Annotated in this window: 44 protein-coding genes and 2 pseudogenes; 14 read left to right on the top strand and 32 right to left on the bottom strand. The window is 62.2% G+C overall.

Annotation, left to right across the window (positions count from 1 at the left end; translation table 11 throughout):
- Nucleotides 1-107: 107 nt before the first annotated feature.
- Nucleotides 108-227, top strand: a pseudogene (locus tag AC07OV_RS24805) (thiol:disulfide interchange protein DsbG); the annotation flags it as partial.
- Between the two features lie 54 nt (nt 228-281).
- Here the strand turns inward: AC07OV_RS24805 and AC07OV_RS24800 are convergent.
- Nucleotides 282-2,978, bottom strand: coding sequence for a hypothetical protein (locus AC07OV_RS24800; RefSeq protein ID WP_494998892.1), 2,697 nt, complete (start codon nt 2,976-2,978; stop codon nt 282-284).
- 263 nt (nt 2,979-3,241) lie between these two features.
- Between AC07OV_RS24800 and AC07OV_RS24795 the strand changes: the two are divergent.
- Nucleotides 3,242-3,470: pseudogene (locus tag AC07OV_RS24795) on the top strand (thiol:disulfide interchange protein DsbG); the annotation flags it as partial.
- A 109-nt stretch (nt 3,471-3,579) separates the two neighbouring features.
- Here the strand turns inward: AC07OV_RS24795 and AC07OV_RS24790 are convergent.
- Entirely contained in the window at nt 3,580-16,458 is a 12,879-nt protein-coding gene (locus tag AC07OV_RS24790) for a non-ribosomal peptide synthetase (protein ID WP_495093169.1), read from the bottom strand.
- A gap of 51 nt (nt 16,459-16,509) precedes the next feature.
- Nucleotides 16,510-17,262: a thioesterase II family protein gene (locus tag AC07OV_RS24785; protein WP_495093168.1), complete on the bottom strand. Its 753-nt coding sequence runs from the start codon at nt 17,260-17,262 to the stop codon at nt 16,510-16,512.
- A gap of 302 nt (nt 17,263-17,564) precedes the next feature.
- Here AC07OV_RS24785 and AC07OV_RS24780 point away from each other — a divergent pair, with 302 nt between their 5' ends.
- Nucleotides 17,565-18,116, top strand: coding sequence for an RNA polymerase factor sigma-70 (locus AC07OV_RS24780; RefSeq protein WP_176998039.1), 552 nt, complete (start codon nt 17,565-17,567; stop codon nt 18,114-18,116).
- A gap of 124 nt (nt 18,117-18,240) precedes the next feature.
- On the opposite strand, the gene AC07OV_RS24775 is transcribed toward AC07OV_RS24780, so the two are convergent.
- Together AC07OV_RS24775 and AC07OV_RS24770 are read right to left on the bottom strand one after the other, a co-directional pair.
- A complete protein-coding gene (locus tag AC07OV_RS24775; protein WP_494999009.1) occupies nt 18,241-19,029 on the bottom strand; it encodes a substrate-binding periplasmic protein in 789 nt (262 codons plus the stop codon).
- Nucleotides 19,030-19,122: 93 nt separating this feature from the next.
- On the bottom strand, nt 19,123-19,746 hold the full coding sequence (locus AC07OV_RS24770) for a TetR/AcrR family transcriptional regulator (RefSeq protein ID WP_495093167.1): 624 nt from the start codon (nt 19,744-19,746) through the stop codon (nt 19,123-19,125).
- 154 nt (nt 19,747-19,900) lie between these two features.
- Between AC07OV_RS24770 and AC07OV_RS24765 the strand changes: the two genes are divergently transcribed.
- From AC07OV_RS24765 to ppnP, 8 genes are all read left to right on the top strand, one after another.
- Nucleotides 19,901-21,679 (top strand): acyclic terpene utilization AtuA family protein, encoded by a 1,779-nt coding sequence (locus tag AC07OV_RS24765; RefSeq protein WP_495093166.1) that lies wholly within the window; start codon nt 19,901-19,903, stop codon nt 21,677-21,679.
- 12 nt (nt 21,680-21,691) lie between these two features.
- On the top strand, nt 21,692-22,564 hold the full coding sequence (locus tag AC07OV_RS24760) for an SDR family oxidoreductase (protein WP_495093165.1): 873 nt from the start codon (nt 21,692-21,694) through the stop codon (nt 22,562-22,564).
- Nucleotides 22,565-22,567: 3 nt separating this feature from the next.
- A complete protein-coding gene (gene atuC / locus AC07OV_RS24755) occupies nt 22,568-24,184 on the top strand; it encodes a geranyl-CoA carboxylase subunit beta (protein WP_495093164.1) in 1,617 nt (538 codons plus the stop codon).
- A gap of 13 nt (nt 24,185-24,197) precedes the next feature.
- On the top strand, nt 24,198-25,355 hold the full coding sequence (gene atuD / locus AC07OV_RS24750; RefSeq protein ID WP_495093163.1) for a citronellyl-CoA dehydrogenase: 1,158 nt from the start codon (nt 24,198-24,200) through the stop codon (nt 25,353-25,355).
- Nucleotides 25,352-26,113: an enoyl-CoA hydratase/isomerase family protein gene (locus AC07OV_RS24745; protein WP_495093162.1), complete on the top strand. Its 762-nt coding sequence runs from the start codon at nt 25,352-25,354 to the stop codon at nt 26,111-26,113. The genes atuD and AC07OV_RS24745 overlap by 4 nt, the downstream gene beginning before the upstream one ends.
- Before the next feature lie 117 nt (nt 26,114-26,230).
- Nucleotides 26,231-28,114, top strand: coding sequence for an acetyl/propionyl/methylcrotonyl-CoA carboxylase subunit alpha (locus AC07OV_RS24740; RefSeq protein WP_495093161.1), 1,884 nt, complete (start codon nt 26,231-26,233; stop codon nt 28,112-28,114).
- A 73-nt stretch (nt 28,115-28,187) separates the two neighbouring features.
- Nucleotides 28,188-28,730 carry a 3'-5' exonuclease gene (locus AC07OV_RS24735; protein WP_495093160.1) on the top strand — a complete coding sequence of 181 codons (543 nt, stop codon included), beginning with the start codon at nt 28,188-28,190 and terminating at the stop codon, nt 28,728-28,730.
- Nucleotides 28,731-28,909: 179 nt separating this feature from the next.
- Nucleotides 28,910-29,194 carry a pyrimidine/purine nucleoside phosphorylase gene (ppnP, locus tag AC07OV_RS24730; RefSeq protein ID WP_176998029.1) on the top strand — a complete coding sequence of 95 codons (285 nt, stop codon included), beginning with the start codon at nt 28,910-28,912 and terminating at the stop codon, nt 29,192-29,194.
- Between the two features lie 50 nt (nt 29,195-29,244).
- Here the strand turns inward: ppnP and AC07OV_RS24725 are convergent, their stop codons facing one another.
- A complete protein-coding gene (locus AC07OV_RS24725) occupies nt 29,245-30,051 on the bottom strand; it encodes an MOSC domain-containing protein (protein ID WP_495093159.1) in 807 nt (268 codons plus the stop codon).
- Nucleotides 30,052-30,214: 163 nt separating this feature from the next.
- The gene (locus tag AC07OV_RS24720; RefSeq protein ID WP_176998027.1) at nt 30,215-31,150 is read right to left on the bottom strand and encodes a chemotaxis protein CheV; all 936 of its coding nucleotides are present in this window, start codon (nt 31,148-31,150) and stop codon (nt 30,215-30,217) included.
- A gap of 553 nt (nt 31,151-31,703) precedes the next feature.
- Here AC07OV_RS24720 and AC07OV_RS24715 point away from each other — a divergent pair.
- The 3 genes from AC07OV_RS24715 to AC07OV_RS24705 all read left to right on the top strand — a co-directional run bounded on the left by AC07OV_RS24715 (nt 31,704) and on the right by AC07OV_RS24705 (nt 34,069).
- Nucleotides 31,704-32,171, top strand: coding sequence for a hypothetical protein (locus AC07OV_RS24715; protein WP_495093158.1), 468 nt, complete (start codon nt 31,704-31,706; stop codon nt 32,169-32,171).
- 348 nt (nt 32,172-32,519) lie between these two features.
- Nucleotides 32,520-33,413, top strand: a complete 894-nt coding sequence (locus tag AC07OV_RS24710; protein WP_176998114.1) for a sensor histidine kinase — start codon at nt 32,520-32,522, stop codon at nt 33,411-33,413.
- Nucleotides 33,410-34,069 carry a response regulator gene (locus AC07OV_RS24705; RefSeq protein ID WP_176998025.1) on the top strand — a complete coding sequence of 220 codons (660 nt, stop codon included), beginning with the start codon at nt 33,410-33,412 and terminating at the stop codon, nt 34,067-34,069. Before AC07OV_RS24710 ends, AC07OV_RS24705 begins: the two co-directional genes overlap by 4 nt.
- On the opposite strand, the gene yegS is transcribed toward AC07OV_RS24705, so the two are convergent.
- From yegS to AC07OV_RS24580, 25 genes are all read right to left on the bottom strand, one after another.
- Nucleotides 34,028-34,948 (bottom strand): lipid kinase YegS, encoded by a 921-nt coding sequence (gene yegS, locus AC07OV_RS24700; protein ID WP_176998024.1) that lies wholly within the window; start codon nt 34,946-34,948, stop codon nt 34,028-34,030. The genes AC07OV_RS24705 and yegS overlap by 42 nt on opposite strands.
- A 909-nt stretch (nt 34,949-35,857) precedes the next feature.
- A complete protein-coding gene (locus AC07OV_RS24695; protein WP_176999070.1) occupies nt 35,858-36,250 on the bottom strand; it encodes a DUF2802 domain-containing protein in 393 nt (130 codons plus the stop codon).
- A complete protein-coding gene (locus AC07OV_RS24690) occupies nt 36,251-36,733 on the bottom strand; it encodes a chemotaxis protein CheW (protein WP_010564003.1) in 483 nt (160 codons plus the stop codon).
- Nucleotides 36,734-36,813: 80 nt separating this feature from the next.
- The gene (locus AC07OV_RS24685; RefSeq protein WP_494998745.1) at nt 36,814-37,614 is read right to left on the bottom strand and encodes a CheW domain-containing protein; all 801 of its coding nucleotides are present in this window, start codon (nt 37,612-37,614) and stop codon (nt 36,814-36,816) included.
- Nucleotides 37,614-38,402, bottom strand: a complete 789-nt coding sequence (locus tag AC07OV_RS24680) for a ParA family protein (RefSeq protein WP_016976611.1) — start codon at nt 38,400-38,402, stop codon at nt 37,614-37,616. The genes AC07OV_RS24685 and AC07OV_RS24680 overlap by 1 nt, the downstream gene beginning before the upstream one ends.
- Before the next feature lie 51 nt (nt 38,403-38,453).
- Complete coding sequence (motD, locus tag AC07OV_RS24675) at nt 38,454-39,341, bottom strand: flagellar motor protein MotD (RefSeq protein WP_176999072.1); 888 nt, start codon at nt 39,339-39,341, stop codon at nt 38,454-38,456.
- Between the two features lie 142 nt (nt 39,342-39,483).
- A complete protein-coding gene (locus AC07OV_RS24670) occupies nt 39,484-40,224 on the bottom strand; it encodes a flagellar motor protein (RefSeq protein WP_010208778.1) in 741 nt (246 codons plus the stop codon).
- Complete coding sequence (locus AC07OV_RS24665; protein WP_176999073.1) at nt 40,224-41,354, bottom strand: protein-glutamate methylesterase/protein-glutamine glutaminase; 1,131 nt, start codon at nt 41,352-41,354, stop codon at nt 40,224-40,226. The genes AC07OV_RS24670 and AC07OV_RS24665 overlap by 1 nt, the downstream gene beginning before the upstream one ends.
- 48 nt (nt 41,355-41,402) lie before the next feature.
- The gene (locus tag AC07OV_RS24660; RefSeq protein ID WP_176999074.1) at nt 41,403-43,607 is read right to left on the bottom strand and encodes a chemotaxis protein CheA; all 2,205 of its coding nucleotides are present in this window, start codon (nt 43,605-43,607) and stop codon (nt 41,403-41,405) included.
- Nucleotides 43,608-43,618: 11 nt separating this feature from the next.
- Nucleotides 43,619-44,407, bottom strand: coding sequence for a protein phosphatase CheZ (locus AC07OV_RS24655; protein WP_176999075.1), 789 nt, complete (start codon nt 44,405-44,407; stop codon nt 43,619-43,621).
- Between the two features lie 18 nt (nt 44,408-44,425).
- On the bottom strand, nt 44,426-44,800 hold the full coding sequence (locus AC07OV_RS24650) for a chemotaxis response regulator CheY (protein WP_005790040.1): 375 nt from the start codon (nt 44,798-44,800) through the stop codon (nt 44,426-44,428).
- Nucleotides 44,801-44,967: 167 nt separating this feature from the next.
- Nucleotides 44,968-45,708 carry an RNA polymerase sigma factor FliA gene (fliA, locus tag AC07OV_RS24645; protein WP_135292003.1) on the bottom strand — a complete coding sequence of 247 codons (741 nt, stop codon included), beginning with the start codon at nt 45,706-45,708 and terminating at the stop codon, nt 44,968-44,970.
- Nucleotides 45,705-46,538 (bottom strand): flagellar synthesis regulator FleN, encoded by an 834-nt coding sequence (gene fleN, locus AC07OV_RS24640; RefSeq protein ID WP_003192912.1) that lies wholly within the window; start codon nt 46,536-46,538, stop codon nt 45,705-45,707. The genes fliA and fleN overlap by 4 nt, the downstream gene beginning before the upstream one ends.
- Nucleotides 46,539-46,644: 106 nt before the next feature.
- Nucleotides 46,645-47,961 (bottom strand): flagellar biosynthesis GTPase FlhF, encoded by a 1,317-nt coding sequence (gene flhF / locus AC07OV_RS24635; protein ID WP_178925710.1) that lies wholly within the window; start codon nt 47,959-47,961, stop codon nt 46,645-46,647.
- Between the two features lie 12 nt (nt 47,962-47,973).
- Complete coding sequence (gene flhA / locus AC07OV_RS24630) at nt 47,974-50,088, bottom strand: flagellar biosynthesis protein FlhA (protein WP_218172831.1); 2,115 nt, start codon at nt 50,086-50,088, stop codon at nt 47,974-47,976.
- Nucleotides 50,089-50,226: 138 nt separating this feature from the next.
- The gene (locus AC07OV_RS24625; RefSeq protein ID WP_176999078.1) at nt 50,227-50,430 is read right to left on the bottom strand and encodes a cold-shock protein; all 204 of its coding nucleotides are present in this window, start codon (nt 50,428-50,430) and stop codon (nt 50,227-50,229) included.
- Between the two features lie 130 nt (nt 50,431-50,560).
- Nucleotides 50,561-51,697, bottom strand: coding sequence for a flagellar biosynthesis protein FlhB (flhB, locus tag AC07OV_RS24620; protein ID WP_176999079.1), 1,137 nt, complete (start codon nt 51,695-51,697; stop codon nt 50,561-50,563).
- A 3-nt stretch (nt 51,698-51,700) separates the two neighbouring features.
- Nucleotides 51,701-52,486 (bottom strand): flagellar biosynthetic protein FliR, encoded by a 786-nt coding sequence (gene fliR / locus AC07OV_RS24615; RefSeq protein ID WP_494998748.1) that lies wholly within the window; start codon nt 52,484-52,486, stop codon nt 51,701-51,703.
- 4 nt (nt 52,487-52,490) lie between these two features.
- Complete coding sequence (gene fliQ, locus AC07OV_RS24610) at nt 52,491-52,760, bottom strand: flagellar biosynthesis protein FliQ (protein ID WP_003214552.1); 270 nt, start codon at nt 52,758-52,760, stop codon at nt 52,491-52,493.
- Nucleotides 52,761-52,764: 4 nt separating this feature from the next.
- The gene (fliP, locus tag AC07OV_RS24605) at nt 52,765-53,508 is read right to left on the bottom strand and encodes a flagellar type III secretion system pore protein FliP (RefSeq protein ID WP_176999081.1); all 744 of its coding nucleotides are present in this window, start codon (nt 53,506-53,508) and stop codon (nt 52,765-52,767) included.
- On the bottom strand, nt 53,508-53,951 hold the full coding sequence (gene fliO, locus AC07OV_RS24600; RefSeq protein ID WP_176999082.1) for a flagellar biosynthetic protein FliO: 444 nt from the start codon (nt 53,949-53,951) through the stop codon (nt 53,508-53,510). Before fliO ends, fliP begins: the two co-directional genes overlap by 1 nt.
- A 1-nt stretch (nt 53,952) precedes the next feature.
- Nucleotides 53,953-54,420, bottom strand: a complete 468-nt coding sequence (gene fliN / locus AC07OV_RS24595; RefSeq protein WP_003192941.1) for a flagellar motor switch protein FliN — start codon at nt 54,418-54,420, stop codon at nt 53,953-53,955.
- Nucleotides 54,421-54,466: 46 nt separating this feature from the next.
- On the bottom strand, nt 54,467-55,435 hold the full coding sequence (gene fliM, locus AC07OV_RS24590; protein ID WP_105523143.1) for a flagellar motor switch protein FliM: 969 nt from the start codon (nt 55,433-55,435) through the stop codon (nt 54,467-54,469).
- Nucleotides 55,436-55,444: 9 nt separating this feature from the next.
- The gene (gene fliL / locus AC07OV_RS24585) at nt 55,445-55,945 is read right to left on the bottom strand and encodes a flagellar basal body-associated protein FliL (RefSeq protein WP_176999083.1); all 501 of its coding nucleotides are present in this window, start codon (nt 55,943-55,945) and stop codon (nt 55,445-55,447) included.
- A gap of 180 nt (nt 55,946-56,125) precedes the next feature.
- A complete protein-coding gene (locus tag AC07OV_RS24580) occupies nt 56,126-57,481 on the bottom strand; it encodes a flagellar hook-length control protein FliK (protein ID WP_495093157.1) in 1,356 nt (451 codons plus the stop codon).
- Nucleotides 57,482-57,671: the final 190 nt, after the last annotated feature.

The raw sequence follows: 57,671 nt of genomic DNA, 5'->3' as shown, positions 1-57,671 counted from the left end.
TGACAGACAGTGAAGATTAAAGCCCCTCCAACTCCGCCATCAAATCACTCAACCGATCCACCTTCTCCACACTGATGTCATTGGCCGCCAACCCATCGAACATGTAGTTGATGGATGAGCGGGCGTTATCGGCGACGCCAGCAATTTTCTATCTTGATGAGGAGGGTGATTTGCAGCAGGGGGCGCCTTCGCCGTACAAGTTGATGAAGTTCCTGAGGCCTAAGTAGCCGTATGCCCGCTCCCATATTTTTATGAGCGCGAGCATAGGTGACACCGTCTACTTAATAATCAAGTTCAAAGTCGTCCAAATATGAATGTTGTTGGTTGGTAGCACTCATTCGACCAATTTGCTGCCCCTCCGGGGCGCTGAAATCAACTCGACTATTTAATGGCATTCCAGATCGACTACCGAGAAGAGCCCCAGACGTACTGTAAAAATTAAAACTTCCATAATACGCGTTACGTGTAAAAGAAAACCTGACACGCGAATAACCACGCTTGAAAAACACATCAACCGTTTGAGTGGGCATCGGCCCTTCGGTAGTCGCGGCACAATTCAATGCAATAGCATTCCCTGAAGTCATCCCCGGGACCGCCGGGTTGGCAGCATGGATACCGACCGTACCTGACTGCGCCCTGATTGTCATAGTCGGCGTATCAATACTGGTACCGGCCGGATACTGACCATAGGGGAGAGCATTAAAATCGTCGAATGTCGTAGTTATCATACGGATGATCAGCACCCGTGAAGGACATACAACAGCATTAGTCTTAACCGACGTTCCATCCGTAGCTATACTAAAAACCAAAGTAAGAGCGGTGCCGTCTCTCAGCTTTTCAAGCTCGCTTCGAAGTACAGGACTTTCAACTCCAGCGGCTACCTCTCCTGCTGCAACAGTTCTGGCAGCATAGACAGAGAATGAGTAGTTACTTCCGTCTTTTTTTGTTCCGGTCGCGTCCAGCCAGCACTTCTGCCACTCTCGCATGAACCACATCGGATCCTCAAGGGAATAGGCATTTCCGGCAAACGCTCTCAGGTCCAGAACGGCGTTCTGAGTCCTGGGCGGTGTGGCCTCCAACACGTTGGGGGGTTCCAGCCGTACCGGCAGGGTGATCTTCAAGTTCAACGGCAGCGACGTCTGCAGTTTGCACGCGGTTGTCACGGTGTACGTAATCGGGACGGTCTTGCCCATGCTTTCGATCACCGCTTCCGCAGGCAGCGTGAAGACGACACTCGCGGTGTTACTGCCGGGTTTTGATGCCAATGGCCAGCAAGTACCGTCCGGTTTTTTCCAGCAGACGCTGATGCTGTGGCGCGGATCGTTACCGACGTAATTCACCTCGACATGCACGCCATTGCGCCCGTTGTAGGCGGTCAAGTCTGAGCCGACTGCCTCAGTCACCTGAGGCGCAAGCAGCACCAAAGGCTCCTGTTCGATCTTGAATGTCTGAACAGGGAATTCATGGGCTCCCGCCAAATCAGTGGTGTCACAAAAACCTGCCGCGAAATGCAGTTCAAACACGCTGCAATCGTCGAGCTTCTGCAGTTCAGCCCTCAAAACAAACGCTTCAACCCCTTTGTTTTTCCATTCATCCGTCACGGGCTCGCTCGTTAAAATATCGAACCGATAGGTTCCTCCCTCTGCGCGCTTACCTATCAACCACATCCAACAACGATTTGAACACTCGGCATAGCTCCACACCGGCACCAGGGCCGTGGCATTCCCCGGGAATGTAACGAGGTCCACCGTCCCTTGAGTGGCTTCCTCAATATCGGAATGAGGGAGCTGGGGCACTGAAACGTTAACGCTCTGCTCTGGTGATGGCTGCGACCCTTCGCTATTGGGAAATTGAACTGTGTAGCCCAGCGTCATCGTTTTATCGAAGAAACAGGCAATGTCACACGCCGAGAGCTCAATTGAAGCAAGGTCGCCGTCCTGCTCAATTGTCACGCAGCCAAGAGGCTTCGTGCCAAAACCTGGACCACTGACATGAAAACAGACGACATCGTCGGCATAACTGTCGAAGCCGGGAACGTCAACGTTCCCGCCAGCCTTGGTGAGTTCGGGGTTAAGGCACCATCCACCGTTGTATTGCACAGACTGCCGCAGATGAGGAGGCAGCAGGTCCAACCCATGATCAACGATCAACGCAGCCGTGCGACGGCGCTGGATTTCGAGGGCGTTGGCCGGCAGGCGCGTCTCAAGGTGAGGGTCGATATCAGCCGGGGGCTCGGCCGCCAAACCGCTGGTTATCCAGGCAGATTGAAGGGTGATGGAGCGCCAGGGCTTGCGGCGTGCCAGCCAGCCACGGGCTATAAAGAATTTGAGTACGTGCCCGGCGACGGCCTCTTCCTCCGTTAACACGTGGCCATACACCACGGTATAAAACGTGTAGGGAATAGCGTCCTGCTCAGTGACAGCCGTGCAATAAACCTTGTCACCCTTTTTGGCCAGAGGAGGGACAGGCACAAGCACTGTTTCATCCCCGGCGTGGTCATGCATGTCGTAAGTCGGGGTGTTGTGGACGATTTTTTCGTGGAGTAAGTAAGGTGCGAGCGCTTCACTTTCACTGGCGGGGTAAAACGATATCCCCACTTCTTTGGCCAATGACGCCACTGCCTGCCCTTGCGAGCGCCCTGTATACAGAATGCGGGCTGTGAACCCCATGAGTTTCGTCAAGTAACCCAAAGGAAAGGCGATATCCCTCGCCCCTGACTGACCACTGGAATCCACAATGTCCTCAAATACCAGCTCAGGCGCCTCCTTGGCGCTGAACTTGACGGTGATAGGTGAACTGTCCATGCGTGGGTCAACGGTCAGGTATGAACCTGGCATTCGAGAAGGCACGACCGTGTTGTCCACCTCACTGGAAATCAGCGCAGCGGCAACTTCCACCGCCTTGGGTTTGGGCGCTTTTTGAATTTGAGTTTCGATGGGCTCTGAAGTGTTTTTAGCTGTTGCTTTTTCTTTAGCCATGACAAAAGCTCCGTGTTCAAAGGGCTACGGGCCTCGGTAAGCACGAGATCCAGGGATGTCCCTTTAGTGAGCTCTTTTGTCCCCCTTTCGCCTACTGTCAGAATTGACAGTTTTAACGCAGCAGGCGTGTTTTTCCGACCGAAGGTAATCTTGTTCCCCTCCAACTGCGCCGCCCAATCACTCAATGGGTCCACCTGTCGAGACTGATCTGATTCGCCGCCATCCCATCGATACACTCAGCCAACTCCGCTACCGCACCCGCAGAAGCCTCGGAACAACACGAAGCCGCCGGTAAAAGGCCATAAATCGCAGGCGCTGGCCAAGATTCCGGCAGATATCGCGGCCACGCTTGATAGCCATATGAAGTTGATGGATGAGCTGGAATTGTCGGCGACGCCGGCGATTTTCTACCTGGATGACAAGGGTGGGTTGCAGCAGCAACAAGGGGCGCCGTCGCCGGATAAGTTGGTGAAGATTCTCGGGCCGAAATAAGCGGCGTCCAGGCAGACGCCATCGCCGGCAAGCCGGCTCCTACAATGGGAACGCATTCCACCTGTAGGAGCCGGCTTGCCGGCGATGGCGTCAGACCAGGCGATAAAGATTAAAGCCCCTCCAACTCCGCCATCAAATCACTCAACCGATCCACCTTCTCGGCACTGATCTCATTGGCCGCCAACCCTTCGATGTACTCGGCCAACTCCGCCACCGTGCTGCACTCGAACATCGCCCGCAGCGGTACATCCCGCTGCAAGGTCTTCTGTACCCGCGAGGCAATTTGCGTGGCCAACAACGAATGCCCGCCCAGTTCGAAGAAGTTGTCCTGCACCCCAACCCGCTCCACTTTCAACACTTCAGCCCAGATCGCAGTCAGGGTGGTTTCCATTTCGTTACGCGGCGCCAGGTAATCCTGGCTGTGCAACTGGCCGATCTCCAGGGCCGGCAGCGCCTTGCGGTCGAGTTTGCCGTTGGCGTTGAGCGGCAGGCGGTCGAGCCATAGCCAGTGCAGCGGCACCATGTATTCCGGCAATTCGGCACGCAGGCGCTGCTTGATGCGGTCCAGGCGTTCACTTGGGTTCAGTGCTTCATCCGCCGCCACCAGATAGCCGACCAGATGCTTGCCGTTGACGCCCTCCTGCACGCCCACCGCCGCATCGCGCACTTCCGGTTGTTCGTGCAGGCGCGCTTCGATTTCACCCAGTTCGATGCGGTAGCCGCGAATCTTCACCTGATGGTCGACACGCCCGACGTACTCCAGCACACCGTCACTGCGACGGCGCGCCAAATCGCCGGTGCGATACAGCCGCTCACCCGGTGCGCCGAACGGGTTCGGCACAAACACCGGTGCCGTGCGCAACGGGTCGCTGACGTAACCGCGACCAACACCCGTGCCCGCCACGCACACCTCACCCACGGCGCCTTGCGGCACCAACTCCAGTGCGCCATCGAGCAAGTACAGGCGGTTGTTGTCAGTCGGCGTGCCAATTGGCAGGTAAGTGCCACGGGTAGAGGCCAGGTCGACGCGGAAGAACGCCACATCATCCGAGCATTCCGCAGGACCATAGGCGTTCACCAGGCCAATCTCTGGGTAACGCAGCAACCACTGGTGCGCCAATTCAGGCGGCATGGCTTCACCGGTCGGCAGCATCCAGCGCAGACCGTCCAGGCCGATACGGTCCTGGGCCAACATGCCCTGGATCAGCGACGGTACGCTTTCCAATACGGTGATCCCTTGAGCCTGCACATGGGCGAGCAGCCCTTGCGGGTCATGGGCAATCACATTCGGCACGATGTCCACACGAGCGCCAAACAGCGGCGCGGCGAGGAACTGCCATACGGAAATATCGAAGCTTTGCGAGGCGGTCTGCGCGATCACGTCCACCGGGCTCAGGTCCAGGTACGGCACCTTGCTCAACTGGTTATTGAGCATGCCGCGCTGCTCCACCATCACGCCTTTGGGCAGGCCGGTGGAGCCGGAGGTGTAGATCACGTAGGCGAGGTTGTCCGGGCCGCTGTAGACGCCGGGGTTTTCGCCACGCGCCGGGATTTCTTCCCACACCAGCAACTGGCAGTCGAAGCCGTCCAGCAGCTCGATGGCTTGCTCGCGGCATGCCTCGGTGCACACCAGCAGCGGCGTGCGGCTCAAGTCGATGATGCTGCGCAGACGCTGGCTGGGCAGGCCCGGGTCCAGCGGCAGGTAGCCGGCACCGGCCTTGAAGCTGCCGATGATCATGCCCAGCAGGTCGAGGTTACGCTCGCCCAGCAAGGCCACCGGTTGATCCAGGCCGACGCCCGCTGCGATCAGCGCGTGGCCCAGGCCGTTGCTGCGGCGGTTCAGTTCGTCATAGGTCCACTGCTGGTCCAGGCAACTGGCGGCGATGCGGTGCGGATGCGCGGCCACCTGCTCTTCGAACAGCGCGATGTAGCTGCGCTCCAGCGGGTAGGCGTGTTCGCTCTGGTTGCAGCCGTCCAGCAGGAACGCGCGTTCCTGTTCGCCAATCAACGGCAGGTCGGCCATGTCGCCATGGAAGCCCTGCACCAGCGCCAACAGCAAGCGCTTGAACTCAGCGAGCATGCCTTGCACGGTGGTTTCGTCGAAATAGCGCTGGTCATAGGACAGGTGCAGGCCCAAGTCATCGCCCGGGTAGCACACGGCGGTCAGCGGGAAATTGGTGTGGGTGCGGCCGGAGTCCGAGGTGGCATTCAGGCTTTGTGCATGGTCCAGCACCGAGACTTCCACCGGGGCGTTTTCGAACACAAACAGGCTGTCGAACAGCGGCTGGCCCTTGGGCAGTTCGCTGTGCTCCTGAATGGTCACCAGCGGCAGGTATTCGTACTCGCGCAACTGCATGTTGCTGTCGAGCAAGCCACTCAACCACTGGCGCACGCTGCAGGGTTGATCGTCCTCGGGCAGCTTCACCCGCAGGGCGATGCTGTTGATGAACAGGCCGACGGTGCGCTGCATCTCAGGCATTTCCACCGGGCGCCCGGCCACGGTCACGCCAAACAACACGTCGCGATCGCCGCTCACGCGACGCAGCACCAAGGCCCATGCCGCCTGGGCGAAGGTGTTGACGGTCAGTTGATGGGCCTGGGCCAGCTCACGCAGTTGTGCGCCGTCGCGGGTATCCAGGCGGGTGTAGCAGTCGCCCACCACCATGGCGCCGTGGCCGGCGTGGTCACGCATGAATGGCCGGTCGCTCGGGATCGGCGTGGTGCGCTCGAAGCCTTGCAGGTTCTGCTGCCACCACTGGCGCGCTTCATTGAGGTTCTGGCGTTGCAGCCAAGCGATGTAGTCGCGATAGCGCGGCGGCGTGGCCAACTGCGCGTCGCGGCCTTCGCCGAGGGCCCTGTAGATCTCGAAGAAATCGTTCATCAGCAACGAACGGCACCAGGCATCGATGAGGATGTGGTGGTTGCTCATCATGAACCAATAGCGCTCGGCTCCGACGCGGATCAGGCGCAGGTGGAACGGCGCCTGGTTGAGCAGATCGAACCCGGCTTCGCGCTCGGCCTTGAGCAAGGCTTGCAGACGCGGCTCCTGTTCGCTTTCCGGGTCGTTGCTCCAATCCAGGTATTCGATCGGCGTGCTGCCCGGCTTGTGGATCACTTGCAGCATGTCTTCGCCGACGTTCCAGCAGAACGAGGCGCGCAGGGCTTCATGACGGGCGATCACCGCCTGCCAGGCCTGGGCGAAACGCTCGGGGTCCAGGGCACTGTTGATGCGGTAGCGGTCCTGCATGTAATAGAGGCCGGTGCCCGGCTCCAGCAAGGTATGTAACAGCAAGCCTTCCTGCATCGGCGTCAGCGGGTACACGTCTTCAATGACGCCGGCCGGTACCGGCAGCGCATCCAGTTGCGGCTGGGTCAGGTGCGCCAGGGGGAAGTCGGACGGCGTCAGGCCACCGGCCTCGTCCTGCAGGCAATGGGCGACCAGGCCTTGCAACTCGGCCAGGTACGCATCGGCCAGTTCGCGAATGGTGTGTGTGTCATGGCGCTCGCGGCTGAAGGTCCAGCGCAGTACCAGCTCGCCGCCGTACACCTGGCTGTCGACACTCAACTCATTGGGCAGCGGCGCGTCGGGGTCGTGGGCCAGGCCTGCGGATTCGTCCAGCGGGTGGAACAGCGCATCACTGCCGAAGCTCTGGTCGAACTGGCCGAGGTAGTTGAAGGTAATGCCTGCCGTCGGCAACGCCGCCATGGCGTGCTTGACCCCCTCCTCCGCGAGGTAACGCAGCACGCCATACCCCAAGCCTTTGTGCGGCACGCCGCGCAGTTGCTCCTTGATCGCCTTGATCGAATCGCCCTGCCCGGCTTGCGGCGTCAGGCGCAGCGGGTAAGCACTGGTGAACCAGCCGACGCTGCGGGTCAGGTCGATGTCATCGAACAGCGCTTCGCGGCCGTGACCTTCCAGCTGGATCAGCGCCGAAGCATGGCCGCTCCAGCGGCACAACACACGGGCCAGGGCGGTCAGCAGCAGGTCGTTGACCTGGGTGCGATACGCGCTCGGCGCCTGTTGCAGCAACTGCCGGGTAGGTTCGATGCCCAGGCGCACGCTCACCGTGTCGGCGTCGCGATTGCGCAGCGAGCCTTGCGGGCGCGCCACCGGCAATGCCGCGTCAGGCCCGGCCAACTGGTGTTGCCACACACTCAATTCTTCACGCAGGGATTCACTGCCGGCATAGGCCTGCAAGCGGGCGGCCCAATCGCGTAGCGCACTGGTCTTGGCTGGCAGGCTGACGGACTGGCCGTCGCTCAATTGGCGATAGACGTTTTGCAGGTCTTCCAGCAACACACGCCAGGACACGCCGTCCACCACCAGGTGATGAATCGCAATCAGCAGGCGTTGCTGGCCCTCGGGACCGTCCACCAGCAAGGCGCGCAACAGCGGGCCGTGTTCCAGGTCGAGGCTGCGTTGGGTGTCGGTGAACAGCGCGGTGCAATCAGCCATGTCGCGCACTTGCGCCTGCATCAGCACGCCACCTTGCGGTACAGCCAAGTGTTCGGCGTGCCATTGCGCATCACGCGAGGTGAAGCTCAGGCGCAGGGCATCGTGGTGCTCCAGCACCGCCAGCAGCGCTTGCTCCAGGCGATGTGGGTCGAGCAGTTGCAACGGCTTGAGCAACAGCGCCTGGTTCCAGTGCTGGCGGTTCGGGATCTCGGTGTCGAAGAACCAATGCTGGATCGGCGTCAGCCCCGAGCGGCCGGTGAGCACACCCTGCTCCGCCGTGACTTGCTCAGTACGCGTGGCGACGGCGGCCAGGGTTTGCACGGTCTGGTGCTGGAACAGGTCGCGGGGGCTGAAGTGAATGCCCGCCTGCCGCGCACGGCTGACCACCTGGATCGACAGGATCGAGTCGCCGCCCAGTTCAAAGAAGTTATCGTCCAGGCCGACTTGCTGCACGTTCAACACTGCGCACCAGATGGCGGCCAACGTGCTTTCCAGTTCATTGCGCGGAGCCACGTACTGTTGACGGTTGGCCTCCGGGTCCGGTTGCGGCAAGGCACGGCGGTCGAGTTTGCCGTTGGCGGTCAGCGGCATGCTGTCGAGTACGATCAGGTGCGCGGGCACCATGTAGTCCGGCAGTTGCGCCTTGAGATGAGCCTTCAGTGCGTCACGCAGCGCGCCGTGCTCGGCATCGCTGACCAGGTACGCCACCAGCTGTTTGCCGCTCGGCGAATCCAGCGCCAGCACCACGGCTTCACGCACGGCTTCGTGCTCCAGCAGGCGGGTTTCGATCTCGCCCAGTTCAATGCGGAAACCACGGATCTTCACCTGATGGTCGATCCGCCCCAGGTACTCCACCAAGCCATCGGCGCGTTGGCGCACCAGGTCGCCGGTGCGGTACAGGCGCCCGCCGTCATGGGCGAACGGGTCAGCGACAAAACGCTCGGCCGTCATGCCCGGGCGTTGGTGATAACCCTGGGCCAAACCAGCCCCGCCGACGTACAGCTCGCCGGTCGCGCCTTGGGGTACCAGCGCCAGGTCAGCGTCGAGGATGTAGGCCACGCGGTCGCCGATGATGCTGCCGATCGGCACGCTGCCAGCGCCCTCTTCCAGTTGCTCGGGCGCCAGGCTGGCCAGCGGCATGACCACGGTTTCCGTCGGACCATAGGCATTGAAGAACACCTCGGGCAGGAACGCCGCACGAATGCGCTGCAAGTGTTCGCCGGTCAGTGCTTCGCCGCCGGTGATGCACATGCGCACCGGCAAGGTCTGTTGCTGGGTCGCCAGCCACTGCGCCAACTGGCTGCCGTAGCTGGGTGTAAAGCCCAGGATGTTGATGCGATGAGTGCGGATCAGCCCGCAGATTTCCTCGGCATCCCACTGGCCCTGGGCGCGCAATACCACCTGGGCACCGCTGAGCAACGGCACCAGCAAACGCTCGGTGGCGGCATCGAAGTTGATCGAATAAAAGTGCAGTTCGCAGTCGTCCGCACGCATGCCGAAGCGCTGGATCACGGCTGCGCAGTGCATGGCGATCTCTCCGTGGGCCACCACCACGCCTTTCGGTTTGCCGGTAGAGCCGGAGGTATAAATCAGGTACGCCTGGTGTTGCGGCAGGCTGATAAACGGCAGCTCATCCGACGGGTAGTTGGCAAGCACCGGCAGGTCATCTTCCAGGCACCAGCACGCCACCGTCGCCGGCAATTCACCGAGGGCTTCGAACATCGCCGCGTCGCTGAGCAGCAGGCCGATACCACTGTCTTCAATCATGTAGTGCAGGCGGTCGAGCGGGTATTCCGGGTCCAGCGGCACGTAGGCGCCACCGGCCTTGAGGATCGCCAGCAGGCCGACGACCATTTCCAGGGAACGCGGCAACGCCAGGCCGACACGCACCTGCGGGCCGACGCCGCGCTCGCGCAGCATCCAGGCCAGGCGGTTGGCGCGTTCGTTCAATTCGCGGTAGCTGAGGGTAGCGCCGGCAAAGGTCAGTGCAGGGGCATCGCCTCGGGCTGCGGCCTGTTGGCTGAACAGCTGATGAATGCACTGGTCGAGGCGATGTTCGCCCTGTTCGATGCTCAGGCTGTCTTGCAACGCGTGTTGCTCGACGACGGTGAGCAACGGCAGTTCGCTGAGTCGCTGGTGCGGATCGGCGATCAACGCTTCCAGCAGGTTGCGCCAATGCTCGGCCATGCGTGCAATGCGCGGCTCGTCGAACAGGTCGGTGCTGTAGGTCAGGCAGCAACCCAGGCGATGGTCGAGGTCGGTGACTTCCAGGTTGAGGTCGAACTTGGTGGCGCGGGCATCGTTGGCCAGGTACTCGACGGTCATGCCGGCCAGTTGCCGGCTTTGCTGGAATTCCCAGCGCTGCACGTTGCACATCACCTGGAACAGCGGGTTGTACGCCGCACTGCGCGGCGGTTGCAGGGCTTCCACCAAGTGGTCGAACGGCAGGTCTTGATGGGACTGGCCTTCGATTACGGTGTGACGCACTTGCTCGAATAGCTCGCCGACGTTCATCTGCCCGTTGAGCTGGCAACGCAGCACTTGCGTGTTGAGGAACGCGCCGATCAGCCCTTCGCTTTCCGGACGGATACGGTTGGCCACCGGCGCGCCGATGCGCAGGTCAGTCTGGCCGCTGTAGCGATAGAGCAACACGGCCAGGGTGGCGGTCATGGTCATGAACAAGGTCAGGCCGCGCTCGGCATTGAAGGCACGCACGCGAGCGGCCAGGTCATCGCTCAAGTCAAAGCGGTACAGCTCGCCCTGGTGGCTTTGCACCGGTGGCCGTGGGCGGTCGCCGGGCAGTTCCAGCAACGGGTGTTCACTGCCCAACTGCTGCGTCCAATAGTCGAGTTGGCGCTGGCGTTCGCCAGACTCCAGCCACTGGCGCTGCCAAACGCTATAGTCGAGGTACTGCACCGGCAACGGCGCCAGCGGCGAGTCGCGCTCGTCGATGAAGGCTTCATACAGCGCACTGAGTTCACGGGCAAAGATGTCCATGGCCCAGCCTTCGGTGACGATGTGGTGCAGGGTCAGCACCAGGTAGTGTTCCTGCTCGCCGGCCTTGACCAGGCAAGCGCGCAACAGTGGCCCGGTTTCCAGGTTGAACGGGGTGTGGGCCTCGTGTTCGGCCAGTTGCTGCAGACGCTGCTGGCACTCGGTTTCCTTGAATGCCGAGAAGTCCTGCCAGTCCATGCGCAGGCCGGTCTGTGGCGAGACCTTCTGGTACGCCACGCCATCCACGCTCGGGAAGGTGGTACGCAGGGTTTCGTGGCGCATGATCAAGGCTTGCAACGCGGCCTCGAAGCGGCCCACGTCGAGCACGCCGCGCAGGCGCGCCATGCCGCCCACGTTGTAGGCCGGGCTGTCCGGCTCCATCTGCCAGAGGAACCACATGCGCTGCTGGGAATAGGACAACGCCACAGGCTGGCTGCGGTCGACCTTGGCAATTGCGCTTTGCTGGTTGCGCTGGCCCGAGGCCTGGATCTGCCCGACCTGCTCGGCAAAGGCGCCCAGCTCACTGGCTTCAAACAGGGTGCGCAGCGGCAGCTCCACATCGCACGCCTGGCGGGTGCGGGAGATGATCTGGGTGGCGAGCAACGAATGCCCGCCGAGGGCGAAGAAGTCATCGCGCAGGCCGATGCGCGGCGCGCCGAGAACTTCACGCCAGATCGCAGCAATCTGCTGTTGCAACGGCGTTTCGGGCTCGATGTGCTCGCGGGTTTGCCACACGGGCTCGGGCAACGCACGGCGGTCGAGCTTGCCGCTGGGGCTCAGGGGCATGCTGTCCAGGCGCATCAACAACGCGGGCACCATGTACTCCGGCAGTTCGGCAGCCAGGGCGGTTTTTACATCGGTTTCATCCCGCTCGGTGTGGGCGGTGTAGTAACCGATCAGTTGCGCATCACGCACCAGCACCACGGCCTGGGCGATGCCGTCCAGGGCCAGCATGCGCGCTTCTATTTCTTGCGGTTCTACCCGGAAGCCACGCAACTTGACCTGCTGATCGAGGCGGCCGAGGTACTCGATGACCCCATCGGCCGTCCAGCGGGCACGGTCACCGGTGCGATACAAGCGTGCGCCCTGGTGGTCGGCGACAAAACGCTCAGCGGTCAACCCGGCGCGCCCCAGGTAACCCCGGGCCAGGCCGATACCGCCGATGCACAACTCGCCCGGCACGCCCAGCGGCACGGGGTTGAGCTGCTCATCCAGCACGCGGCAGATCACATTGCCCAGCGGGCGGCCAATCGGCGAGCGCTCGCCATCTGCGGCGGTGCAGTGCCAATGGGTCACGTTGATCGCGGTTTCGGTCGGGCCATAGCGGTTGTGCAATTGCACCGCCGGCAACTGCGCCAACACGCGATTGCGCAATTCGGCAGACAAGGCTTCACCGCCGGAGAACAGGCGGCGCAGGCTGGTGCATTCGGCCACCAGCGGCTCATCGATAAACAGCTGCAACAGCGGCGGCACAAAGTGCAGGGTGGTCACTCCGTGTTCCTGCACCAACTGCGCGATGCGGTGCGGATCACGGTGTTCACCCGGGCCAGCGAGTACCAGGCGGCAACCGGTGATCAGTGGCCAGAAGCATTCCCACACCGACACGTCGAAACTGATCGGCGCCTTTTGCATCAGCACGTCGGTGTCGTTGAGCTGATACGTGGCTTGCATCCACTGCAGGCGCTCGGCCAGGGCCGCATGGGTGTTGCCCACGCCTTTGGGCTGGCCGGTGGAGCCGGAGGTGTAGATCACGTAGGCAAGGTTGTCGCCATCCAGGTGCAGGCCGGGGGCCTGGGTCGGCCAGCTATCGAGGTGCAGGCTGTCCATGGCGATGACGCAAACGCCCTCGGCTGTCGGCAGGCGTTCCAGCAGCGCGGTCTGGGTCAGCAGCAGGTGCACGCCGCTGTCCTTGAGCATGTAGGCCAGGCGGTCGGCGGGGTAATCCGGGTCCAGCGGCACGTAGGCGCCACCGGCCTTGATGATCGCCAGCAAGCCGATCAACAACTGCGGCGAACGCTCCGCGGCGATGGCCACACACACGTCCGGGCCGACGCCTTTGTCGCGCAGGTAATGGGCCAGTCGGTTGGCCTGGGTGTGCAACTGGGCGAAGGTCAGGCTGCCGCCGTCCCAGACCAGGGCGGTGTTGTCCGAGACTTGCTGGCTGAGCAATTCGGGCAGCCACTGTCGGGCCGGCGCGCAGGGGGCTTCGCTGTAACGCGCCTGCTCGTCGTGCGGCATCAGCGCCAGGTCGCCGATGGCTTGCCGGGGTTGCTCGCAGACGGCCTGCAACAGGTTGATATAGTGCTCGGCCAGGCGCTGGATGGTCGTAGTTTCGAACAGTTCATCGGCGTAGTCGAACGACAGGCTCAGGCGCCCGTTGCGGTCTTCTTCGGTGTGCAGTTGCAGGTCGAACTTGGCTTCGCGGCTGTGCCAAGGCAGCTCGTCGGCGAGCATGCCGGGCAGACGGCGCAAGGCGCTCAAGTCGCGCTGCTGGTGGTTGAACATGACCTGGAACAGGCCTTGTTCGCGAGCTTGGGGGAAGGCTTCCAGCAGTTGTTCGAACGGCAGGTCCTGGTGAGCCTGGGCCCCCAGCGCTGCTTGGCGGGTCGCGGTCAACAGCTCAGTGAACGGCAGGCGCCCGTCCAGCTCGGCACGCAACACCAACGTATTGATGAAAAAGCCGACCAGGCCTTGGGTTTCCTGGCGCGGACGGTTGGCATTGGGCACGCCGATGCGGATATCACGCTGGCCGCTGTAGCGATAGAGCAGGCTCTGGAACGCCGCCAACAACAGCATGAAAGGGGTGGATTCGTTGGCCTGGGCGGTCTGGCGAATGGCTTCGCTGAGGCTCGCGCCCAGGCGCACGGTGTGGCGTTCGGCACTGCGGCGGTGTTGTGCCGAGCGCGGATGGTCGGTGGCCAGGCTGAGCGTTGGATGCTCATCGCCCAATTGCGCTTTCCAGTACGCCAGTTGACGCTGGCCCTCGCCTTCGGCCAGCCATTGGCGCTGCCAACTGCCGTAGTCGGCGTATTGCAGGGCCAGTGCCGGCAGCTCCAGACGCTGGCCTTGGGTGGCAGCGGCGTACAGCTGGGAGAATTCGTCGATCAGGATGTTCAGCGACCAGCCGTCGGCGATGATGTGGTGCAGCGTCACCAGCAGCTGGTGCTCTTCATCGTCCAGGCGCACCAGGGTCACCCACAGCAGCGGGCCCTTTTCCAGGTCGAACTGGGTGCGTGCTTCGTCCTCGCGGATCTGTTGCGCGCGGGCCTCACGCTCGGCGGCGGGCAGGTCGCTGAGGTCGATGACTTGCAGGTCGAATCCGGTGGTTGCATCGACTCGCTGGAAGGCCTGGCCGTCTCGCTCATAGAAGCGTGTGCGCAGGGCTTCGTGGCGCTCGATCAGGTGCTGGAAGCTGGCGCGCACGGCATCTTCATCCAGCTCGCCGCGCAGGCGCAGGGCACCGGGGATGGTGTAGGCGCTGCTCTGCGGGTCCAGTTGCCAGGTAATCCACAGGCGGTTCTGTGCCAGGGATTGAGGCAGTTCGTCCTGGCGCGACAAGGCATGGATCGCGCCTTGGGCCACGCCGCCGTCCTGCTGCAATTGCGCGACACTGGCGGCAAAACCTTGCAGGGTCGGGGCTTCGAACAGCATGCGCAGGTTCAGCTCCAGGCCGAGGGTCTCACGCAGGCGCGCCAAGACTTGGGTGGCGGTGATGGAGTTACCGCCGAGCAGGAAAAAGTGATCATCCGCCGCGACCGTTGCCACGTGCAGTTGCTCGCACCAGATCGCGGCGATCTGGCTCTGCAATTCGGATTCCAGCGCTGCGTCGCCAACTTGCGCCTGCAGGTCGGGGAATTGTGCGTAGCTGTCGAGGCTGCCATCGGCGTGGCGCAGGGCACAGGCCGCACGTTGCACCTTGCCGCTGGAGGTTTTGGGCAGCGCGCCGGGGTTGAGCAGCACCACCACGCTTGGCGCCTCTTGATAGGCCTCGGCCACGGCTTGGCGGATCGCCTTGATCAGCGCTTCGGGTGGCAGGATTTTCTGCACGCTGCGGCTGATTTCAGCGGCGATGCCGATGCCTTCCAGGCCCTGGTCATTCACGGCAAATGCCGCGACACGGCCCTTGCGCACCACTTCCACTTCACGCTCGATGGTCTGCTCGATGTCCTGCGGGTAGAGGTTGTGGCCGCGCACGATCAACAGGTCTTTCAAGCGGCCGGTGATGTACACCTCGCCGTTGCGGACAAAGCCCAGGTCGCCCGTGCGCAGCCAGGTACGGCCGGCGTGCTGCACAAAGGTCTTGGCGGTGGCCTCGGGATTGCGCCAGTAGCCATGGGCGATGCTCGGGCCAGTAGCCCAGAGTTCGCCGACGCTGTTGTCGGCCAACTCGGTGAGGGTGTGGGGGTCGACGATCAGCACCGCGTGTTCCGGCTGGCTGGTGCCGCAGCTCATGATCGCACTGCCCTGCCCCGGTTCAGCGCGGTTGGCGGCCAGGGCGTGCTCATCAACACGCAGTGCCGGGATGCCGTGGCCACGGGTGCCACCGGCGACAAACAAGGTGGCCTCGGCCAGGCCGTAGGAGGCGAAGAAGTTGTTCGGAGTGAACCCACAGGTGGCGAATTTCTCGGCGAAGCGTTCCAGGGTGTCGAGGCGGATCGGCTCGGAGCCGGAATAGGCCACACGCCATTGGCTCAGGTCCAGGCGCTCCAGGGCCGATTCGCTGACCCGCTCGCTGCACAAGCGATAGGCGAAGTCCGGGCCGCCGCTGATGGTGCCGCCGTATTCACTCATCGCTTCGAGCCAGCGCAACGGCCGACCGAGGAAGTAGGCCGGCGACATCAGCACGCAGGGCACGCCGCTGAAGATCGGTTGCAGCAGGCCGCCGATCAAGCCCATGTCGTGGTACAGCGGCAGCCAGCTGACGATCACGTCGCTTGGGTTGAGGTCGATGCCAAAACCGCGACGGATCAGCACTTCGTTGGCCACCAGGTTGCCGTGGCTGACTTGCACGCCCTTGGGCAAGGCGGTGGAACCGGAGGTGTATTGCAGGAAGGCGATGTCGTCGGGGTGCAGGTCGGGGGCCGTCCAATCGCCGGTATTTTCCAGGCTGTCGACGCTCAAGACGGGGGGCGCATTTTCAATCTGCGACAGGCCCTCGGCGAGGCTGGCGATGGTCAACAGCAGGCGCGGCTCGGCGTCGCTGATGATCGACAGCAGGCGCTCCTGATGGTGACGGCGCGTGGATTCAGGCGGATACGCCGGCACCGCGATCACGCCTGCGTAGAGACAACCGAAGAACGCCGCGACGTAATCCGGGCCGCTGGGGAACAACAGCACGGCACGGTCGCCCAAATCCGCATTGGCCTGCAAGGCGGCGGCGATGGTGCGGGCGCGCTGGTCCAGGTCGCGGTAGCTGAGCACCACGTTGTGCTCGGCGGCGTCGGCGAGGAAGCGCAGGGCGACCTGGTCCGGGGTCTGCGCGGCGCGACGTTGAAGGGACTGGACCAGCGTTTGGGGGAGTTCGAAGGCGTCCATCATGGGGTTCCTGCCTGAAATCGGCTTACGGGAAAATCGGGAATTCGGGGGTGTTCAGCCGGCCACACGTTGCCGCGCCGCGCCATTGCGCCAGCGGGCCAGGTGTTCGTCGGCATAACGGCGTAGGCAACGCAGCACGGCGCTTTCGTGCTGCACGAGGAAGAAGTGGTGACCGTCGAACAGGTCGAGGGAGAAACCACTGGCGGCGTCGATTTGCCAGTCGAGCAACTGGTCGGCGCGCACGCTGTCTTGCTTGCCGCCGAACACATGGATCGGCATGCCCAGCGGCGAACGCTCGCCATAGGTGAAGCTGCCGCACAGCAGGAAATCGGCGCGCAGGATCGGCAGCATCAACTGCATCAGTTCGGGGTTGGCCAGGGCTTCTTCGGCGGTGCCTTGCAGTTCGCGCAGGCGGGCAATCAGTTGTTCGTCGGTTTTTTCAATGGCGTATTCGCTGACGTCGCGACGCGCGGGGCCCGCAGTGCCGGACGCAAACAAGGCCAGTGGCGCGGGAACGTTGCGTGCGTTCAGCGCGTGCGCCAATTCGAACGCCAGCAGGCCACCGAGGCTGTGGCCGAATAACGCGTAAGGGCCGTCCAGGTCGCGGCTGATTTCATCGGCGAGCTGCGCGGCCAAAGCCTTGATATCGCGCTGCAAGGGCTCATCCATGCGCATGCCACGGCCGGGCAATTCCAGCGGGCACACTTGCAACCAGTCAGGCAGGGCTCGGCGCCAGCGTGCGTACACCATGGCGCTGGCACCCGAATAGGGCAGGCAGAACAGGCGCAGTCGAGTCGGCGTGGTCATCGCGTGACGACTCCAAACTGAAACACGCTGTATGCACGATAAAAACCCATTTCGTTCTCCTGCGGGTACGGATCCTTGGCCGTTTTGCTAACGGACCTGTCACCCAGAAGAACGGACGGCACCGGCAAATAATTAGTCGCCGGGGGTGCGTGAGACGTGGTTCACACCGAACAAGAAAGCATAAGATTAGTTCGCCTTCTCATTTGACAATCATTATCATTAAGCATAATTTGTTGCCCGATGTGTAGGAGGCCTCAGCAAGGACGCCCTCCCCTAACCTCTTTTGCGACAAGGTGATTTCCATGACGGAACAAGTAACCACAGGCAGGTGCGACTCACCGCTTCTTCAGGCATTCGTCGACAATCGACTGATTCTGGTGAAGATCGCGGCACGCATTACCGGGTGCCGCTCCCGTGCCGAAGACGTAGTGCAGGACGCCTACTTCCGGCTGCAATCGGCGCCGACGATCACCTCATCGTTCAAGGCCCAATTGAGTTATCTGTTCCAGATCGTGCGCAACCTGGCGATCGATCACTACCGCAAGCAAGCCCTGGAGCTCAAATACTCCGGGACGGAAGAGGAAGGCTTGAATGTGGTCATTCACGGCGCTTCACCGGAAACCTCCCACATCAATTTCAACACCCTGGAAAACATCGCCGACGCCCTGACGGAGCTGCCCCAGCGCACCCGCTACGCGTTCGAGATGTACCGCCTGCACGGCGTGCCGCAAAAGGACATCGCCAAGGAACTGGGCGTCTCGCCGACGTTGGTCAACTTCATGATCCGCGATGCGCTGGTGCACTGCCGCAAGGTGTCGGGCAGCCATAGCGATACGTTTGCGCGCCGGGTCTGAGACACCACAGGAACCTGTAGGAGCCGGCTTGCCGGCGATAGCGGTGGGTCAGTTGCACAGATGTCGCTGATACACCGCGATCGCCGGCAAGCCGGCTCCTACAGTTTGGAAGGGGTTGTTTCTGTCAGGGCGTCGCCATCACATCGATGCGATACGGCTCGAAAATCTTCAGCATCTGTCCGTTGTCCCGCAAACGCTTGAGCAACGCGGAAAACGCTTCCCCCGAGATCGGCGCCTTCGGCCGCAATAACGCGTAGTGGTGATACACCTGGTCGATACGCTCGGACACCAGGAACTGCCCGGCCATGTCCGCGTTGCGCACCATGAAATCACTCAGGTACGAACGCGTGACCAACGCGATATCGGCTCGCCCGCGCGCCACCATCAGCAAATTGCTGTCATGGGAATAGGTCAACGTGGCGTTGAAGTGCTCGGCCATGTACTTGGGGTCGGGGTTGAAGTTGGCGAAGGCGTAGTGATAACCGCTGAACACCGCCAGGCGCTTGCCGGTCAGGTCGGCGAAGTAGCTTTGATCACGATTGGGCTCGCGCTGGGCGACGAAGATTTCGGCATCTTCCAGGCCCATGTCGACGTTGGTGTGGGGAATCGCTTTCCAGCCCCAGTCGGGGTTTTCGAAGATGGCCATGTCGACCCGGCCCTGCTCGAAATCACGAAAGCGGCGCGGGATGGAAGTGGGCACCAGCACAAACTGGTAGTCGGTCTGCAAGGCGTTCAGGGCTTCCACCAGTTGCGGCAACAAACCGGTGTCGGCGCCTTGCTCAGGGCGTACGGTGTACGGTGGAAAATGCGCCGCCCCAATCCTTACCAATTGTGCAGCCGAAGCCGGCATCCACCACGCGGTACCCAGTGCCCATAGAGTTAGTCCTGCAGCCAGCCGCCATGGCGAAAACATCGAGGCACACACCGTTCAACACATTGATGGCGATAAGCTAGGCGTTTTTGTCGGGCGAGACAACTTTCCACCGCCAAATTAATAGCTTGCGCGTCAGTCGGCTTTCAGAACCATCAACAGGGCTTCTTCGGCCAACTCCTCAAGCGTCAGGCTGCCTTGGGCGCGGAACCAGGTGGTGGTCCAGGACAAGGCGCCGGTCAGGAAACGCCGCGTGATAAACACATCTCCCTTGATATAACCCGCCGCCTTGGCTTCGCCCAGCACCTGCAGCCAGAGCTCTTCATACACATCACGCAGCGCCAGCACCTGCGCCTGGCCCTCGGCCGACAACGAACGCCACTCGTACACCAGCACCGCCATGGCCTCGCCGCTGCCGCCCATGATCGACTGCAATTCGCAGCGAATCAGCGCCAGCACGCGCTCGCGCACATCTTTCGCCTCTTCCAGCGAGGCACGCATCATCGCGGTGTTGTAGTGGATGGTTTCTTCCATCACCGCCCGCAAGATCTCGTCCTTGCTCTTGAAGTGATGAAAGATGCTGCCGGACTGAATGCCCACCGCACTGGCCAGGTCGCGCACCGTGGTGCGCTCAAAGCCCTTGTTGCGAAACAAGTGGGCTGCGGTTTGCAGCAACTTGCCCCGCGCACTGTCAGGGTCGGTCAAACGGCCTTCGTCGACCATGGTGCGCATCACCCGCAGGGCTTTGTGCTCATCCATGTCTCTCTCCTTCACTGCTTCTGACGTCTTGGGCGGCAATTTAGGCCGTGGTCGCCAACCAAGCAAGCGCTTGGGTCAAAACTTGTGTCGAGAGTTTACAAACCAAGCGCTTGCTTGGTAGTCTCGACGCCAGCCCTCTGGAGAAGGACTTCTCATGAGCAAGACGGTTCGTATCGGCTGCGCCAGCGCGTTCTGGGGTGACACCTGCACCGCCGCCGCCCAATTGGTACACGGCGGCGCGCTGGATTACCTGGTGTTCGACTATCTGGCGGAAGTCACGATGTCGATCCTCGCCGGCGCCCGGATGAAAGATCCCCAGGCCGGCTACGCCACGGATTTTGTCGAGGTGCTCACACCGCTGCTGGCCGATATCCAGCGCCAGGGCATCCGCGTCATCAGCAACGCGGGCGGCATCAACCCCCAGGCATGCGCCGCCGCCCTCCAGGCCGCCTGCGACAAGGCGCAAGTGCCGCTGAAAATCGCCGTGCTGCTGGGCGACGACCTGCACTCCCAACTCAAGCACCTGCACGGCATCCACGACATGTTCAACGGCGCGCCGTTGCCGCCGATGTGCGTCTCGGCCAACGCCTACCTCGGCGCCCCCGGCATTGCTAAGGCGCTTGAACTGGGCGCCGACATCGTGATCACCGGCCGCGTGGTGGACAGCGCCGTGGTCAGCGCAGCGCTGGTGCATGAGTTCAACTGGTCCTGGCAGGACTACGACCGCCTCGCCCACGCCGCGCTGGCCGGGCACATCATCGAATGCGGCGCCCAGTGCACGGGCGGCAATTTCACCGATTGGCGTGACGTACCGGACTACGAGCACATCGGGTTTCCCATCGTCGAGGTCAGCGCCGACGGGACGTTCACGGTGAACAAAGCCGACGGCACGGGCGGCCTGATCAGCGAGCTGAGCGTGGCCGAACAGCTGCTGTATGAAATCGGCGACCCGCGCGCCTATTTGCTGCCCGACGTGATCTGCGATTTCAGCCAGGTCCAATTGCAGCAACACGGCCTCGATTGCGTGCGCGTGCATGGCGCCAAGGGCTCGCCGCCCACCGCTCACTACAAGGTCAGCGCCACTTACCCCGACGGGTTTCGCTGCACCGCCAGTTGCCTGCTGGCGGGGATCGACGCCGTGGCCAAGGCCGAGCGCGTCAGCCAGGCGATCATCAACAAGACCTCGGAGCTGTTCAGCCAGCGCGGCTGGGCGCCCTACACCGAAGTGAATATCGAACTGCTCGGCAGTGAAGCCACCTACGGCGCCCACGCCCTGCGCCACGACTGCCGCGAGGTGGTGGTGAAACTGGCGGTGCGTCACCCGAACAAACAGGCGCTGGTGCTGTTCGCCCGCGAGATCGCCCAGGCGGCCACCGGCATGGCGCCGGGGCTGACGGGCATCGTCGGCGGGCGGCCCACGGTGTACCCGCTGATTCGGCTGTTTTCCTTCCTGATCGAAAAAAACCGCTGCGAGCCCGTGGTCGAGTTCCAGGGGGCGCGCCACGTTTGCGTATTGCCTGCCGGCGCCGCCCTCGCCCCGCTCGCCGCGCCGATCGATCCACCCAAACCCCAAGGCGCGGCCGACGCCAGCGTACCGCTGGTGAAACTGGCCGTGGCGCGCTCCGGCGACAAGGGCAACCACAGCAACATCGGCGTGATCGCTAGGCATCCCGACTACCTGCCGTGGATCGCCGAGGCGCTGACCCCGGAGGTGATCGTCGACTGGATGGGCCACGTACTCGACCCTGTGCAGGGCCGCGTCGAACGCTGGTATTTGCCCGGCAGCCACAGCCTCAACTTCCTGCTGGAAAACGCCTTGGGCGGCGGCGGTATCGCCAGCCTGCGCATCGACCCCCAAGGCAAGGCCTTCGCCCAGCAGTTGCTGGAAATCCCCATCGCCGTGCCGCAACACATCGCCGATCAACTCTGCTAAAGGACCGTCACCGTGGCCTTCGACTCGATCTTCAAAGCCGACCTGTTCCAGGGGCAAACCGTGATAGTCACGGGGGGCGGCAGTGGCATTGGCCGCTGTACCGCCCATGAACTGGCGGCACTCGGCGCCACGGTGATACTGGTGGGGCGCAAGCCGGAAAAACTGCAGAAGGTGGCCGCCGAAATCAGCGAAGACGGCGGCACGGCCCATTGGCTGGCATGCGACATTCGCGATGAAGAGGCCGTGAAGGCGCTGGTCAGCCAGGTGCTGCGCGAGCATGGCCCGATCCACGGCCTGGTGAATAACGCAGGTGGCCAATACCCGTCGCCACTCGCCTCGATCAACCAGAAGGGGTTTGAAACCGTGCTGCGCACCAACCTGGTGGGCGGCTTCCTGATGGCGCGGGAAGTGTTCAACCAGTCGATGAGCAAACACGGCGGCGCCATCGTCAACATGCTCGCCGACATGTGGGGCGGCATGCCGGGCATGGGCCACTCGGGCGCGGCGCGTTCGGGCATGGACAATTTCACCAAGACGGCGGCCTTCGAATGGGGTTATGCCGGCGTGCGCGTCAACGCCGTGGCGCCGGGCTGGATTGCCTCCAGCGGTATGGACACCTACGAAGGGGCGTTCAAGGCGGTGATCCCGACATTACGTGAGCACGTGCCGCTCAAGCGTATCGGCACCGAGTCGGAAGTCAGCGCGGCCATCGTGTTCCTGCTCAGCCCCGCCGCTGCCTTCATCAGTGGCAGCACCCTGCGCATCGACGGCGCCGCCAGCCTGGGCAACCGCGCCTGGCCGCTGCACAAGGCGCAGCCGCCGAGCGAGCCGTTCAATGGCTTCCACCGCGCTTACCTGCCGGATGTACTCAAGGCGGAGCACTAAAGCATGCCGGTGATTGAATCCCTGATCGACAGCCACAGCGCCCAGTTCGCCCAAAACCGCGAAGCCATGCTCGCCGCCCTCGCCCACCTGCGCCAGCTGGAACAAAACCTGCTGGCCAAGGCCGATGAGGCCAAGCCCAAGTTCGACAAGCGCGGCCAACTGTTGCCCCGCGAGCGCCTGAACCTGCTGCTCGACCCCGGTGCGCCCTTCCTGGAACTGGCGGGCCTGGCCGGCTACAAGCTCCACGACGACAAGGATGGCAGCGCCGCCGGTGGCGGGTTGATCGCCGGCATCGGCTACGTCAGCGGCGTGCGCATGCTGGTGGTGGCCAACAACAGCGCGATCAAGGGCGGCACCATTTCTCCCACCGGCTTGAAAAAGTCCCTGCGCCTGCAACAGATCGCCATGGAAAACCAACTGCCGGTAGTGACCCTCGCCGAAAGCGGCGGCGCCAACCTCAACTACGCCGCCGAGATTTTTGTCGAAGGCGCACGCAGCTTTGCCAACCAGGCGCGCATGTCGGCCATGGGCCTGCCGCAGATCACCGTGGTGCACGGCTCGGCCACGGCGGGCGGTGCCTACCAGCCGGGGCTGTCGGATTACGTGGTGGTGGTGCGCGGCAAGGCCAAGCTGTTTCTCGCCGGGCCGCCGCTGCTCAAGGCCGCGACCGGCGAAGTGGCAACGGATGAGGCACTGGGCGGCGCCGAGATGCACGCGCAAATCGCCGGCACCGCCGAATACCTGGCGGAAAACGACGCGGACGGCGTGCGTATCGCCCGGGAGATCGTGGGCCTGTTGCCCTGGAATGATCGCCTGCCTGTGACGCAAAAAAAGACCTACGCAGCGCCTTTGTACCCCATCGATGAGCTGCTGGGCCTGGTCCCGGACGACCCGAAAAAACCCTACGACGTGCGCGAAATCCTCGCACGCCTGGCCGACGGCTCGCAGTTTCTCGAATTCAAGGGCGAGTTCGACGCCCACACCGTCTGCGGCCACCTGCATATCCAGGGCCGCGCCGTGGGTGTGATCGGCAACAACGGCCCCATCACGCCGAAAGGCGCGAGCAAGGCCGCGCAGTTTATCCAGCTGTGCGACCAGAGCCGCACGCCGCTGCTGTTCCTGCACAACACCACCGGTTTCATGGTGGGCACCGAATCGGAACAACAAGGCGTGATCAAGCATGGCGCCAAGATGATCCAGGCGGTGGCCAACGCCCGGGTGCCTAAACTCACGGTGGTGGTCGGCGGCTCCTACGGCGCCGGCAACTACGCGATGTGCGGCCGTGGCCTGGACCCGCGCTTCATCTTCGCCTGGCCCAACAGCCGCACGGCGGTGATGGGTGGCGCGCAGGCGGGCAAGGTGCTGCGCATCGTCACCGAGGCCAAGCAGTTGAAAGACGGCCTGGTGCCCGACCCCAAGGTGCTGGACATGCTGGAGCAGGTCACCGCGCAGAAGCTCGACAGCCAGTCCACCGCGCTGTACGGCAGCGCGAACCTGTGGGATGACGGGCTGATTGACCCTCGGGACACCCGCACCTTGCTCGGCTTTTTGCTGGATACCTGCCATGAGGCCGAGGTGCGTGAGTTGCACGCCAATACCTTCGGTGTAGCGCGTTTTTAGGAGAACAATAAAAATGATCTTTACCCAGGAACACCAGGAACTGCGCCGTACCGTGCGCGCCTTCGTCGACCGCGAGATCAACCCCTACGTGGACGAGTGGGAAAAAGCCGGGCGCTTTCCCATCCACGACATCTTCCGCAAGGCCGGCGAACTCGGCCTGCTGGGCATTTCCAAGCCGGAGCAATTCGGCGGCATGGGCCTGGACTACAGCTATTCGATCGTCGCCGCCGAAGAATTCGGCACGGTGCGCTGCGGCGGCATCCCCATGTCCATCGGCGTGCAGACAGACATGTGCACCCCCGCCCTCGCCCGCTTCGGCTCCGATGAACTGCGCGACGAGTTCCTGCGCCCGGCCATCAGCGGCGAGCAGGTGGGTTGCATCGGCGTGTCGGAAACCGGTGCCGGTTCCGACGTGGCCGGGTTGAAGACCCATGCGCGCAAAGACGGCGACGACTACGTGATCAACGGCAGCAAGATGTGGATCACCAACTCCCCCAGTGCCGACTTTATCTGCCTGCTGGCCAACACCTCCGACGACAAGCCGCACATCAATAAATCCTTGATCATGGTGCCGATGAACACCCCTGGCATCAGCGTCAGCCCGCCCCTGGAAAAGCTCGGCATGCACAGCTCCGAGACCGCCCAGGTGTTCTTCGACGACGTGCGCGTGCCGCAGCGCAACCGCATCGGCCACGAAGGCGCAGGCTTCATGATGCAGATGCTGCAGTTCCAGGAAGAACGCCTGTTTGGCGCGGCCAACATGATCAAGGGCCTGGAGTACTGCATCGACAGCACCATTGAGTACTGCAAGGAACGCCAGACCTTCGGCAAGGCGCTGATCGACAACCAGGTCATCCACTTTCGCCTGGCTGAACTGGCCACTGAAATCGAATGCCTGCGCGCACTGGTCTACCAGGCCACCGAGCAATACATCAAGGGCCAGGACGTGACCCGCCTGGCCTCCATGGCCAAGCTCAAGGCCGGGCGCCTGGGCCGCGAAGTCAGCGACAGCTGCCTGCAATACTGGGGCGGCATGGGCTTCATGTGGGACAACCCGGTGGCACGGGCGTATCGCGATGTACGTTTGGTGTCGATTGGCGGCGGGGCCGACGAGATCATGCTGGGCATCATCTGCAAACTGATGGGCACCCTGCCCGGGAAAAAATCATGAACACCCTGCTGCTCGAACCTCACAACGGCGTGCTGCACATCACCCTCAACCGCCCCGAATGCCGCAATGCGATGAGCCTGGAGATGGTCAACGAGCTGCGCAGCGTACTGGCGCACCTAGACGCTGAGACCCGGGCGGTGGTGATCAGCGGCGCCGGCGGGCATTTCTGTGCCGGGGCGGATGTGAAAGACCTGGTCACTGCGGGCAATCAACTGGAAGCACTGAACCGCGCGTTCGGCACCTTGCTGCAAGAGGCCGAAGCCGTGCCGCAGGTGCTGATAGTGGTGCTGCAAGGCGCGGTGCTGGGGGGTGGTTTTGGCTTGGCCTGTGTGAGTGATATTGCGCTTGCCGACCACCAGGCGCAGTTCGGCTTGCCGGAGACCAGCCTCGGCCTGCTGCCAGCGCAGATTGCACCGTTTGTGGTGAAGAGAATTGGTTTGACCCAGGCGCGCCGGCTGGCGCTGACGGCGGCGCGGTTTGATGGGGTGGAGGCTGAGCGACTGGGTGTCGTGCACTTTACCGAGCGCGATCCACAGGCGTTGGCGGAGCGGCTGGATGAGGTATTGGGTCAGGTGCTCAAGTGTGCGCCGGGGGCGAATGCGCGGACCAAAGCCTTGTTGCTGGCCAGCGTGGAGGAACCGCTGGAGGCTGTGCTGGATCGCGGGGCGCAGTGGTTTGCCGAGTCCGTAAGGAGTGAGGAAGGGATAGAGGGGACACAGGCGTTTGTGCAGAAAAGGAAGCCGAGGTGGTGCAGATGACGCCATCGCCGGCAAGCCGGCTCCTACAGAGGAAGGTGTTCACACATTCAAACTGTAGGAGCCGGCTTGCCGGCGATGAGGCCCAACCCGACACCCCACCAGCCAAGGGATAACCCCATGCCCGCATTCAGCAAAATCCTCATCGCCAACCGCGGCGAAATCGCCTGCCGCATCCAGCGCACGGCCCATGCCCTGGGCTACCGCACCGTTGCCGTCTACAGCGACGCCGACGCCCAGGCCCCGCACGTGCAGATGGCCGACGAAGCCGTGTGCATCGGCCCCGCCCCGGTGCAACAGTCTTACCTCAACATTCAGGCCATCCTCAACGCCGCCACACTCACCGGCGCCGACGCCCTCCACCCGGGCTACGGCTTCCTCTCGGAAAACCCCGAATTCGCCCGCGTCTGCCAGCACGCCGGCCTGACCTTTATCGGCCCCAGCGCCGAAGCCATCGAACTGATGGGCAGCAAGCGCCTGTCCAAGCTCGCCATGCTCGACGCCGGGGTGCCCTGCATCGCCGGCTACCAAGGCAGCGCCCAGGACGACGCCACGTTGCAACACGAGGCCGAACGCATCGGCTACCCGCTGATGATCAAGGCCAGCGCCGGCGGCGGCGGGCGTGGCATGCGCCTGGTGCACAGCGCCGAGGCCCTGCTGGACAACCTGCACACGGCGCGTTCCGAAGCCAGGAATGCGTTTGGCAGCGACGAGCTGATCCTCGAACAGGCGTTGATCGAGCCGCGCCATGTGGAAATCCAAGTGTTCGGCGACAGCCATGGCAACCTGATCCACCTTGGCGAGCGCGATTGCTCGATCCAGCGTCGCCATCAAAAGGTCATCGAGGAAGCGCCCTGCCCTGTGATGACTGCGCAGCTGCGCCACGCCATGGGTGAAGCCGCCCTCAAGGCCGGGCGCGCGGTGAACTATGTCGGCGCCGGCACCGTGGAGTTCATGCTCGACCGCAACGGCCAGTTCTACTTCCTGGAAATGAACACCCGCCTGCAGGTGGAGCACCCGGTCACCGAGCTGATCACCGGCCTCGACCTGGTGGACTGGCAGCTGCAGATTGCTGCCGGCCAAGCGTTGCCACTGACCCAGCAGGAGGTGACCCTGAGCGGTCACGCCATGGAAGTGCGCCTGTACGCCGAAGACCCGGCCCAGGGTTTCCTGCCGCAAACCGGTGAGGTGTTGCGCTGGGAGCCGGCCCCAGGTGCCCGCATCGATCATGGTGTCAGCCAGGGCCAATGCATCAGTCCGTTCTACGACGCCATGCTCGGCAAGATCATCGCCCACGGCCGCACCCGCGAAGAGGCGAGGCGCAAACTGCTGCGGGCGGTAGAAGACACGCTGCTGCTGGGGGTGACCACGAACCAGCGGCTGCTGGCGGAGCTGCTCAAGCATCCGGACTTTATCGACGGTCAATTCAACACCGGCTTTATCGCCGAGCACTTCAGTGACATCGCCCAGCCGAAAGCGACAGCAGAACAACTGGCCCTGGCCGCCGCGCTGTTTTTCCAGCACAGCGCCAGCCAGCATTCCCAAAGCCTGGCGGGATGGCGCAACAACGTTGGCGCCCCTTGTACCTACCGCCTGGAAGCCAACGGCGAGCTCCACACCGTCACCGCCGAGCCGCTGCCACTCACTGCCGATGGCCGCTACGCCATTCTGGTGCTCAACGGCATCCGCCGACGTATCGCCTACCACCTTGACGGCAACCACCTGTGGCTGCCCGGCCTTACGGTGATCAATCGCACCCAACACGTTGCCAGCCGCCAGGCCGATGCCCGCAGCGGCACGGTCAAGGCGCCGATGGACGGTGCGATCGTCGATGTTCGCGTGAGCAGCGGCGAGCGGGTGAGCAAAGGCCAACTGCTGTTGGTGCTTGAGGCCATGAAAATGGAGCACCCGCTGGTCGCCGGGCTCGATGGCGTGGTCAAGACGCTGCAAGTAACCGCCGGCGACCAGGTGCGCAATCGCCAGGTGTTGCTGGAGATCGAATAAGGCCTGGGCGGAACTACGCGGCCGGGCTACGCTCTATCCCCATCAGGAAGGGATGAGTACGGGAACCTGCGCGATGCCTCATTGGCTGATTATTGACCTTGAAGCCACAACGGATGAAGGCGGCTGGCCCGTGACGGAGATGGAAGTCATCGAGATCGGCGCGAGCCTGGTGAACCGCCAGGGCCGCGAGCTGGATCACTTCCAGCGCTTTGTGCGGCCGCTGCGCCGTCCATTGCTGACGCCCTTCTGCCGCCAACTGACCCACATCACCCAGGCCAACATCGACGCTGCAGCGCCGATCACCGAGGTGTGGCCGTTGTTCGAACGCTGGCTGGGCCAGCACCAGACACGCCTGGAAGGCTGGGCCAGTTGGGGCGACTACGACCGTGCGCAGCTGGAGCTGGAATGGCAACGCCACGGCCTGGCCAGTGCGCTGGCCCATACGCCCCACGTGAACCTCAAGCAGCGCTTTGCCAAGGCCCGGCGCCTGGACAAGCCGCTGGGGCTCAACGGCGCGTTGCAACTGGCGGGCATGCAGTTCCATGGCCAGCAACACCGGGCGCTGGAAGACGCGCGCAACACCGCACGCCTGCTGCCGTTGATTTTGCCGGTCTAGGCAGCCTCCGCTGGCTTGGGCATACTGGCCGCCCTTTTCCGAAATACTGCTCACCCGTAGGAGCCGGCTTGCCGGCGATGAGGCCTTCAAGCCTTGCGTCGCCCGCGCGGACGCCATCGCCGGCAAGCCGGCTCCTACGGGGAGCGGGAAGCCTTAACCCATTTTCCGAGGATTCGCCCATGTTCAAAGTCAACGAGTACTTCGACGGCACCGTCAAGTCGATCGCTTTCGGCACCGCAGAAGGTCCGGCGACCATCGGCGTGATGGCCCCGGGTGAATACGAGTTCGGCACCGCCCAGCGTGAAATCATGCACGTGGTTTCCGGCGCCCTGACCGTCAAGCTGCCAGACGCCGCCGACTGGGAAACCTTCGCCGCCGGCAGCCAGTTCAACGTACCGGCCAACAGCAAGTTCCAACTGAAGGTCGCCGTCGACACCGCTTACCTGTGCGAATACCGCGGCTAAGCTTTTCGGGCCGTCAAAAAAATGCCCGTCTCTCGCGAGACGGGCATTTTTTATTCCAGGATCGTCACCGACATGCCTACGGCCAATTGGCCGATGCCGTCGTTGACCAGGTTCTGGCCGAACATCACATCGCCGTCCTGTTCGCGATAAGTCTTGAGCGTGGCCAAGGGCTCGCGGTCGGCACTGCGTTCGCCACTGGCCGGGTCGATGGTGGTGAGGATGCAGCGCGAGCAGGACTTGACCACGCGAAACTCCACGTCGCCGATGCGCACGCGTTTCCAGGTGTCTTCGGCAAAGGCCTCGCTGCCCTCGATCACCAGGTTGGGGCGAAAGCGCAGCATTTCCATGGGGCGGCCGATGCGCTGGGAAAGATCATCCAGCGACGCCTGGCCGATCAGCAACAGGGGAAAGCCATCGGCAAACCCGACCTGGTCGTCATCCTTGCCATAACCGGCCTCGGTCGTGCGCGCGCGTTCCAAAGGCACCTGCACCAGGCGCGTGGGTTTGCCGATGAAATCGCTGACCCAGGCGGCGGCTTCATCACCGGCGTCCGGTACACGCAGGGTGTCACGCCAGATGGTCACACCGCGCAACTCGGCCTCACTGCCGGGCAATGCCACGTCCAGCGAGGCCAGGCCCGGGGTGCTGAGGGTGAGGCCGCCGCTGCTGTTCCACAGGGCAGACAACTGGCTCATCTTGGCCACGGCACGTTGGGTCAGGAAACGCCCGCTGGCTTCATCCACCAGCATCCAGCGTCGGTCACCGTCCAACCCCAGTTTATCCAGGCCGATCTGCTGCAAGGTTTCGGCCTTGCCGGACTTCAAGGGGTAACGGTACAACGCGCTGAGACGAAGCATGAGCCTGCTTTCCTGCAAGAATAAACCGCCACCCTATCCCAAACACGCCCGTCTTTGTAGTGAGCGGGCTTGCCCCGCGCTGCGGCGTGCCAGTTAACGCTGGGCCGCCTGACACGACACCGCGCGGGGCAAGCCCGCTCACTACAAGTTACCGTGCGGGCCGTCAGGCAGGGGCGTGGTCGAGCATCAGGCGTTGGCGCACCACGTCCACCAGTTTGTCCGGCTGGAACTTGGACAGGAAGTTGTCGCAGCCGACCTTCTTCACCATCGAGTCGTTGAAGCTGCCCGACAGCGAGGTGTGCAACACCACGTAGAGCCCACGCAAGCGCGGGTCGTTGCGTATCTCGGTGGTGAGGCGGTAGCCGTCCATCTCGGGCATTTCGGCGTCGGTGAAGATCATCAGCAACTTGTCGGTCATGACCTGGCCACTGTCGGCCCAGGCCTTGAGCATGTTCAGCGCCTTGAGGCCATCGCTGGCGATGTGCATCTTCACGCCCAACTGACCAAGGGTGTCGCGCAGTTGCGACAGCGCCACGTTGGAGTCGTCCACCAGCAGCACTTCGCGGCCCCGGGCGCGTTCGAGCACCGGGTCTTCGAGCTTTTCGCGGGAGACCTTGGCGTTGTACGGCACAATCTCGGCGAGAACTTTTTCCACGTCGATGATTTCCACCAACTGGTCATCGACCTTGCTGATGGCTGTGAGGTAATGCTGGCGGCCGGCGCTGGTCGGCGGCGGCAGGATGGCTTCCCAGTTCATGTTGACGATGCGGTCGACGCCACCCACCAGGAACGCCTGCACGGAGCGGTTGTATTCAGTAACGATGATGGTGCTGTTCGGGCCAGGTACCAGCGGGCGCATGCCGATGGCCTGGGACAGGTCGATCACCGGCAAGGTCTGGCCACGCAGGTTGACCACGCCACACACGAATGGGTGGCGCTGGGGCATCAGGGTCAGCTTGGGCAGTTGCAGCACTTCCTGCACTTTGAACACGTTGATCGCGAACAACTGCCGCCCGGCCAGGCGGAACATGAGAATCTCCAGGCGATTCTCACCCACCAGTTGCGTGCGTTGGTCTACCGTGTCGAGAATGCCGGCCATTAAAAACTCCTGATGGGCGCGTGGGTTTGCGCTGAGAGATTGTGCTGCTCATTAAGGTTTGTTATCGGCGGCAACCGCCAGACCTTGACCCCGGTAAAATGCCACGTAAATTCATTGATGTCACACTGACATCATGCTTTACTGCAACGGCCTCTCCAGACGGCATTACAGAGACGTCGCGCGACATTGAAATCGACGCGAGGTTCCGCCTTGTAAGGGATTCCCCTATACACAATCAGGCCCAACCTGATATTCGCGATATCTAATAGCCATTAATGTGACGCCATTCTCATTGCATGAATGGAGTCAGGCTTTTGTTTGCCATCCCAAGCCCTCGGCCCACGGGTCTTCCAGACATTCACGTGTCGGCAACTGAAGTTGTGCAATCGCCCCTGATAATGAGGGCCGCGCACGGCTTTCGTGATCATTCAAATAAGCGTCCTACTGGAAATCCAGAAGCGGGCTACAGATTTCAGTCATATTTCAGCGGTAGTTTTAAGCCATTCACCCGATGCGGCATCTCATCACCGGACCTAATGTTGCGGAGACTTGCATGATGAATAACGCGAACGAATGGCAAACTGCACTTCCCGATTTTCTGCTGGAGGCAGAAATGCTGCTGGCCAAGTCGGAAGAGTGCCTGAACCACTTGCATCTGATTCGCAACGACAGCGACGCCATCGACTGCATGAAAGCCAGCCTCGCCAAGCTGGCCGAAAAGGCCGAAGGCCTTGCATTGCAGGCGATCAGCGAGTTCTCGCGCCATATTCAGTACCTGATTGCCAATGCCGCGAGCCCCATGCAGTTGCATGACCAGGCGCTTAATGCGTTGCATGACTGCTTGAGGTTGTTGGCCTGGCAACTGGAGTTGATCGACATCCGCACCGGAGAATTAGGGCTGGATGAAACCGAGCAAACAACCCTGATTGCGACCGTGACCTTGCAAATCCCACAAAAAGACTTTGGTTATAAACCGCAGCAGCGCATGCATCACGCGTCTTACGTGACGAGCAAGTCGTAATTAATAGGCGAGTTATCTAAAAACGACCGTCAACCTAAACGCAGGCTACGTAATTGCGGGCAGGACATATCAATTAGCCATCACCCCAACAACGATACAAACCAACTTTATTAATACAACTGCCCTCTCTTTGAACTCTGGGATTACCGCCCAGGGTGTTTGCGTGGTTAATAAGGCTGCCAAGTGAGGCGCCAGGCGACCAACGGTAATAGTGGTGGTACTATGCCCCGCTCGAAGTGACTCAACTTCATCATGTATAAAAACGATTCGGCACCGCATTCCACACTGAGCCCTGTCAGCCGCCGTGACCGGTCTTCCCGCAGCGAACCTTCATTGGCTTCATCCGCTATGTACACCAGCCTCAAGTCACTCATCGCAAGGTCCGTGTCCCGCAGCAATGCACGCCGTATGGTCCTGGCCCTGTGTTTGTGTTCGCTGCTGGTCAGCCTGTGGGCCTACGCTCGCTCAGCCCCACTGCCGTTGTTGATCCTGCTGCTCAACGCGGCGACCTTGATCGTGGTGGGCCTGCAACAATGGAGCTCGCGCAAGTCGATCAAATTCCAGCCGCAGGAACTCGCCGATCGCCTGCTGCAAGTCCAGGAAAACGAGCGCCATCGTCTCAGCCGCGAATTGCATGACGACATCGGCCAGTTGCTGACCGCCGCCAAGCTGCAAAGCGAATGGCTCAAGCGTCGCCTGCCGGAAGACCTGCAAAGCCAATGCAGCGTGTTGTGCAACACCCTCAATGAAACCCTGGCCAAGGTGCGCGACGTGTCCGCCATCCTCAACCCACGGCAGCTGGCCAGCCTGGGGTTGGAGGCGAGCCTGCGCGCGCACCTGCTCAAGACCCTGGAAAACACCTCGATTCACTGGAGCCTGGAATGCCAGCAACGGCTGACCGGCCTCCCGGAAGAAATGGCCGTCGCGGCCTTTCGCATCACACAGGAAGCGGTGACCAACATGCTACGCCACGCCCAGGCGCGCAATCTGTTGGTGCGCCTGCAACGCCTGCCCGAAGGCCTGTCGCTGAGTATCTGCGATGACGGCCAGGGCTTTTCGCCCGCCATCAACCCCGGCCTGGAAGGCCAACGGGGCATGGCCGGCATGTCAGAGCGGATCGATCAGCTTGGCGGCTCATTGACCGTCAGCAGCCAGCCAGGCCAAGGGACACGGATCGACGCGCTTTTCCCCTGGGCGCCCCGCGCCCTCGAACGGGCCAGTTCCCCTAAGGTTCTCGAGTGACCTGCAAATTACTCCTGGTGGATGACCACGCATTGATCAGGGCCGGCGTACGTGCGCTGGTCCAGGATATTCATGGCTATACGGTGATCGGCGAAGCCAGCGATGGCGCGCAATTGCTGGAAAAATTCAGCGCCCTGCAGCCTGATATTGTGCTGCTGGACCTGTCGATGAAGCACACCGGTGGCCTGGACGCCTTGCAACAACTCAAGGCCGCCTACCCCAAGAGCAAGGTGTTGATCCTGTCGATGCACACCGACCCCGAGCTGATCATGCGCGCGCTGGAATGCGGTGCCCATGGCTACCTGCTCAAGGACACCACGGCCAACGAGCTGGAACACGCCCTGGCGGCGCTGCGCAACAACGAACGCTACCTGAGCCCCGCCATCGCCCATACGGTGATCAACCAGGCGCTGGTACGTAGCCAGGGCCCGACCTCCCCTGCCGCCCACAGCCACAACCTCACTGCTCGCCAGTTGGAGATCCTGCGCCTGATCGTGCGCGGCAAATCCACCCGGGAGATCGCCCACGGCCTGGGCCTGAGCATCAAGACCGTGGAGGCGCACCGCTCGCAGATCATGAAGCGCTTGCAGATATTCGATGTGGCGGGTTTGGTGTTATTCGCCGTTCGCGAGCAGATCATCAGCCTGGACGATTAGGGGCGACCCCACCGGCAGGTGCACGCGCAAGGCCTTGGGCAAGGCGCTGAAACGCAGGTCGTCTCCTTTGAGCGGCTCGCCATCGAGGTTGATGTACAACCCTTCGGCCACCTTGATCTCGACCCAGGGCAGGCGCGCCCGCACAAACAGGTTGTCCAGGCCCCAGCCGTCGGTCATCAGGGTGAGCAGCGTGCCGACCACCTCCTGGGGCGCCGGCAGGATGCTGATGTCCAGCAGGCCGTCATCGGCCAGTGCCCCCGGGCACAGCACGTGCCCACCGCCTGCCTGGCGACCGTTGCCAATGCCCAGCGCGAGCAGGTCGCCCTTCCAATGAAAGCCCGGGCCTTCCAGTTCACCGTAGGCCGCCTTTAACTCGCTGAAGCGGGTCAGGCCGGTGAACAGGTAGGCGGCGCCGCCCAGGACTTTCTTGAGGTCTTCGGAGGTGTTGGCGGTGACCTGGCTGCCGAAGCCGCCCGTGGCCATGTTGAGGAAGATCTGCCCACCGGCCTGGCCGAGGTCGATTGCCGTGGGCGGCACGTCGAGCAGCGCCAGTGCCTGGGCGGGTTCCAGGGGTACGCCGGCGGCTTTGGCGAAGTCGTTGGCGGTGCCCAGGGGCATCAGCACCAGGCTGGCGTCGGTCTTGGCCAGGGCCATGGCTTCGGCCACGTCGCGCAGGGTGCCGTCGCCGCCGCCGGCGATGATATGGGTGTAGTTGCCTTCCAGGGCTTCGTTGACCAGGCGTTGGGCGTCGCCGCCTTCCCAGGTGACCCGTACTGCCAGCTCCCAGCCTTGTTCTCGCCTGGCCTGCACGGCGGCGCGGACGTCCTCGTTGAGGGCTTGCTTGCCGTGGAGGATGAGTAGGGCTTTGGGGGTGGTCATGGGGTGAATCTCCTGGTTCGAAGGTGCTTGGAGGATGTGGACCTTTGGGGAGGGGGATTGGTTTGGTTTACCGGGTGTATATCCGTTATTTAGGTAACGGCTGATATTGGTTCCGCCCTTACGGCGGCTCACTTTTGATAAAGCGCAAAAGTAAGCAAAACGCTCTTGCCCCAACACTCGGCACCTCGCCTAGGCTCGGTGTGCCCGTAATCCGACAGTGATTTGGGGGGCCGCCGCCACGCGCCATCCATGGCGCGGGGCGGCTAAACCGGCATCCCTGCCGGTTTACCCCCCAAATCCCTGCCGAATTCCGGCCAGCGTGTTTGACGGGGCGCTTCAGATCAAAATCAAAAGCAAGAGCACAGCGGCCTGACAGCCGGCTTGAGTGGTGTGGAGCAAAGGCCAAGGCAAACGCGGTCCACTGTAGGAGCCGGCTTGCCGGCGATGGTCGTCAACGATGACGCTAAAATCCCGGCAAACGCGACATCCTGTGGGAGCTGGCTTGCCTGCGATGGCATCAACGCGGTGTACCTGATTCACCGAGGTGTCTGCATCGCCGGCAAGCCGGCTCCTACAGGGGAATGCGGTCGGCAAGCATCACCGGTCGGCTCTAAGGCCGCCGCGTCTGCTTTTGATTTTGATCTGAGGCGCCCCGTCAAACACGCTGGCCGAACGCAGGCTTTGGAGCGTGGGTAACCCGGCAGGACGCCGGGTTAGCCGCGCTGAGCCAAGGATGGCCCATCGCGGCGGCCCACGCTCCAAAGCCGGAGTGAGGGCACACCGAGCCTAAGCGAGGTGCCGAGTGTTGGGGCAAAGGCCTTTTGCTTACTTTTGGGCCTTTCCAAAAGTGAGCCGCTGTAAGAGCGGAACCATAGGCGGCCGTTACCTAAGTAATGGATATGTACCCGGTCAGCTCTTGTGAAGCTTACTCATCAGCTGCGCCTCAGCCTGAGTCAACCCACAAGACTGCGTCAACTCATCCACCGTCGCCCCCATCCCCACCAATTTCGCCGCCTGCGCAAACGAAAGGCTGGACGGATCACGCTGTTCAATCTGCGCCAACTTATCCGGCAACGGCCCCAGGATCGCGCGCAACTCGTGCACCTCGTCCCCGACCTTCACCGCACTCTGCTGGAAGTGATCAACCCGCTTGGCCAACTCCACCAGGCGTCGGTCCCGCACGGCATCACGCTCGGCCTGCTGCAAAGCCAATTCCCGCTGCTGACGCACATAGCGCAGCACAAATGCCAGCGTCCCGGCCCACAACAGGGCCAGGACGATCACCGCCGCCTCAAGGAACAATCAGATGCTCTCCAGTTCCGACCATTCTTCTTCGCTCATCATCTTGTCCAGCTCAACCAGAATCAGCAGCTCGCCGTTCTTGTTGCACACGCCCTGGATAAACTTGGCGGATTCTTCATTACCCACGTTCGGCGCGGTTTCCACTTCCGATTGGCGCAGGTAAACCACTTCAGCCACGCTGTCGACCATGATCCCGACCACTTGCTTGTCGGCTTCGATGATGACGATACGGGTGTTGTCGTTGACTTCAGTCGGCACCAGGCCAAAGCGCTGGCGGGTGTCGATCACCGTCACCACGTTGCCACGCAGGTTGATGATGCCCAGCACATAGCTTGGCGCACCCGGTACCGGCGCGATCTCGGTGTAGCGCAGCACTTCCTGCACGCGCATCACGTTGATGCCGTAGGACTCGTTGTCCAGTTTGAAGGTCACCCATTGCAGGATCGGATCATCCAAACCTTGTGCGGACGCTGATTTATTCATACCCCTGACCCCTTCAAATGCCGCATGACACGGCGTGTGTGCTTCATTGGCCGCATTCGCATGCGACCCTTATTGTTCAATCAACTGTGTTTGTTCAGTGGCATCGATTTGACGGCGCCGCTGGCGATCAGCTCGGCCAGCTCGGCGACGTCGAGCAACGCGCACATGTGTTCGATCACTGTGCCTGCCAGCCAAGGCCGTTGGCCCCGGTGGCTGCGCCATTTGATTTCGTTCGGGTCCAGGCGCAACGAGCGGCTGACTTGATGAACCGCCAGCCCCCACTCGTAGCCCTGCACCGAGATCACGTACTGCAAGCCCTGGCGGAAGTCATCACGGTAGCGGTCGGGCATCACCCAGCGCGCGGTATCGAGGACTTTCAAGTTGCCCGCCTGGCTCGGCAGGATGCCGAGGAACCACTCCGGTTGCCCAAACAGCGGTGTCAGCTCCTGGCCTTCCAGAGAATAGATCGAACCCAGGCACACCAGCGGCACGGCCAGGGTCAGGCCCGCGACATCGAACAGCAGGCATTCGAAAGGCTCGGCGGCCCAGGAGGGTCGGTCGTCGCCCGTCACAGGTGGCGGCGTGATGCTCGGCGGCAGGTGCACCTCGACCACGGGCTCGACCACCACGGGCGCTACAGGCGCCACCACCACGGGGACGATCGGCACCACAACCGGCGCGACAACCACTTGGGCATCACGCGCTTGTTCTTCCAGCACCGCCAGCTGGAATTCATCCAACGTGCTTTCTGGTTCGACGGCCGGCTCCAGCACCAGGATCGGCTCGGGCAATTCTTCAGCGGTCGCGTCCTGCAGCAAGGCGTCCAGGTAGGACTCCAGTGCCAGTTGCGGCCGGGTCTTGAGTTCGACGGGACGGTTCATCACGCCACCTGCGCCACAAGCTGCTGGGACAGCAGATGCTTGAGCAACGCGCGATAGGCCAGCACGCCCCGGCTTTTCGGGTCGAACTGCGACGGCGCGAGGCCTGCGCGGCTGGCGTCACGCAGGCGCGTGTCCACCGGAATGTAGCCGTTCCAGATGGTGTCCGGGTAGGCATCGCGCAACACGCGCAGCGTACCGAGGGACGCCTGGGTGCGGCGGTCGAACAAGGTCGGCACGATGCTGAATGGCAGCGCCTGCTTGCGCGAGCGGTTGATCATCGCCAGGGTGCTGACCATGCGTTCCAGGCCTTTGACGGCCAGGTGCTCGGTCTGCACCGGAATCACCAACTGCTGGCTCGCTGCCAAGGCGTTGACCATCAGCACGCCCAGCAACGGTGGGCTGTCGATGATTGCGTAGTCGAAGTCCTGCCACAGTTGCGCCAGGGTCTTGGCGATCACCAGGCCCAGGCCGCTCTGCCCGGGCGACTGGCGCTCAAGGGTGGCCAGGGCGGTGCTGGACGGCAGCAGGGAAATGCTTTCGTTGCTGGTGGGCAGCAGCAATTGCCCCGGCAAGTCGGCCGGTACGCTTCCTTTGTGCAGGAACAGGTCGTAATTGCTGTGTTCCAGCGCATCCGGGTCGTAGCCGAAATAGCTGGTCATGGAGCCGTGGGGGTCCAGGTCGACCACAACCACACGCTTGCCCGCCTCGGCCAGCAAGCCGGCTAAGGCGATGGAGGTGGTGGTCTTGCCGACCCCACCTTTTTGATTGGCAACTGCCCAGACTCTCATTCGGTTGGTTCCTCCCGGTGGGCACAGGCGCGACCGAGACATTGCATAGGGTTATTGAGCCGGTGACGGAGAATTGACGTTGCCCGAACGAACCGGCGGCTTTGCAGGGGCCGGTGCAGTTTGTGTGCCAGCCCGCTTCAACGCCGCATCCGGTGTCGCATTTGCCGTCCCCGTGCCCGTCAGGCTGCGGCGCACATCGAGGTTGCGCGACACCACCAGCACCACGCGGCGGTTCTTCGCGCGGCCCTCGGCCGTGGCGTTATTGGCCACTGGCTGGAACTCACCGTAGCCCACCGACGCCAGGCGCCCGGGGTTCACCCCCTGCATCGCGAGCATGCGCACGATGCTTGCCGCACGCGCCGAAGACAGCTCCCAGTTGGTCGGGTACTGCGCGGTGCTGATGGGGAAATTGTCGGTAAAGCCTTCCACATGGATCGGGTTTTCGAACGGCTTGAGGATCGCCGCCACCTTGTCGATGATAGTGAACGCCTGGTCGCTGGGCATCGCGTCGGCACTGGCGAACAGCAGGCTGGAATTGAGCTCGATCTCGACCCACAACTCATTGCCGCGCACGGTCATCTGGTTGGAGCTGATCAGGTCGCCAAAGGCGGCGCTGATGTCATCGGCGATGCTTTTCAGCGGGTCGCTGGTGCCCCCCACGCCGGCTGCGGTTTCGTCGCTGTCGTTGACCAGCGGCTTGGCCGGGGTCACGGTCTTGGGCCGCTCTTCACCAATGGGGATCGGCTTGAGGGCGCGGTCGGCATCGTTGAACACACCGATCAGCGCCTGGGAAATGACTTTGTACTTGCCTTCGTTGATCGACGAAATGGAATACATCACCACAAAAAACGCGAACAGCAAGGTGATGAAGTCCGCATAGGACACCAGCCACCGCTCGTGGTTGACGTGTTCTTCAGGTTCGCGACGGCGACGGCTCACAGGCACCTCCCCCGGCAACACAAATCCCCTGTAGGAGCCGGCTTGCCGGCGAAAAACCCGAGCACACCGCAGGGTGCCCGGCAACCCGCGTCATCGTTGACGACTTTCGCCGGCAAGCCGGCTCCTACAGGGTGCATGTTCATCAATCCATGAAGCCCTGAAGCTTCAATTCGATGGAGCGCGGGTTCTCGCCCTCGGCAATCGACAAAATACCTTCCAGCAACATCTCGCGATAACGCGACTGGCGCATGGCAATCGACTTGAGTTTGCTCGCCACCGGCAACAACACCAGGTTGGCACTGGCCACACCGTAGATGGTGGCGACAAACGCCACGGCAATGCCGCTGCCCAGCTGCGAAGGGTCGGCGAGGTTGCCCATCACGTGGATCAGGCCCATCACCGCACCGATGATGCCGATGGTCGGCGCGTAGCCGCCCATGCTTTCAAAGACCTTGGCGGCGTTGATGTCGCGGCTTTCCTGGGTGTAGAAATCCACTTCCAGGATGCTGCGGATCGCTTCCGGTTCGGCGCCGTCGACCAGCAACTGCAGGCCTTTGCGCGCGTAGCTGTCGGGCTCCGCATCGGCCACGCCTTCCAGGCCCAGCAGGCCTTCCTTGCGCGCGGTGAGGCTCCAGTTGACCACACGGTCGATGCCGCCTGGCAGGTCCACACGTGGCGGGAAGATGATCCACACCAAGATCTGCATGGCGCGCTTGAACGAGCTCAGGGGCGATTGCAACAGTGCCGCGCCCACGGTGCCGCCGATCACGATCAGCGCGGCCGGGCCGTTGGCCAAGGCGCCGAGGTGGCCACCTTCGAGGTAGTTGCCGCCGATGATCGCGACAAACGCCATGATGATGCCGATCAGGCTCAACACATCCATCAGAGGCAGGCCTCCACCAGATGCTTGCCGATGTCGTCCAGGCTGTAGACCGCATCGGCCAGGTCAGCCTTGACGATGGCCATGGGCATGCCATAGATCACGCAGCTGGCTTCGTCCTGGGCCCAAATGGCGCTGCCGCCCTGCTTGAGCAGGCGCGCGCCTTCGCGGCCGTCGGCGCCCATGCCGGTGAGCACCACCGCCAGAACTTTGTCGCCGTAGGACTTGGCTGCCGAACCGAAGGTGATATCCACGCAAGGCTTGTAGTTGAGGCGCTCATCGCCCGGCAGGATTTTGATCGCGCCACGGCCGTCCACCATCATCTGCTTGCCACCCGGGGCCAGCAGCGCCAGGCCAGGACGCAGGATGTCGCCATCCTCGGCTTCCTTGACGCTGATGCGGCACAGCTTGTCCAGGCGCTCGGCGAAGGCCTTGGTGAACGCGGCCGGCATGTGTTGCACCAGCACGATCGGCGCCGGAAAGTTGGCCGGCAGCTGGGTCAGCACACGTTGCAGGGCAACCGGGCCGCCCGTGGACGTGCCGATGGCCACCAACTTGTAGGCTTTGCGCTTGGGCGCAGGCGAATGAGCGGCAGCCGGCGCAGCAGCCCGCACCGGTGCAGGCGCAACAGGACGCGCAACCGGTGCCGGCGCAGGACGCCCGAACGCGCTGGTCGGGGCCGCTGCGGGAGCCGGGGTTGGCGCAGGCGCGGGGGTGCTGAACAGGCTGCGACGGTTACTGCGGGAAATGCTGTGCACCTTCTCGCACAGCATCTGCTTGACCTTCTCGGGGTTGCGCGAGATGTCTTCGAAGTTCTTCGGCAGGAAGTCCACCGCGCCGGCGTCCAGCGCATCCAGGGTCACCCGGGCGCCTTCGTGGGTCAGCGAGGAGAACATCAACACCGGGGTCGGGCAGCGCTGCATGATGTGCCGAACTGCGGTGATGCCATCCATCATCGGCATCTCGTAGTCCATGGTGATCACGTCCGGCTTCAACGCAATGGCTTGATCAATCGCCTCTTTGCCGTTGGTGGCCGTGCCGACCACCTGGATCGTTGGATCGGCGGAAAGAATTTCCGAGACGCGGCGGCGGAAGAAACCCGAATCGTCCACCACCAGGACCTTGACTGCCATAAACACTCCGTTAGGCGGGGCGGGCAATACCGCCCTGCCCCACCAGAATCAAATACGCCGAGCGGCGTAACGCTTGAGCATGCTCGGAACATCGAGAATCAGCGCGATCCGGCCGTCACCGGTGATGGTCGCACCCGACATGCCCGGGGTTCCCTGCAGCATTTTGCCCAAAGGCTTGATGACCACTTCTTCCTGGCCCACCAGTTGATCGACCACAAAGCCGATACGCTGGGTGCCCACGGAGAGAATCACCACATGGCCTTCGCGCTGCTCTTCATGCTTGGCCGATGCCACCAGCCAGCGCTTGAGGTAGAACAGTGGCAACGCCTTGTCGCGCACGATCACCACTTCCTGGCCGTCCACCACGTTGGTGCGCGACAGGTCGAGGTGGAAGATCTCGTTGACGTTGACCAGCGGGAAGGCGAACGCCTGGTTGCCCAGCATCACCATCAGGGTCGGCATGATCGCCAAGGTCAACGGCACCTTGATCACGATCTTCGAGCCCTGGCCCTTGGTCGAGTAAATGTTGATCGAGCCGTTGAGCTGGCTGATCTTGGTCTTCACCACGTCCATGCCCACGCCACGGCCGGACACGTCGGAGATCTCGGTCTTGGTCGAGAAGCCCGGGGCGAAGATCAGGTTGTAGCACTCGGTGTCGGTCAGGCGGTCGGCGGCATCCTTGTCCATCACGCCACGCTTGACCGCGATATTGCGCAGGATCGCCGGGTCCATGCCCTTGCCGTCATCGGTGATCGACAACAGGATGTGGTCGCCTTCTTGCTCGGCGGCCAGGATCACCTTGCCATTGCGCGATTTGCCCGACGCTTCGCGTTCTTCCGGGGTTTCCACGCCGTGGTCGACAGCGTTGCGCACCAAGTGGACCAGCGGGTCGGCCAGGGCCTCGACCAGGTTCTTGTCGAGGTCGGTTTCTTCACCCACCAGTTCCAGGTTGATCTCTTTCTTGAGCTGGCGTGCCAGGTCGCGGACCAGGCGCGGGAAGCGGCCGAAGACTTTCTTGATCGGCTGCATCCGCGTTTTCATCACGGCGGTCTGCAGGTCGGCGGTCACTACGTCCAGGTTCGACACGGCCTTTTGCATGGCTTCATCGCCGCTGCTCAGGCCCAGACGCACCAGGCGGTTACGCACCAGCACCAGCTCGCCGACCATGTTCATGATGTCGTCCAGGCGTGCGGTATCAACCCGTACGGTGGTTTCGGCTTCACTGGCCGGCTTGTCGGCCACCGGCGCGGCAGCCGTCCGTGCAGGCGCAGGTGCAGCAGTGGCCGCAGGGGCCGGGGCGGGCTTGGCAGCAGGCGCGGCGGCTTTGGCAGCTACCGGTGCGGCCGTTGCTACCGCAGCGGCCGGGGCCACTTCGGAGAACTTGCCTTTGCCGTGCAATTCGTCCAGCAGGGACTCGAACTCGTGATCGGAAATCAGCCCGTCATCGGCCGGCGCGGCACTGGCGGCAGGCGCGGCGGCGGTTGCAGCGACTTCCGGCAAGGCGTCGGCCACAAAGGTGCCCTTGCCGTGCAGTTGGTCGAGCAACGCTTCGAATTCGTCGTCGGTAATGTCGGTGTTGGCGGAGGCCGCCGGCGCTTCTGGCGCGGCGGCAGGCGCCACGGCGTCAGCCGCGAACTGGCCTTTGCCATGCAATTGGTCGAGCAGTGACTCGAACTCTGCGTCGGTGATGTCTTCGCTGGTCGGCGCTGCGACTTCAGCCGCCGCAGCAGCCGGGGCCTCAGCCTCGGCCTTGACGGCACTGAGGGAATTGAGCAGCTGTTCGAACTCGCTGTCCGTCACGTCCGGCTCGGCTTCCACTACAGGCTCGGGCGCCGCAGCCGCAACGGGTGCGGCCGAGGTGTCGGCAGGTTCTGCCAGGCGCGCCAGGGCGGCCAGCAGTTCCGGAGTGGCGGCAGTGATCGGTGCACGGTCGCGCACTTCGCTGAACATGCCGTTGACCGCATCCAGTGCTTCGAGAATCACGTCCATCAATTCCGAGTCAACGTGACGCTCACCCTTGCGCAGGATGTCGAACACGTTCTCGGCGATGTGGCAGCACTCCACCAGCTCATGGAGCTGGAGGAAGCCGGCGCCCCCTTTTACAGTGTGAAAACCGCGAAAAATTGCATTGAGCAGGTTCGCATCATCCGGTCGGCTTTCCAGCTCGACCAGTTGTTCGGACAGTTGCTCTAAAATTTCGCCGGCCTCTACAAGGAAATCCTGAAGGATTTCTTCATCGGCGCCGAAGCTCATGTGGGTGCTCCTTAGAAGCCTAAACTGGATAACAGGTCATCAACATCATCCTGACCCGATACAACGTCTTCACGTTTATCGGCATGAATCTGCGGACCTTCACCCTTGGCGAGATGTTTTTGTGGATCTTTTTCCGAGAGGATCGCTGCGCGGTCATGTTCGATACCGGCAAAGCGGTCAACCTGGCCTGCCATAAGCACCAATTTGAGCAAGTTGCTTTCCACTTCGGTGACCAATTGGGTCACACGCTTGATCACCTGGCCGGTGAGGTCCTGGTAATCCTGGGCCAGCAGAATGTCGTTGAGGTTGCTGGAAACCGTGCGGTTTTCCTGCTCGCTGCGCGACAAAAAGCCGTCGACCCGACGCGCCAATTCACGAAACTCTTCCGCGCCCACTTCCCGACGCATGAAGCGGCCCCAGTCAACGCTGAGGGCCTGGGCTTCATTGGCCATTCCATTGACCAGGGGCGTGGCGTTCTCCACCAGGTCCATGGTGCGGTTGGCCGCCGCCTCAGTCAGCCTGACCACGTAGGACAGGCGTTCGGTGGCATCGGTGATTTGCGAAATCTCTTCGGCCTGGGGCATGTGCGGGTCAATCTGGAAATTGACGATCGCACTGTGCAGCTCGCGCGTGAGCTTGCCCACTTCCTGGTACAGGCCGCGGTCACGGGTCTGGTTGAGCTCATGGATTAACTGCACCGCGTCGCCAAACTGGCCTTTTTCAAGGCTGTCGACCAACTGGTGAGCATGCTTTTTCAGGGTCGACTCGAAGTCTCCCTGTGACGTTTCTTTATGCTCCATAGCTCCCCCGTGGCAGCATCAATGACCGATGCGTTCGAAGATTTTCTCGATCTTCTCTTTCAAGGCCAGCGCAGTGAATGGCTTGACCACGTAACCGTTTACCCCGGCTTGGGCGGCTTCGATGATCTGCTCACGCTTGGCTTCGGCGGTCACCATCAGCACAGGCAGGCTGCGCAGTTTTTCATCAGCACGCACGTGGCGCAGCAAATCGATACCGGTCATGCCCGGCATGTTCCAGTCGGTTACCAGAAAGTCGATGCTCCCGCTGTTGAGGATCGGAATCGCCGTAATGCCGTCATCCGCCTCGACCGTGTTTGTGAACCCAAGATCACGCAACAGGTTTTTTATGATCCGCCGCATCGTTGAGAAGTCATCAACGATGAGGATTTTCATGTTCTTGTCCAATTCGACCTCCAAGCAGTCTTAAACGCGCCCAGCACCTGGACGCGCCATTTCAATCAACAGGCGTTACACAAAAAGGACTGCCCAGGGCACCACGGTACGAACCCGCGAAAGCGTGGGCTTTCACGGTAGCGTCTGCAGTGTCCCCACACTGCCTGTCAGCGCGCTCGCCACTCTCCCAATCGCCCCCGCAAGCGGGCTGCGCACTGGCTATGCAGCTGGCTGACACGCGACTCGCTGACCCCCAGGACCTCACCGATTTCCTTGAGGTTCAGCTCTTCGTCGTAGTACAGCGCCAACACCAGTCGCTCACGCTCCGGCAAATTGGCGATCGCGTCCGCCAACGCGCCCTGGAAGCGTTCATCTTCCAGGTCACGCGACGGCTCGAGATGTGCACTCGCGCCGTCCTCGTGCAGCCCTTCGTGTTCGCCGTCCTGCAACAGGTCGTCGAAACTGAACAGGCGGCTGCCCAAGGTATCGTTCAAAATCCCGTAGTAATCATCGAGACTCAATTGGAGTTCGGCCGCAACTTCATGATCTTTAGCGTCACGACCGGTTTTTGCTTCAATTGCGCGAATTGCATCACTGACCATGCGCGTATTGCGGTGCACCGAACGCGGTGCCCAATCGCCTTTGCGCACTTCGTCGAGCATCGCGCCACGGATACGGATACCCGCATACGTCTCAAAACTTGCACCCTTGCTCGCGTCGTATTTGGTCGACACTTCGAGCAGGCCGATCATGCCGGCCTGGATCAGGTCTTCGACCTGGACGCTGGCCGGCAGGCGTGCCAGCAGGTGATAGGCGATACGCTTGACCAACGGCGCGTAGCGCTCGATCAACTCGCCCTGGCTGTCACGGGCAGACTTCTTGTACGCGTTGTAGCCAGTCGCTGTCATAGCACGGGTCCTGCGCTCGTCTGATGCACCAATCGCTCGACGAAAAACTCCAGATGCCCCCGCGGGTTGGCGGGCAACGGCCAGGTATCGACCTTCTGGGCAATGGCCTTGAACGCCAGTGCGCACTTCGAACGAGGGAACGCTTCATAGACCGCACGCTGCTTTTGCACGGCCTTGCGCACACACTCGTCATAAGGAACTGCGCCGACGTATTGTAAGGCGACATCGAGGAAGCGATCCGTGACCTTGGTCAACTTGGCGAACAGGTTTCGCCCCTCCTGCGGGCTTTGGGCCATGTTGGCCAGCACGCGGAAGCGGTTCATGCCGTAGTCACGGTTAAGCAGTTTGATCAGGGCGTAGGCGTCGGTGATCGAGGTGGGTTCATCGCAGACCACCAGCAGCACTTCTTGCGCCGCGCGCACGAAGCTGACCACGGACTCGCCGATCCCGGCGGCGGTGTCGATCACCAGCACGTCGAGGTTGTCGCCGATATCACTGAAGGCCTGGATCAGGCCGGCATGCTGCGCCGGGCTCAGGTGCACCATGCTCTGGGTGCCCGAGGCGGCCGGCACGATCCGAATGCCACCGGGGCCCTGGAGCAGCACATCGCGCAGCTCACAACGGCCTTCGATCACATCGGCGAGGGTGTGTTTGGGTGTCAGCCCCAGCAGAACGTCGACGTTCGCCAACCCCAGGTCAGCATCCAGCAGCATGACGCGACGGCCAAGCTCTGCCAGGGCCAGGGACAAATTCACTGACACGTTAGTTTTCCCGACGCCACCTTTGCCGCCGGTCACCGCGATCACCTGTACGGGATGCATGCTGCCCATTTTATTTCTTTACCTTGTCTTGCTTAGACGCAGGCTACATGGCTTGGCCGCGTGAAACGCTTGCAGACCATCGATGTAGATACATTTCACGGTGTTCATGCTGCCCTCAACCGACCCGTTTTGCCGGGTTGTGGTAAAGGTCAGCGAACATGTCGGCCATCGCTTCCTCGCTAGGCTCTTCTTGCATTTGCACGCTGACTGCACGGCTGACCAACTGATGACGGCGCGGCAGATGCAGATCATCCGGGATCCGCGGCCCGTCGGTCAGGTAGGCAACCGGCAATTCGTGGCTGATGGCCAGGCTCAACACCTCGCCCAGACTCGCCGTTTCATCGAGTTTAGTCAGGATGCAACCGGCCAGGCCGCAGCGCTTGTAGCTGTGATACGCAGCGGTAAGAACCTGTTTCTGGCTGGTGGTTGCAAGCACCAGGTAATTCTTCGACTTGATGCCACGCCCGGCCAGGCTTTCCAGTTGCATGCGCAACGCCGGGTCGCTGGCTTGCAGGCCAGCGGTATCGATCAACACCACGCGCTTGCGCAACAGGGGGTCGAGGGCATTGGCCAGGGACTGGCCCGGGTCGACGTGGGTCACCGATACATTGAGGATACGCCCCAGGGTCTTGAGCTGTTCCTGGGCACCAATACGGTAGCTGTCCATGCTCACCAGCGCGATGTTCTGCGCGCCGTACTTGAGCACGTAACGCGCGGCCAGTTTGGCCAGGGTGGTGGTCTTGCCCATGCCGGCAGGGCCGACCATAGCGATCACACCGCCCTCTTCCAGGGGCTCGATTTCCGGGGTGACGATCATGCGCGCCAGGTGGGCCAGCAACATGCGCCAGGCCTGGCGAGGCTCTTCGACTTCGGCGGTGAGGGCCAGCAGGTCGCGGGACAACGGGCCGGACAAGCCGATACGTTGCAGGCGGCGCCACAGGTTGGCCTGTTGCGGCTTGCTGCCTTGCAGCTGGGTCCACGCCAGCGAACCAAGCTGGACTTCCAGCAGCTCACGCAGGCCATTGAGTTCAAAACGCATCGAGTCGAACACACGCGGGTCGACTGCGGGGGCCGGGGCTGGCGCAGCAGGACGCGGTGGTTCTTTGAAGGTCGGCTCTACCAGCGGCTCGGCAGCGGTCAGCGGCAGGCCGGCGAACAGTTGGCGATTGGTGGTGGCATCGCTGTCGCCACGCATGCTCAGTTCAGCCTGGGCCGACACAATGCGCGAAGCGGTCTTGCGCAGCTCGTCTTCGAGTTCCATGTTCGGCACACGCGGCGCCAGCGCCTGGGGGGTGTAATCCAGGGCAGCCGTCAGCTCGACACCACCGGCAATGCGGCGGTTTCCGATAATCGCGGCGTCGGCGCCCAATTCATCACGAACCAGTTTCATGGCCTGACGCATATCGGCGGCGAAAAAACGCTTAACTTGCATAACCCACTACCCTCAGCCGTTGGGCCCTACTGTCGCGACGATAGTCACTTGCTTGTTGTCAGGAATTTCCTGATAAGCCAAAACGTGCAAATTCGGTACTGCCAGGCGCCCAAATCGCGACAACATCGCTCGGACGGGGCCGGCCACCAGCAGAATGATCGGCTGGCCTGCCATTTCCTGGCGCTGCGCGGCTTCGATCAACGAACGCTGCAGCTTCTCAGCCATGCTTGGCTCCAGCAGAACGCCCTCTTCCTGGCCTTGTCCTGCCTTCTGAATACTATTGAGCAATATTTGTTCCAACCTTGGTTCCAAGGTGATCACAGGCAGCTCGGAGTCAATCCCTACAATGCTTTGCACGATTGCACGCGACAATCCGACGCGCACGGCGGCCACCAGGGCGGCAGTATCTTGACTCTTGGCGGCATTGTTGGCGATGGCCTCGGCAATGCTGCGGATGTCGCGCACCGGCACTTGCTCGGCCAGCAGCGCCTGCAGCACCTTGAGCAATTGCGACAGCGACAGCACGCCCGGCACCAGTTCTTCGGCGAGTTTTGGCGAGGCTTTGCCCAGCAAACCCATCAATTGCTGGACTTCTTCGTGGCCGATCAGCTCGTGGGAGTGCTTGTAGAGGATCTGGTTGAGGTGGGTCGCGACCACGGTACTGGCGTCTACCACGGTATAACCGAGGGACTGGGCCTGGCTGCGCTGGCTGACTTCGATCCACACCGCGTCAAGGCCAAAAGCCGGATCTTTGGCGGTTATGCCGTTGAGCGAGCCAAACACCTGGCCGGGGTTGATCGCCAACTCGCGGTCCGGGTAGATCTCCGCTTCAGCGAGGATCACGCCCATCAGGGTCAGGCGGTAGGCGCTCGGGGCCAGGTCGAGGTTGTCGCGAATGTGCACAGTGGGCATCAGGAACCCCAGGTCTTGCGACAGTTTCTTGCGCACACCCTTGATCCGCGCGAGCAGTTGGCCGCCCTGGTTGCGGTCTACCAGCGGAATCAGGCGGTAGCCCACTTCCAGGCCGATCATGTCGATCGGGGTCACGTCATCCCAGCCAAGCTCCTTGGTTTCCTGGGCGCGGGCCGGGGAAGGCAGCAAATCCTGCTGACGGGCGATTTCCTGCTGGGCCAGCACCTTGACCTGGTTTTGCTTGCGCCAGAACAGGTAGGCACCGCCAGCGGCCATGGCCGCCATGCTGAGGAACGACACGTGGGGCATGCCCGGCACGATGCCCATGATCGCCATGATGCCCGCCGCCACGGCCAACGCCTTGGGCGAGGCGAACATCTGACGGCTGATCTGCTTGCCCATGTCTTCGGAGCCCGAAGCACGGGTCACCATGATGGCCGCTGCTGTAGATAACAACAGTGATGGCAATTGCGCCACTAAACCGTCACCGATGGTCAGCAAGGCGTACACCTTGCCCGCATCGCCGAAGGTCATGCCGTGCTGGAAGATACCGACGGCCATGCCGCCGATCAGGTTGATGAACAGAATCAACAGGCCCGCAATGGCGTCACCGCGTACGAATTTGCTGGCACCGTCCATCGAACCGTAGAACTCAGCCTCTTGGGCCACTTCCAGGCGGCGGGCCTTGGCTTGGTTCTGGTCGATCAGGCCGGCGTTGAGGTCGGCGTCGATGGCCATCTGTTTGCCGGGCATGGCGTCGAGGGTAAACCGTGCGCTCACCTCGGAGATACGCCCGGCACCCTTGGTGACCACCACGAAGTTGATGATCATGAGGATCGCAAACACCACGATACCGACCACGTAGTTGCCGCCGATCACCACCTCACCGAAGGCCTGGATCACCTTACCTGCAGCGGCATGGCCGTCCTGGCCGTGCAGCATGACCACCCGCGTAGACGCCACGTTCAGCGCGAGGCGCAGCAGCGTTGCCACCAGCAGGATGGTCGGGAAGACCGCGAAATCCAGGGGCCGCAGGGCGTATACGCAGACCAGCAGCACCACCACCGACAGCGCAATGTTGAAGGTGAAGAACACGTCCAGCAGGAACGGCGGCATCGGCAACATCATCATTGCCAGCATCACCAGCAACAACAACGGCACACCCAGATTGCCTCGCGAAAGGTCAGTCAGGGTGCTGCGGGCCGTGCCGAGCATTTGAGAGCGATCCACCACCGGTATTCCTCGTTTCCTTGAAGCAAACTTTTGACGCCGAAAAGCGACTTGCAGGCGGTATTGCAAGAAGCCTTCCAACTTTTGCTTGAGGAATACACGACTGGCGTCTTTGCTCACCCGTCAGCGTGGATGCACCTTCGCGGCCTGAGGGCCTTTGGGGCCTTCCACAACGCTGAACTCAACTTTTTGGTTCTCCTCCAGCGTCTTGAATCCGTCGGACTCAATGGCTGAATAGTGTACGAACAAGTCTTTCTGATCATCGTCCGAGGTGATGAACCCAAAGCCCTTTGCCGCGTTGAACCATTTGACCGTGCCCGTCGCCATTGCCTTACTCCCGACCGCCGCTTAAGAACTTGCAGCACTATCAAACCGCGAAGCCATGCCAACGACCACTGTCAACCTTGACAGGTCGCCCCCCATCAACGACGAACGGTAAATTGTAGTGAGCGGGTTGTCAGGAGTCGCGGCGCAGCTCTGGGGGGATAGGCAGGTCTTTGAGCGGGTCCGGGCGCTTGCCCTTGCCCGCGCGGTATTGGCGGATCTGATAGACGTACGCCAGCACTTGGGCAACGGCCAGGTACAGCCCGGCCGGGATTTCCTGGTCCAGGTCGGTGGAGTAGAAGATCGACCGCGCCAGCTCAGGCGATTCCAGCAGCAGGATGTCGTTGGCCACCGCAATCTCGCGGATCTTCAGCGCGGTGAAGTCACTGCCCTTGGCCAGCAGCATCGGCGCGCCGCCCTTCTCCGGGTCGTATTTGAGCGCCACGGCATAGTGGGTCGGGTTGGTGATGACCACATCGGCGTCGGGCACTGCGGCCATCATCTTGCGCTGGGACATCTCGCGCTGCAGCTGGCGAATGCGCTGCTTGACCTCTGGGCGGCCTTCCTGGTCCTTGTGTTCGTCGCGCACTTCCTGCTTGGTCATCAGCAGCTTCTTGTGGCTTTCCCACAGCTGGATCGGCGCATCCACGGCGGCAATGATGATCAGCCCGCAGGCCATCCACAGCGAACTCCAGCCCACCAATTGCACGCTGTGAATGATCGCCGACTCCAGCGGTTCATGGGCGATGCGCAGCAAATCATCAATGTCGGATGACAACACCGTCAGCGCCACAAACAGGATCAGAATGAATTTGGCCAAGGCCTTGAGCAGTTCCACCAGCGCCTTGCTGGAAAACATGCGCTTGAGCCCGGGCCCGGGGTTCATACGGCTGAACTTGGGCGCCATGCTGCCGGGCGCAAACAACCAGCCGCCGAGGGAGACCGGGCCGATCAGTGCGGCCAGCAGCAGCGTAATCAGCACCGGCTGCACCGCCAGAATCGCGATCTTCCCCGAGTGCAACAGGTACAGCCCCATGGCGCCTGGGCTGAGCAGCACTTCGCGGGGCAGGGAGAAGTTGAGCTTCATCAACTCCATCAGGTCCAACGCCAGGCCACCGCCGTAGATCAGCAGGCCACCGGCACCGGCGAGCATCACCGCCAGGGTATTGAGTTCTTTGGAGCGGGCAATCTCGCCCTTTTCCCGGGAGTCCTTTTTACGTTTCTCCGTGGGGTCTTCTGTCTTGTCCTGACCACTCTCGCTCTCGGCCATGGCTCAACGCGCCCGTGCCATATCACGTAAGAACTGCAAGGCGTCGGTCGCCAGCGGTTGATACTGATTGAGAATGTCGGCCATGCCGATCCAGAAAATCCCCATGCCCAGCACCAGGGTCAACGGGAAACCGATAGAGAAGATGTTCAACTGCGGCGCCGCACGGGTCATGACACCGAACGCGATGTTGACCACCAGCAACGCAGTGATTGCCGGCAGCACCAGCAGCAACGATGCGCCCAGCACCCAACTGAGCCGGCCGACCAGCTCCCAGAAGTGGCTGACCACCAGTCCGGACCCCACCGGCAAGGTGGTGAAGCTCTCGGTCATCACCTCGAACACCACCAGGTGGCCGTTCATGGCCAGGAAAATCAAGGTCACCAGCATGGTCAAGAATTGCCCGATCACCGCCACCGACACGCCGTTGGTGGGGTCGACCATGGACGCGAAGCCCATGCCCATCTGGATCGAGATAATCTGCCCGGCAATCACGAACGCCTGGAAAAACAACGTCAGCGAGAACCCCAGCAGCGCCCCGATCAAAATCTGCTCGGCAATCAGCAACAAGGCACTGAGGTCCAGGGCATTCACCGGCGGCATCGGCGGCAACCCGGGCACGATCACCACGGTGATGGCGAACGCGAAATACAGGCGGATACGGCGCGGCACGAGGGTGGTGCCGAACACCGGCATGGTCATCAGCACGGCCGTGACACGGAACATCGGCAAGATGAATGACGCCACCCAGGTGCTGATCTGGGTGTCGGTCAATGCCAGCACAGACTGCATGGGGTCAGCCGATCAACTGCGGAATACTGCCGTACAGCTGCAGGATGTATTCCATAAAGGTTTGCACCAGCCACGGGCCGGCAACGATCAGAGTGATCAACATCACCAGCAGACGCGGCAGGAAGCTCAAGGTCTGTTCGTTGATCTGGGTCGCGGCCTGAAACATCGCCACCAGCAGGCCCACCAACAGGCTGGGCACCACCAGCACGGCCACCATCATGGTGGTCAGCCACAGCGCTTCACGGAACAAGTCGACCGCAACTTCTGGCGTCATCGCGCTATACCCCGCCGAAACTGCTGGCCAGGGTGCCGATGATCAGCGCCCAGCCGTCCACCAGCACAAACAGCATGATCTTGAACGGCAACGAAATAATCAGCGGCGACAGCATCATCATACCCATGGCCATCAGCACGCTCGCCACCACCAGGTCGATGATCAGGAACGGGATAAAGATCATGAAGCCGATCTGGAACGCGGTCTTCAATTCAGACGTGACAAACGCCGGCACCAGGATCGTCAGCGGCGCCTGGTCTGGCGTGGCGATGTCGGTGCGCTTGGAGAGGCGCATGAACAGTTCAAGGTCGCTGGAACGGGTCTGCGACAGCATGAAGTCCTTGATCGGGCCCTGAGCCTTGTCGATGGCGTCCTGGGCGGTGAGTTTTTCCGCCAGGTAAGGTTGCAGGGCTTGCTGGTTCACCTTGTCGAACACCGGCGCCATGATGAACAGCGTCAGGAACAAGGCCATGCCGGTGAGTATCTGGTTCGACGGCGTCTGTTGCAGGCCCAGGGCCTGACGCAGGATCGAGAACACGATGATGATCCGCGTGAAGCTGGTCATCAGCATGACGAACGCCGGGATAAAACTCAGCGCCGTCATGATCAGCAGGATCTGCAGGCTGACCGAATACTCCTGGGCCCCGGCCGCGTTAGTGCCCAGGGTAATCGCCGGGATCGACAACGGGTCGGCGGCCATCGCCATCGGCGCAGCCAGCAACAGCATGAGCGTCAATAAAACGCGCATTACTTCTTATCCTTCTGATCCTTGCCCAGCAACTCCATCAGGCGCTGGGCGAATTCGGGTGTGGCGGCCTGGGTCTGGGCCACTTCCACCGGCGTCTTGAGCACGTGCAACGGGGTGATGCGGCCCGGCGTGATGCCAAGCAAGATCTGCTCATCGCCCACTTGCACCAGCACCAACCGGTCCCGCGGGCCGAGGGCGCGCGAGCCGATCATCTCGATGACCTGGCCGTTGCCCGGCCCGATGCGCTGCACGCGGCGCATCAGCCAGGCCAGCACGAAGATCAGGCCAACCACCAGCAGCAAGCCCAGCACCAGTTGGGTCAATTGCCCACCGATGCCGCTGCTCACCACGGGTGCCGCTGCCGTCGCGGCTTGCGCCACCGGCTCGGCCGCCAGGGCGCTCAATGGCAGCGCCAGAAACAGTCCCGCCATCGAATACTTCATATCAGCGCAACTTCTTGATGCGTTCGCTCGGGCTGATCACGTCCGTCAGGCGGATGCCGAACTTCTCGTTGACCACCACCACCTCGCCGTGGGCGATCAGGGTGCCGTTGACCAGCACGTCCAGTGGCTCACCGGCCAGGCGGTCGAGTTCGATCACCGAACCCTGGTTGAGTTGCAGCAGGTTGCGGATGTTGATTTCGGTGCTGCCCACTTCCATGGAGATCGACACCGGAATGTCGAGGATCACGTCCAGGTTCGGGCCATCGAGGCTCACCGGGTCGTTGTTCTTCGGCACGCTGCCGAATTCTTCCATCGCCAGGCGGTTGCCAGCCGGTGCAGTGGCGGCATCGGCAGCCAGCAGTGCGTCGATGTCGTCTTGGCCGACATCGCCGGTTTCTTCCAGGGCCGCAGCCCATTCGTCAGCCAGGGCCTGGTCTTCGGCGGAAGTGTTTTCGTGTTCGGTAGCCATTACATGTCCTCGGCGCAGCGAAAATTCATCAATAAATTAGGGCGGATCAGCGACGGTTGATCGGCTCGACCACTTGCAACGCCAGGTTGCCCTTGTGGGAACCGAGCTTGACCTTGAACGACGGCACGCCGTTGGCGCGCATGATCAGTTCTTCCGGCAGTTCCACAGGGATCACGTCACCCGGCTGCATGTGCAGGATGTCGCGCAGGCGCAACTGGCGACGGGCCACGGTGGCGCTCAGCGGTACGTCGACATCCAACAGGTCTTCGCGCAGGGCCTTGACCCAGCGTTCGTCCTGGTCGTCGAGGTCGGACTGGAAACCGGCGTCGAGCATTTCGCGCACCGGCTCGATCATCGAGTACGGCATGGTCACGTGCAGGTCGCCGCCACCGCCATCGAGCTCGATATGGAAGGTCGACACCACAATGGCTTCGCTGGGGCCGACGATGTTGGCCATGGCCGGGTTCACTTCCGAGTTGATGTACTCGAAATTGACTTCCATGATCGCCTGCCAGGCTTCCTTCAAGTCGATGAAGGCCTGCTCCAGCACCATGCGCACCACACGCAGTTCGGTCGGGGTGAACTCACGCCCTTCGATCTTGGCATGACGGCCGTCGCCGCCGAAGAAGTTGTCCACCAGCTTGAACACCAGCTTGGCGTCGAGGATGAACAGCGCAGTGCCGCGCAACGGCTTGATCTTGACCAGGTTGAGGCTGGTGGGCACGTACAGCGAATGCACGTATTCACCGAACTTCATCACCTGCACGCCGCCCACCGCCACGTCCGCCGAACGGCGCAGCATGTTGAACATGCTGATACGGGTGTAGCGGGCGAAACGCTCGTTGATCATCTCCAGGGTCGGCATGCGTCCACGGACGATACGATCCTGGCTGGTCAGGTCATAACTTTTGACGCTGCCGGGCTCGGCAGCCATTTCGGTCTGTACCAGACCATCGTCGACGCCATGCAACAGCGCGTCGATTTCATCCTGGGACAGCAGGTCTTGCACGGCCATGTCGTGATCCTACTGCAATACGAAGTTAGTGAAGAGCGCCTGCTCGACCACGACTTTGCCGAGCTCTTTCTGGGCCACTTCCTGCACGCTGGCAGTGACCTTCTGGCGCAGCATTTCCTGGCCTACCGGAGTGGCCAGGCTGTCGAAGCTCTGCCCGGAGAACAACATCACCAGGTTGTTGCGGATCACCGGCATGTGCACTTTGAGCGCATCCAGGTCCGCCTGGTTACGTGCCAGCAAGGTGATGCTCACCTGCAGGTAGCGTTGACGACCGTTCTGATTGAAGTTGGCGACAAAGGCCGGAAGCATCGGCTCGAAGATTGCCGGTTGCTTGACGTTGGTGGCGGTTTCGGCGGCAGGGGCCGGTTTGCTGGCACTGCTGTGCATGATGTACCAGGTGCCGCCCACCGACGCGCCGATGGCCAGGACCAGGCCCAGCACTATCAACAAGATAAGCTTGAGCTTGCCTTTACCTGCAGGGGGTTTTGCTGCGTCGTCGCTCTTCGCCATGCCAATAATCCGTCACTATTCGGGGATTCATAGATCTACGGAAAGGCAAGAGCAAGTGTTATGCCAGAGTTGTCTGGAAGCGTACGCGCAACAAAACTGTAGGAGCCGGCTTGCCGGCGATGGGGCCCTTAAGGACGCTATCGCCCGCAAGCGGGCTCCTACAGTTCGCGGTTGCCTGGGTCAGGCGTAGTAGTCGACGGCGCTGGAGCCAATCACGGTGGTGGTGACCGGCGCGACGGCCGCTGCGACTTCGGCGTGGTCCGCCGCATCGCCGCCATCACCACGGCCACCGCTGCCGCTCACGCCACGGGCCTGGTTTTGCTGTTGTTGCTCTTGGCCCTGACCTTGCCAGCCACGGGACTGGTCGGAAACGTTGACGTCCACTTGCCCCATGCCCTGCTGCGCGAACATCTCACGCAGGCGGCCGGACTGGCTTTCCAGCGCTTCACGCACCACCGCATGGCCACTCATGAAGGTGACCTGGGCCTGCTGGTCGGCCGCCATGTTGACCTTGATGTCCAGGCGCCCGAGTTCTGCCGGCTGCAACTGGATCTCGGCCGACTTGAGGTTGGCGCTGGACAGGTACATCACGCGGTTAACCACTTCTTCGGTCCAGCCGCTCTGGTGCATGGCCAGCGGCGCATTGGCCACGGGCGGCAAGGCGTTCGCGGTTTTCGGCGTGGCGGCCTGGGTCAGCGCCGCCAAGCGGTTGGCGAAGTCATCGACACGGGTGTCGCTGCTGACGTCCTTCAAGTCCTTGAGGCCACCGTCGATCAGGCTGGTGAAGGTCTTGTCGCCACCGGTGTCGGTGCTGTCCTTGGCGGCCTGCTGGTCGACCATGTTGGCCAGGCCTGCGGCGAAGTTCTGCGCGGCGGTCGGTTGGTCCTGCGTCGGCGCAGGCGTGGCTTTTTGCGGCGTCTGGCTGCTTGCGGAGACGTGACCGCCCTGCTCCATCGCCAGGCGTACGGCGGGCATTGAGTCCAGCGGGTCGGCAGAAGGGTCGAAAGCAGGTTGCTTGGTTTCGTCGGTGGCTGCGACGGGCGGGGCAACCACGGGCTGAGCCTTTTCATCTGGTGCAGCGGCCGGCGCCGGGGTTACTGCGGGCACCGGAACCGGCACGGCCACAGGGGTAACGGTAGCAATCAGCGCCGGGTCGACGACGGGGTCAACCAGAGGTTGCTGCACCAGGGACGGGTCGGTGGGTTTGTCGTCGTCGCTGCTGGCGCTGTCATCGGACTTGGCCGGTGGCGTGGCAGGCAAGGGTTTGCCGCTATCGGCAACCGCTGGCGTGCTGGCGGCAGGCTTGCTGCTGTTGTCAGCAGGCTTGGCGCTGGCGTCAGAGGTCTTGTCACGAGAAGGTTTGGACGGGGTGTCGTCGGTCTTTACCGTCGGCTTGGTGCCTTGGCTGGCGAACACCTGAGCGAAGCCAGGGCCCTTGTCCTGTGGGGCCGTAGCCGCTGCCGGAGGTGTAGCGGCGGGCGCTTGAGGCTTGGCTGCGGGGGCAGCCTGAAGGAGGGTGTTCGGGGCGACTGGCATAGGTAAAGGTCTCCACTGCATTGGGGATCGGGGATGCAGTATTGGGAGGTAGAGCAAGAGTCGGGCCAGGTTTTGGGTTGTTGGGGGGCATATCCGTTATTGGGGTGATGGCGGCTTATGGTTCCGCCCTTACGGCGGGTCACTTTTGGAAAAGAGCCCGGAATGCCGGCCCAGCCAAAAGTAACCAAAA

This window comes from Pseudomonas sp. GW821-FHT09A09 (assembly GCF_059418405.1).
This window is presented reverse-complemented; position numbering and strand designations above follow the sequence as displayed.

Bases quoted from the DNA above. Each gene is read 5' to 3' on its own strand.
- AC07OV_RS24800 (WP_494998892.1), bottom strand. From the start codon at position 2,978: ATGGCTAAAGAAAAAGCAACAGCTAAAAACACTTCAGAGCCCATCGAA.
- AC07OV_RS24790 (WP_495093169.1), bottom strand. From the start codon at position 16,458: ATGATGGACGCCTTCGAACTCCCCCAAACGCTGGTCCAGTCCCTTCAA.
- AC07OV_RS24785 (WP_495093168.1), bottom strand. From the start codon at position 17,262: ATGACCACGCCGACTCGACTGCGCCTGTTCTGCCTGCCCTATTCGGGT.
- AC07OV_RS24780 (WP_176998039.1), top strand. From the start codon at position 17,565: ATGACGGAACAAGTAACCACAGGCAGGTGCGACTCACCGCTTCTTCAG.
- AC07OV_RS24775 (WP_494999009.1), bottom strand. From the start codon at position 19,029: ATGTTTTCGCCATGGCGGCTGGCTGCAGGACTAACTCTATGGGCACTG.
- AC07OV_RS24770 (WP_495093167.1), bottom strand. From the start codon at position 19,746: ATGGATGAGCACAAAGCCCTGCGGGTGATGCGCACCATGGTCGACGAA.
- AC07OV_RS24765 (WP_495093166.1), top strand. From the start codon at position 19,901: ATGAGCAAGACGGTTCGTATCGGCTGCGCCAGCGCGTTCTGGGGTGAC.
- atuC (WP_495093164.1), top strand. From the start codon at position 22,568: ATGCCGGTGATTGAATCCCTGATCGACAGCCACAGCGCCCAGTTCGCC.
- atuD (WP_495093163.1), top strand. From the start codon at position 24,198: ATGATCTTTACCCAGGAACACCAGGAACTGCGCCGTACCGTGCGCGCC.
- AC07OV_RS24745 (WP_495093162.1), top strand. From the start codon at position 25,352: ATGAACACCCTGCTGCTCGAACCTCACAACGGCGTGCTGCACATCACC.
- AC07OV_RS24740 (WP_495093161.1), top strand. From the start codon at position 26,231: ATGCCCGCATTCAGCAAAATCCTCATCGCCAACCGCGGCGAAATCGCC.
- AC07OV_RS24735 (WP_495093160.1), top strand. From the start codon at position 28,188: ATGCCTCATTGGCTGATTATTGACCTTGAAGCCACAACGGATGAAGGC.
- ppnP (WP_176998029.1), top strand. From the start codon at position 28,910: ATGTTCAAAGTCAACGAGTACTTCGACGGCACCGTCAAGTCGATCGCT.
- AC07OV_RS24725 (WP_495093159.1), bottom strand. From the start codon at position 30,051: ATGCTTCGTCTCAGCGCGTTGTACCGTTACCCCTTGAAGTCCGGCAAG.
- AC07OV_RS24720 (WP_176998027.1), bottom strand. From the start codon at position 31,150: ATGGCCGGCATTCTCGACACGGTAGACCAACGCACGCAACTGGTGGGT.
- AC07OV_RS24715 (WP_495093158.1), top strand. From the start codon at position 31,704: ATGATGAATAACGCGAACGAATGGCAAACTGCACTTCCCGATTTTCTG.
- AC07OV_RS24710 (WP_176998114.1), top strand. From the start codon at position 32,520: ATGTACACCAGCCTCAAGTCACTCATCGCAAGGTCCGTGTCCCGCAGC.
- yegS (WP_176998024.1), bottom strand. From the start codon at position 34,948: ATGACCACCCCCAAAGCCCTACTCATCCTCCACGGCAAGCAAGCCCTC.
- AC07OV_RS24690 (WP_010564003.1), bottom strand. From the start codon at position 36,733: ATGAATAAATCAGCGTCCGCACAAGGTTTGGATGATCCGATCCTGCAA.
- AC07OV_RS24685 (WP_494998745.1), bottom strand. From the start codon at position 37,614: ATGAACCGTCCCGTCGAACTCAAGACCCGGCCGCAACTGGCACTGGAG.
- AC07OV_RS24680 (WP_016976611.1), bottom strand. From the start codon at position 38,402: ATGAGAGTCTGGGCAGTTGCCAATCAAAAAGGTGGGGTCGGCAAGACC.
- AC07OV_RS24670 (WP_010208778.1), bottom strand. From the start codon at position 40,224: ATGGATGTGTTGAGCCTGATCGGCATCATCATGGCGTTTGTCGCGATC.
- AC07OV_RS24665 (WP_176999073.1), bottom strand. From the start codon at position 41,354: ATGGCAGTCAAGGTCCTGGTGGTGGACGATTCGGGTTTCTTCCGCCGC.
- AC07OV_RS24660 (WP_176999074.1), bottom strand. From the start codon at position 43,607: ATGAGCTTCGGCGCCGATGAAGAAATCCTTCAGGATTTCCTTGTAGAG.
- AC07OV_RS24655 (WP_176999075.1), bottom strand. From the start codon at position 44,407: ATGGAGCATAAAGAAACGTCACAGGGAGACTTCGAGTCGACCCTGAAA.
- AC07OV_RS24650 (WP_005790040.1), bottom strand. From the start codon at position 44,800: ATGAAAATCCTCATCGTTGATGACTTCTCAACGATGCGGCGGATCATA.
- fliA (WP_135292003.1), bottom strand. From the start codon at position 45,708: ATGACAGCGACTGGCTACAACGCGTACAAGAAGTCTGCCCGTGACAGC.
- fleN (WP_003192912.1), bottom strand. From the start codon at position 46,538: ATGGGCAGCATGCATCCCGTACAGGTGATCGCGGTGACCGGCGGCAAA.
- flhF (WP_178925710.1), bottom strand. From the start codon at position 47,961: ATGCAAGTTAAGCGTTTTTTCGCCGCCGATATGCGTCAGGCCATGAAA.
- flhA (WP_218172831.1), bottom strand. From the start codon at position 50,088: ATGCTCGGCACGGCCCGCAGCACCCTGACTGACCTTTCGCGAGGCAAT.
- AC07OV_RS24625 (WP_176999078.1), bottom strand. From the start codon at position 50,430: ATGGCGACGGGCACGGTCAAATGGTTCAACGCGGCAAAGGGCTTTGGG.
- flhB (WP_176999079.1), bottom strand. From the start codon at position 51,697: ATGGCCGAGAGCGAGAGTGGTCAGGACAAGACAGAAGACCCCACGGAG.
- fliR (WP_494998748.1), bottom strand. From the start codon at position 52,486: ATGCAGTCTGTGCTGGCATTGACCGACACCCAGATCAGCACCTGGGTG.
- fliQ (WP_003214552.1), bottom strand. From the start codon at position 52,760: ATGACGCCAGAAGTTGCGGTCGACTTGTTCCGTGAAGCGCTGTGGCTG.
- fliP (WP_176999081.1), bottom strand. From the start codon at position 53,508: ATGCGCGTTTTATTGACGCTCATGCTGTTGCTGGCTGCGCCGATGGCG.
- fliO (WP_176999082.1), bottom strand. From the start codon at position 53,951: ATGAAGTATTCGATGGCGGGACTGTTTCTGGCGCTGCCATTGAGCGCC.
- fliN (WP_003192941.1), bottom strand. From the start codon at position 54,420: ATGGCTACCGAACACGAAAACACTTCCGCCGAAGACCAGGCCCTGGCT.
- fliM (WP_105523143.1), bottom strand. From the start codon at position 55,435: ATGGCCGTGCAAGACCTGCTGTCCCAGGATGAAATCGACGCGCTGTTG.
- fliL (WP_176999083.1), bottom strand. From the start codon at position 55,945: ATGGCGAAGAGCGACGACGCAGCAAAACCCCCTGCAGGTAAAGGCAAG.
- AC07OV_RS24580 (WP_495093157.1), bottom strand. From the start codon at position 57,481: ATGCCAGTCGCCCCGAACACCCTCCTTCAGGCTGCCCCCGCAGCCAAG.